The 57,671-nt window shown below is 73.3% G+C and carries 42 protein-coding genes and 2 pseudogenes (1 of these 44 running past the window's edge); 19 read left to right on the top strand and 25 right to left on the bottom strand.

Translation table 11 applies throughout. From position 1 onward, the window contains the following. Positions 1 to 2,203: the 5' portion of an SNF2-related protein gene (locus ACFFIA_RS34290; RefSeq protein ID WP_377259270.1), read on the bottom strand. 2,168 nt of this gene lie to the left of the window's left edge; the window shows 2,203 of its 4,371 coding nt (coding positions 1-2,203); it begins with the start codon at positions 2,201 to 2,203; its stop codon lies beyond the left edge, outside the window. Positions 2,204 to 2,273: 70 nt separating this feature from the next. Between ACFFIA_RS34290 and ACFFIA_RS34285 the strand changes: the two genes are divergently transcribed. Continuing rightward, positions 2,274 to 3,044, top strand: coding sequence for an aldo/keto reductase (locus ACFFIA_RS34285; RefSeq protein ID WP_377259267.1), 771 nt, complete (start codon positions 2,274 to 2,276; stop codon positions 3,042 to 3,044). Here ACFFIA_RS34285 and ACFFIA_RS34280 read toward each other — a convergent pair. The 8 genes from ACFFIA_RS34280 to ACFFIA_RS34245 form a co-directional block, all read right to left on the bottom strand. Further along, the gene (locus ACFFIA_RS34280) at positions 3,037 to 3,834 is read right to left on the bottom strand and encodes a class I SAM-dependent methyltransferase (RefSeq protein ID WP_377259264.1); all 798 of its coding nucleotides are present in this window, start codon (positions 3,832 to 3,834) and stop codon (positions 3,037 to 3,039) included. The genes ACFFIA_RS34285 and ACFFIA_RS34280 overlap by 8 nt on opposite strands. 76 nt (positions 3,835 to 3,910) lie before the next feature. Next, complete coding sequence (locus ACFFIA_RS34275) at positions 3,911 to 4,879, bottom strand: lysylphosphatidylglycerol synthase domain-containing protein (protein WP_377259261.1); 969 nt, start codon at positions 4,877 to 4,879, stop codon at positions 3,911 to 3,913. Further along, positions 4,876 to 5,973 (bottom strand): glycosyltransferase, encoded by a 1,098-nt coding sequence (locus tag ACFFIA_RS34270; protein ID WP_377259258.1) that lies wholly within the window; start codon positions 5,971 to 5,973, stop codon positions 4,876 to 4,878. The genes ACFFIA_RS34275 and ACFFIA_RS34270 overlap by 4 nt, the downstream gene beginning before the upstream one ends. A 13-nt stretch (positions 5,974 to 5,986) precedes the next feature. Beyond that, complete coding sequence (locus ACFFIA_RS34265; RefSeq protein ID WP_377259256.1) at positions 5,987 to 6,898, bottom strand: glycosyltransferase family 2 protein; 912 nt, start codon at positions 6,896 to 6,898, stop codon at positions 5,987 to 5,989. A 41-nt stretch (positions 6,899 to 6,939) separates the two neighbouring features. Then, positions 6,940 to 9,852 carry a putative glycosyltransferase family protein gene (locus ACFFIA_RS34260; protein WP_377259253.1) on the bottom strand — a complete coding sequence of 971 codons (2,913 nt, stop codon included), beginning with the start codon at positions 9,850 to 9,852 and terminating at the stop codon, positions 6,940 to 6,942. A gap of 103 nt (positions 9,853 to 9,955) precedes the next feature. After that, positions 9,956 to 11,677 carry a malto-oligosyltrehalose trehalohydrolase gene (treZ, locus tag ACFFIA_RS34255; RefSeq protein ID WP_377259250.1) on the bottom strand — a complete coding sequence of 574 codons (1,722 nt, stop codon included), beginning with the start codon at positions 11,675 to 11,677 and terminating at the stop codon, positions 9,956 to 9,958. A gap of 102 nt (positions 11,678 to 11,779) precedes the next feature. Next, positions 11,780 to 13,624, bottom strand: coding sequence for a 1,4-alpha-glucan branching protein GlgB (glgB, locus tag ACFFIA_RS34250; RefSeq protein ID WP_377259247.1), 1,845 nt, complete (start codon positions 13,622 to 13,624; stop codon positions 11,780 to 11,782). Further along, on the bottom strand, positions 13,624 to 14,886 hold the full coding sequence (locus tag ACFFIA_RS34245) for a glycosyltransferase family 4 protein (protein ID WP_377259495.1): 1,263 nt from the start codon (positions 14,884 to 14,886) through the stop codon (positions 13,624 to 13,626). The genes glgB and ACFFIA_RS34245 overlap by 1 nt, the downstream gene beginning before the upstream one ends. Positions 14,887 to 15,293: 407 nt before the next feature. Between ACFFIA_RS34245 and ACFFIA_RS34240 the strand changes: the two genes are divergently transcribed. The 8 genes from ACFFIA_RS34240 to ACFFIA_RS34205 all read left to right on the top strand — a co-directional run bounded on the left by ACFFIA_RS34240 (position 15,294) and on the right by ACFFIA_RS34205 (position 27,665). Next, positions 15,294 to 16,190, top strand: coding sequence for a DUF559 domain-containing protein (locus ACFFIA_RS34240; protein ID WP_377259244.1), 897 nt, complete (start codon positions 15,294 to 15,296; stop codon positions 16,188 to 16,190). A 222-nt stretch (positions 16,191 to 16,412) separates the two neighbouring features. After that, positions 16,413 to 17,027: a TetR/AcrR family transcriptional regulator gene (locus ACFFIA_RS34235; protein WP_377259241.1), complete on the top strand. Its 615-nt coding sequence runs from the start codon at positions 16,413 to 16,415 to the stop codon at positions 17,025 to 17,027. A gap of 21 nt (positions 17,028 to 17,048) precedes the next feature. After that, positions 17,049 to 17,855, top strand: coding sequence for a hypothetical protein (locus tag ACFFIA_RS34230; RefSeq protein WP_377259238.1), 807 nt, complete (start codon positions 17,049 to 17,051; stop codon positions 17,853 to 17,855). Then, complete coding sequence (locus ACFFIA_RS34225) at positions 17,852 to 20,191, top strand: HAD-IB family hydrolase (RefSeq protein ID WP_377259235.1); 2,340 nt, start codon at positions 17,852 to 17,854, stop codon at positions 20,189 to 20,191. Before ACFFIA_RS34230 ends, ACFFIA_RS34225 begins: the two co-directional genes overlap by 4 nt. A gap of 70 nt (positions 20,192 to 20,261) precedes the next feature. Then, positions 20,262 to 21,455 (top strand): zinc-dependent alcohol dehydrogenase, encoded by a 1,194-nt coding sequence (locus ACFFIA_RS34220; RefSeq protein WP_377259232.1) that lies wholly within the window; start codon positions 20,262 to 20,264, stop codon positions 21,453 to 21,455. A gap of 108 nt (positions 21,456 to 21,563) precedes the next feature. Then, entirely contained in the window at positions 21,564 to 23,114 is a 1,551-nt protein-coding gene (larAH, locus tag ACFFIA_RS34215) for an NPN-dependent hydroxyacid isomerase, LarAH14/15/16 family (protein WP_377259229.1), read from the top strand. A 22-nt stretch (positions 23,115 to 23,136) separates the two neighbouring features. Then, positions 23,137 to 24,042, top strand: a complete 906-nt coding sequence (locus ACFFIA_RS34210; protein WP_377259226.1) for a lysophospholipid acyltransferase family protein — start codon at positions 23,137 to 23,139, stop codon at positions 24,040 to 24,042. Between the two features lie 131 nt (positions 24,043 to 24,173). Then, entirely contained in the window at positions 24,174 to 27,665 is a 3,492-nt protein-coding gene (locus tag ACFFIA_RS34205) for an SCO7613 C-terminal domain-containing membrane protein (RefSeq protein WP_377259492.1), read from the top strand. A 579-nt stretch (positions 27,666 to 28,244) separates the two neighbouring features. Here the strand turns inward: ACFFIA_RS34205 and ACFFIA_RS34200 are convergent. Next, entirely contained in the window at positions 28,245 to 31,109 is a 2,865-nt protein-coding gene (locus ACFFIA_RS34200; RefSeq protein ID WP_377259223.1) for a hypothetical protein, read from the bottom strand. Between the two features lie 56 nt (positions 31,110 to 31,165). Beyond that, the gene (locus tag ACFFIA_RS34195; RefSeq protein WP_377259220.1) at positions 31,166 to 32,569 is read right to left on the bottom strand and encodes a serine/threonine-protein kinase; all 1,404 of its coding nucleotides are present in this window, start codon (positions 32,567 to 32,569) and stop codon (positions 31,166 to 31,168) included. 144 nt (positions 32,570 to 32,713) lie between these two features. Here ACFFIA_RS34195 and ACFFIA_RS34190 point away from each other — a divergent pair, with 144 nt between their 5' ends. Then, a complete protein-coding gene (locus ACFFIA_RS34190) occupies positions 32,714 to 33,682 on the top strand; it encodes a fibronectin type III domain-containing protein (RefSeq protein WP_377259217.1) in 969 nt (322 codons plus the stop codon). Positions 33,683 to 33,703: 21 nt separating this feature from the next. Here ACFFIA_RS34190 and larE read toward each other — a convergent pair whose 3' ends face one another. Next, entirely contained in the window at positions 33,704 to 34,543 is an 840-nt protein-coding gene (larE, locus tag ACFFIA_RS34185; RefSeq protein ID WP_377259215.1) for an ATP-dependent sacrificial sulfur transferase LarE, read from the bottom strand. Between larE and larB the strand changes: the two genes are divergently transcribed. Next, entirely contained in the window at positions 34,542 to 35,237 is a 696-nt protein-coding gene (larB, locus tag ACFFIA_RS34180) for a nickel pincer cofactor biosynthesis protein LarB (protein ID WP_377259212.1), read from the top strand. The genes larE and larB overlap by 2 nt on opposite strands. Continuing rightward, positions 35,234 to 36,427: a nickel pincer cofactor biosynthesis protein LarC gene (larC, locus tag ACFFIA_RS34175; protein WP_377259209.1), complete on the top strand. Its 1,194-nt coding sequence runs from the start codon at positions 35,234 to 35,236 to the stop codon at positions 36,425 to 36,427. The genes larB and larC overlap by 4 nt, the downstream gene beginning before the upstream one ends. Before the next feature lie 69 nt (positions 36,428 to 36,496). On the opposite strand, the gene ACFFIA_RS34170 is transcribed toward larC, so the two are convergent. Continuing rightward, positions 36,497 to 37,732, bottom strand: coding sequence for a cellulose-binding domain-containing protein (locus ACFFIA_RS34170; RefSeq protein WP_377259206.1), 1,236 nt, complete (start codon positions 37,730 to 37,732; stop codon positions 36,497 to 36,499). Positions 37,733 to 37,883: 151 nt separating this feature from the next. Here ACFFIA_RS34170 and ACFFIA_RS34165 point away from each other — a divergent pair, with 151 nt between their 5' ends. After that, positions 37,884 to 39,335 carry a PQQ-dependent sugar dehydrogenase gene (locus ACFFIA_RS34165; protein ID WP_377259203.1) on the top strand — a complete coding sequence of 484 codons (1,452 nt, stop codon included), beginning with the start codon at positions 37,884 to 37,886 and terminating at the stop codon, positions 39,333 to 39,335. 92 nt (positions 39,336 to 39,427) lie between these two features. Here ACFFIA_RS34165 and ACFFIA_RS34160 read toward each other — a convergent pair whose 3' ends face one another. The 6 genes and pseudogenes from ACFFIA_RS34160 to ACFFIA_RS34135 all read right to left on the bottom strand — a co-directional run bounded on the left by ACFFIA_RS34160 (position 39,428) and on the right by ACFFIA_RS34135 (position 43,571). After that, positions 39,428 to 40,426 carry an aldo/keto reductase gene (locus ACFFIA_RS34160; protein ID WP_377259200.1) on the bottom strand — a complete coding sequence of 333 codons (999 nt, stop codon included), beginning with the start codon at positions 40,424 to 40,426 and terminating at the stop codon, positions 39,428 to 39,430. Between the two features lie 47 nt (positions 40,427 to 40,473). Further along, the gene (locus tag ACFFIA_RS34155; protein ID WP_377259198.1) at positions 40,474 to 41,190 is read right to left on the bottom strand and encodes an FCD domain-containing protein; all 717 of its coding nucleotides are present in this window, start codon (positions 41,188 to 41,190) and stop codon (positions 40,474 to 40,476) included. Continuing rightward, positions 41,187 to 42,164, bottom strand: coding sequence for an aldo/keto reductase (locus ACFFIA_RS34150; protein ID WP_377259195.1), 978 nt, complete (start codon positions 42,162 to 42,164; stop codon positions 41,187 to 41,189). Before ACFFIA_RS34150 ends, ACFFIA_RS34155 begins: the two co-directional genes overlap by 4 nt. Positions 42,165 to 42,206: 42 nt before the next feature. Further along, the gene (locus tag ACFFIA_RS34145; RefSeq protein WP_377259192.1) at positions 42,207 to 42,956 is read right to left on the bottom strand and encodes an SDR family NAD(P)-dependent oxidoreductase; all 750 of its coding nucleotides are present in this window, start codon (positions 42,954 to 42,956) and stop codon (positions 42,207 to 42,209) included. Beyond that, positions 42,953 to 43,297, bottom strand: a pseudogene (locus ACFFIA_RS34140) (enolase C-terminal domain-like protein); the annotation flags it as partial. The gene ACFFIA_RS34145 and the pseudogene ACFFIA_RS34140, both read right to left, overlap by 4 nt. A gap of 25 nt (positions 43,298 to 43,322) precedes the next feature. Further along, positions 43,323 to 43,571 carry a hypothetical protein gene (locus ACFFIA_RS34135; RefSeq protein WP_377259189.1) on the bottom strand — a complete coding sequence of 83 codons (249 nt, stop codon included), beginning with the start codon at positions 43,569 to 43,571 and terminating at the stop codon, positions 43,323 to 43,325. Between the two features lie 166 nt (positions 43,572 to 43,737). Here ACFFIA_RS34135 and ACFFIA_RS34130 point away from each other — a divergent pair, with 166 nt between their 5' ends. Continuing rightward, positions 43,738 to 44,169, top strand: a complete 432-nt coding sequence (locus ACFFIA_RS34130; RefSeq protein ID WP_377259186.1) for an Lrp/AsnC family transcriptional regulator — start codon at positions 43,738 to 43,740, stop codon at positions 44,167 to 44,169. A 3-nt stretch (positions 44,170 to 44,172) separates the two neighbouring features. Here the strand turns inward: ACFFIA_RS34130 and ACFFIA_RS34125 are convergent, their stop codons facing one another. Next, positions 44,173 to 45,192, bottom strand: a complete 1,020-nt coding sequence (locus ACFFIA_RS34125; protein ID WP_377259183.1) for an aspartate-semialdehyde dehydrogenase — start codon at positions 45,190 to 45,192, stop codon at positions 44,173 to 44,175. Positions 45,193 to 45,335: 143 nt separating this feature from the next. Here ACFFIA_RS34125 and ACFFIA_RS34120 point away from each other — a divergent pair, with 143 nt between their 5' ends. Both ACFFIA_RS34120 and ACFFIA_RS34115 read left to right on the top strand, forming a co-directional pair. Further along, complete coding sequence (locus ACFFIA_RS34120) at positions 45,336 to 46,292, top strand: ATP-binding cassette domain-containing protein (RefSeq protein ID WP_377259180.1); 957 nt, start codon at positions 45,336 to 45,338, stop codon at positions 46,290 to 46,292. Further along, on the top strand, positions 46,289 to 47,110 hold the full coding sequence (locus ACFFIA_RS34115; RefSeq protein ID WP_377259177.1) for an ABC transporter permease: 822 nt from the start codon (positions 46,289 to 46,291) through the stop codon (positions 47,108 to 47,110). Before ACFFIA_RS34120 ends, ACFFIA_RS34115 begins: the two co-directional genes overlap by 4 nt. 931 nt (positions 47,111 to 48,041) lie before the next feature. Here ACFFIA_RS34115 and ACFFIA_RS34110 read toward each other — a convergent pair. Both ACFFIA_RS34110 and ACFFIA_RS34105 read right to left on the bottom strand, forming a co-directional pair. After that, positions 48,042 to 49,262, bottom strand: a pseudogene (locus tag ACFFIA_RS34110) (D-alanyl-D-alanine carboxypeptidase family protein); the annotation flags it as partial. Between the two features lie 296 nt (positions 49,263 to 49,558). Then, positions 49,559 to 49,963: an SsgA family sporulation/cell division regulator gene (locus tag ACFFIA_RS34105; protein ID WP_377259174.1), complete on the bottom strand. Its 405-nt coding sequence runs from the start codon at positions 49,961 to 49,963 to the stop codon at positions 49,559 to 49,561. 153 nt (positions 49,964 to 50,116) lie between these two features. Between ACFFIA_RS34105 and ACFFIA_RS34100 the strand changes: the two genes are divergently transcribed. After that, a complete protein-coding gene (locus tag ACFFIA_RS34100) occupies positions 50,117 to 51,436 on the top strand; it encodes a radical SAM protein (protein ID WP_377259172.1) in 1,320 nt (439 codons plus the stop codon). Next, a complete protein-coding gene (locus ACFFIA_RS34095) occupies positions 51,433 to 52,071 on the top strand; it encodes a ThuA domain-containing protein (RefSeq protein WP_377259169.1) in 639 nt (212 codons plus the stop codon). Before ACFFIA_RS34100 ends, ACFFIA_RS34095 begins: the two co-directional genes overlap by 4 nt. Before the next feature lie 149 nt (positions 52,072 to 52,220). On the opposite strand, the gene ACFFIA_RS34090 is transcribed toward ACFFIA_RS34095, so the two are convergent. The 3 genes from ACFFIA_RS34090 to ACFFIA_RS34080 all read right to left on the bottom strand — a co-directional run bounded on the left by ACFFIA_RS34090 (position 52,221) and on the right by ACFFIA_RS34080 (position 56,527). Then, complete coding sequence (locus tag ACFFIA_RS34090) at positions 52,221 to 54,788, bottom strand: ABC transporter permease (RefSeq protein ID WP_377259166.1); 2,568 nt, start codon at positions 54,786 to 54,788, stop codon at positions 52,221 to 52,223. After that, entirely contained in the window at positions 54,788 to 55,543 is a 756-nt protein-coding gene (locus ACFFIA_RS34085; RefSeq protein WP_377259163.1) for an ABC transporter ATP-binding protein, read from the bottom strand. Before ACFFIA_RS34085 ends, ACFFIA_RS34090 begins: the two co-directional genes overlap by 1 nt. Positions 55,544 to 55,672: 129 nt before the next feature. Further along, positions 55,673 to 56,527, bottom strand: a complete 855-nt coding sequence (locus ACFFIA_RS34080; protein WP_377259160.1) for an LLM class F420-dependent oxidoreductase — start codon at positions 56,525 to 56,527, stop codon at positions 55,673 to 55,675. 140 nt (positions 56,528 to 56,667) lie between these two features. Here ACFFIA_RS34080 and ACFFIA_RS34075 point away from each other — a divergent pair, with 140 nt between their 5' ends. Beyond that, complete coding sequence (locus tag ACFFIA_RS34075; protein ID WP_377259157.1) at positions 56,668 to 57,621, top strand: endonuclease domain-containing protein; 954 nt, start codon at positions 56,668 to 56,670, stop codon at positions 57,619 to 57,621. The last annotated feature ends 50 nt before the right edge of the window (positions 57,622 to 57,671 follow it).

Here is a 57,671-nt window from a genome sequence, read left to right as displayed (position 1 = left end):
CGCATCCCTTGTCGTTCACGGTGATCGTCGGCCGGTTGACTCGCACGCCCAGCCGGGCGCCCACATCGAGGGCACTGCGACGCACCCGGTCGAGGACGGTCGTGTCCCTCTGCGAGATTCGCAGCGCGCCGGTCGGCAGCTCATGGCCCTCGCTGATCTGCCACGCCAGCAGCGTCGTCAGGTCGGGGTCGACCGGCTCGCCCCGCCAGGTCAGCCGCGCCGGCACGCACAGCCGGTCGCCCACCTTGATCGCGTTGGTCCAGCCGTGCGTGCCCAGCAGCTTGTGCCGCCGGGTGATCAGGACCTCGCTACCGTCATCGAGCCGGATCCGCCGGAGCCACTCGCTCACGTGCTGCCGGTAGAGGCGGCGCACCGGGGCTTCGACCATCGGACCCGGGAACGGGCCCCCGGACAGCGCGTTCACCATCAGCGGCCGCGTCGGCGCGGCCCACTCCCCCTCTCCGTCCGACATGGACGGTCCGGCGTACTCCGCCCACAGCCGCTCGGCAGTGACGAGCTTCCCGTTGACAAATACCGACATGTCGCCACTTAAGCACTTACCCAATCCCATGTCGTCCGCCAGGATGCCGCCCAGTCCGAGGGACTGGAGGAAGGTCAGCCAGGCCAGGCCGCGCCTCTGGTAGGGCCGCAGCGTGCCCGCGAAGCTCTCCGGCGGGTCGATCGGCTCAAGGTGGCGTTCCGCCTCGCCGGCCAGCAGGTCGCCGAGCGCGCCGTCGGCGGTCACCGCCTGGATCGGGAGGGCGTCCGGGTCGTCCTCCATGGACAGTCCGAGATGGAGCAGCTCGCCCACGCTCATCTCGCCGCCCGACTTGAGCAGCTTGAGCCCGGCCGCGAGGTGCTTGGCGTCCAACTCGACCCAGCGGCCACGGAGGCGTACGAGCGGCGTCTTGAGCTTCGCCAACTCGCGCAGCTCCTTCTCGGACAGTGGCTCGTCGCCGAGCGCCAGCTCCCACTGGTAGTCCACAAGGGAGCGCATGCCCACCGCGCTGGCCGAGGCGACGGTGCCGGGGGCGGTACGGCTCTTGGCGCGGAGCTTGGCGCCGAGCCGCGAGCCGGGGCGCCCCCACCACGTGGGCAGCAGCACGCCGAAGCCGGCCGCGTGCAGCAACGGCGCCCCCTCGCGCAGGAAGCGGTGCGCACCGGTCACATCGAGGTCCAGTGTGGAGGGTTTGGCGGTGCGGAGCGCGTCGTCGAGCTCGGTCCACAGCCGGCTGGCCCGCCCCAGCTCGGTGAGGAGTGTCTCCTGTGGAGCGTCGAGGTGCCGGGCGAGCGCGTCGAGTGCCCCGCGCGAACGCCACACCTCCTCCGCGTCCACCACCAGGCTGGGCTCGTCGGCGGCCTGGAGCGCGAAGTCGACCCGCCAGTCCCGCGTCTCCTCCTCCCCAGGCTCCACCAGCCGGAAGCAGGCCCGCACCGCCCCGCCGGCCGCGTCGCGCTGCCACTGCGCCACCGCCTCGGCGAGCGTGGCCAGCTCGGACGCGTCAGCGTCGACCCGCCGGTCACGCCCGGTCAGCGCACCGAGCCACGAGCCGCTGGTGGTGCCGCGCCCACCCGCGAGTCGTACCCCCTCCAAGGCGGCACGGGCGGCGGCGTCCACCATCGCGTCGAGCATGCCCCCGACGAGCGCCGCGGGGTCTCCTCCCCCGGCCCGCGCGGAGGGCGGGAGCGCGGCGGCGAGCGCGCGGGCCCACGCCGCGTCGCCGCCCGTCAGCAGCGGCCGCCACGCGGCCGCGTCGCCGGCCACCGCCGGCAGCAACCGCCCGCGCCGCACCAGGTCCGCCGCGAAGGCCGCCACCTCCGCCGCGTGCCGCAGCGAAGCACCATGAGCCACGCCGTCGTCAAGCCCGCGAAGCAGCGTCACCGCCGCGTCGGGGTCCAGCTCAAGCGTTGGTACGCGCCAGGGGGCGAGCGCCACCGCGGCCCTGGACCGGGCCGGGGCCTCGGTGCGCACGAGCTCGGGCGAGTCGAGTGGCCGCCCGCCGGCGGTGGGCAGCCGCAGCGTCGCGGACCCGTGACTCCCCTTGGCGGCCAGGTCGCCCAGCGCGGCCGCGACCACCTCGGCCGGAGCGGCGAAGGGATGCGGCCGGGCCGCCCGCCGGGTCGCGCGGGGCGGCGGGGTCGAGTCTTCCGCCCACAGGCCGAGGTGGCCGGCGGGCAGCCACAGACCGTGTACGACCAGCACCGCCCAAGTCTGCCAGCACGATCCCGCGAGGCCACGGAACGGCACGGCGGCACTGGGTAGGTTGGGGTGCATGACACAACCCACCGTGGGCATCGGCGAGGGCCACGACATGCCGCTGCTCGGCTTCGGCACGTGGCAGCTTCCCGGCAAGCAGGCGTACCAGCCGGTGCGGGTCGCGCTGGAGACCGGCTACCGGCATCTGGACACCGCCACCATGTACCGCAACGAGAGCGAGGTGGGGCGGGCGCTCGCCGACAGCGGCGTGCCGCGCGCGGAGGTCTTCGTCACCACCAAGCTCCCCGCCGAACGCGCGGGCCGCGAACGCGAGACGATCGCGGCCAGCCTCGCCGCGCTCGGCATCGACAAGCTCGACCTGTGGCTGGTCCACTGGCCGCCGAACGGCTCGGCCCGCCCGGAGACGTGGGAGGCGTTCATCGCGGCGCGGGAGGAAGGGCTGACTAGCGCGATCGGGGTGAGCAACTACAGCATCGCCCAGATCGACGCGCTGACCGAGGCCACCGGCGTGACGCCCGCGGTCAACCAGATCCCCTACAGCCCCGCGCTCCACGAGCCCAAGCTGCTTGCCCAGCACCGCGAGCGCGGTGTGGTGGTGGAGGGCTACAGCCCTTTCCGCCGCAGCGACCTGCGCGATCCGGTGCTCGCCGAGGTGGCTCGCGTCCACGGCGTGAAGCCGACCCACGTCATCCTGCGGTGGCACATCCAGCACGGGATCGTGGTCATCCCCAAGTCGGCCACGCCCGAGCGGATCCGGGAAAACTTCGACGTCTCCGGCTTCAGCCTCACCGAGGAGGAGATGGCCCGCATCGACGCGATCAGCTAGACGATCTGTCGCGCGCGAACGCCAAGCGGATGAACGTGTAGTCGATGCCGACCCGCTTCCAGTGCACCGGGCGCTCGGCGTGCTCCAGAGCCAGCTCGCCCAGCAGCCGCAGGCCGTGCTTCTCCGCGACCGCCACGAACTCCTTGATCTCCACCGGGGAGAAGATGTGGACCGGCGCGCCGTACGCCTTCTTGTCGCTGGTGTCCGGCGGGTCCTGGTCGTAGTCGGTGGAGACGACGAGCACCCCGCCGGGGCGGATGATCCGCGCCGACTCGGCCAGGAACGGCTCCAGCGGCACCCCGTGCTCGATCACGCTCATGCAGGTCACCGCGTCGAAGCGGCCGTCGGGGAAGTCGGTGCCGGTGATGTCGCCGTACCGGAAGAGGACCCCGTCGCGCCGCACGTCCTCGCCGAACTCGAGGTTGTTGCCGACCAGGTCGGTGAGGCCGAACAGGCGCAGCCACGGCAGCACGGACGAGTAGCGCGCGCTGCCCGCGTCGAGCACCGAGGCGCCGGTGCCGAGGCGGTCGAGGATCGTGGCGACGGCGCCGAGCGCGTCCCAGTTCTTGGGGCGGTCGTGGTGCAGCGGCAGCCGCAGCCGCCGGCACTCGGCGACCGCCTGCTCCCACTCCGCCCGCGTGCGCAGCACGTCGGTCGGGGGCATGGGGGCCGGACGGGAGCCCGGCGCCGCGATCGCGCGCTGGAGCCGCACGCGGGTCCAGAGCGCGCTCTCCGCAACGCGCTTGGCGAGCGCGGTGGCCGCGCCTCCGGGCGGTGCCGCCGTGCTCATGCCCGTCCTCCCTTCGCCGGCGACGGGCATGCGGCAACAGGCGGGCTGAATCTGGCGATTCGCTCGCTCCGCTCGCTCATTTCTGCTCCTCGGGGGGCCTGGTTCGGTGGATGCTGAGCGCTGCCATGCCCATGTCGACGACGGCGAGCGCGAGGCGGGAGACCAGCACGACGGCGGCCGCCGCCTGCGGGGTGATCGCGGTGGCGAGGGCGGCGCCGAGCGCCAGCTCCCGGACACCGACGCCGGCGGGCGCCGGCACGAAGAGCACACCGGCACAGTACGCCAGCGTGAAGCCGCCGACCGCGAGGGGCAGCACGGTCCAGCCCTCGGCCCCCGCGGCGCGCACCAGGATGAAGCAGTGCAGGCCCATCAGGCACCAGTTGAGGGCCTGCCAGCCGCTGGCGGCGAGCATGCCCCGGCCGGTGGGGCGGACGGTGAGCGGCGACCGGCGCAGCGCGCGGAGCATCAGGTTGATGCCCCAGGTGGTGACCGCCGGATGGATCACGGCGACGAGCACCGGCAGCAGCAGCCACAGCCACCAGAACTGGCGCAGCGCGTCACCGCCGCCGAAGGGCAGCAGGATCACCGCCATGCCCAGGCCGACCGCCAGTGACAGCACGATCGCGAGCATGCTCACCGCGAACGACACCGGGCGCGGCACCTTGAGCTGCTTGGCCAGCTCGACCTGGGCGACGAAGGTCCACACCGAACCGGGCAGGTACTTGCCGAGCTGGCTGGTGTAGAAGACCCGCCCGGCCGGGACGACCGGCAGCGGATGGCCGAGGTCGGCGAGCAGGCGCCGCCAGGCGAGCATGCCGGCGATGCCCGCCGCGACCGCCGGGGGCACCGAGGCGAGCGCCGCGCCCCAGCCGATCGAGCGGAGCGCGGGGCCGGTCTCGTCCCAGTTGGCGACGACGTACCAGACGCCGGCCGTGGCGGCGAGGACCAGAAAACCGACCTTGAACCAGATGCCGAAGCCCCGCCGCCGCGGCGGCGGGGGAAGACTGCCGGACACCGCGGTGTCCGAGGACGCGGTGGCGCTCACGAGCGGTCCGCCGCCGTGAGGACCGCACCGAGGTACGCCTGCCAGCCCGGCGCGGTGTCGGTCGCCCGCACGCCGAGCCGCAGCCGCAGCGGCTCGCCCTCGGCGTAGAAGCGGCTCAGCGCGTCGGCGAGCGAGTCGACGTCGCCGGGGGCGCAGAGCACGCCGTCGACACCGTCGCGCACGTCCTGCTCGACCGTGCCGACCCGGGTCGCGATCACCGGCCGCTCGTGGGCGAACGCCAGGAACGCGTTGAGCGAGGCGGTCGCCGCGCGGTACGGCAGCACGAGCGCGTCGACGTCGGCGAAGAGGCCCGGCACGTCGGCGGCGTCGACGTATCCGGGGCGCAGCTCCACCCTGGACGCCAGCCCGAGGTCGGCGATCAGCTTCTGGGTCTCCTCCGGGCCGCCCCAGAACTCGCCGGCGACCCGCAGCGACACCTCGGGAGGCCCGGCCGCCATCGCGCGCAGCAGCACGTCGAGCCCCTTGTACGGCCGCACGATGCCGAAGAAGAGCAGCCGCTGGAAGGGATGCTCGGACGAGATCCCCGCGGCGGCCGGCGCGGCCACCACGATCGGCGCCATGTGCTCGACCACCACCGGCTTGTCGGTCAGCGACTTGGCGAGCTTGGCCTGCTCGGCGGTGTGCACGAGCACGCCGTCCACACGGGACAGCACGCCGGCCATGAGCCGCACGTCGGCCGCGCGCCGCTCGTGCGGGAGCACGTTGTGGCACTGGGCGACCACGCGCGCGGTGCGCCGGCGGCCCAGCCCGGCGAGGATGCCCCGGTAGGCGGGCATCTGGATGGGCGTGGCGGTGACCAGCACGACCACGTCGTATCCGCGCAGCCGCCGACCGCACGCCCACCACGAGTCGGGCCGGCGCCACGACAGCTCGCGGTGGGTCCCCGGGAACGGCGGCAGCTCCGGCTCGCTGACCGTCAACTGCCCCGGGTAGAGCAGCTTCGGGTACTGGTGCGACCACGACTCCAGCCGCACCTCGTGCCCGGCCGCGGTCAGCTCGTGGGCCAGTGCCGTCGTGTACTGGGCGATGCCGCCCTTGTACGGGTGAGCCGGCCCCACGATCGCGATTCGCACGACGTGGCCCCGCTCAGTCGGCGCGGGAGCGGACGATGAGGTCGGCCAGCAACGCCACCGCGGCGATGATGAGCCCGGTGACGATGAGCAGCATCGCGTTGGTGGTGATGCGGAAGTAGTACTGGAAGATGTCGACGATCGCCTTGACCGCGCCCAGTCCGAAGAGGAAGAGCGCGAGCGGCATCAGCACCTTGATCGGGTTGAAGTACACGACCATGCGCAGCACCTGGAGGATGTACCGGTAGGCGTCGCGCACGAAGTGGAACTTGCTCGTGCCGGAGCGCTTGGAGTATTCGATCGGCAGGTAGTCGACCTGGTGCTGGTTGGAGAGGAAGGCCAGCGTGATCGTGGTGACGCAGGAGAAGCCGGGGGGCAGCAGCCGCAGGTAGGGCAGCGACACCGACTTGCGGAAGGCGCGCAGCCCCGAGTTGAGGTCGGGGATCTTCGTGCCGGCGAGCACCTCGGCGACCTTGCGGATGGCCCACTTGGCCGGCACGCGCAGCGCCTTGTGGCTGCCCTGCTCGGTGGTGCGCGCGCCGACGACCTGGTCGACGTGCTCGTTGTCGCGCAGGTAGGCGACGAACTCGGGGATCCGCTCGTTGGGGTAGGACATGTCGGCGTCGGTCCAGACCACGATGCCGCCGCGCGCCTCCTGGGAGCCGATGCGGCGGGCGGTGCCGGAGCCGCCGTTGCGCTGGAACGCCATCAGCCGCATGTGCGGGAAGCGGGGCTCGGCCTCGCGGAGCACGGCGAGCGTGCTGTCGGTGGACTTGTCGTCGATCACGAGCAACTCGTAGCTGAACCCGCTCGAGTCCATCGCCTTCGTGATGCGCTCGATCTCCTCCACGACGTGGGTCTGCTCGTTGTAGCAGGGCAGAACGATCGTCACGTCGAGCGTCGCGGGCTCTGGTGGCTTTGGTGCCATGCTGGGGCGTCCCTCGGCGGTCCGTACCGTCTGCTCGATAATCATCGACTTGTCACAATCTGGCCCCGGCGTGCGGCGCCGATGCCCTCGGATGCGGAACGGCGGCGGTCCCGAACGCGTCCGGCCAGCACCACTGCGATGAGGGCGATGACCATGAGCATAGAGACCCAGCCGCCGAGATTATCGTATGGTGCGGCATATTCGACGCGCACCACGTGCTCCCCGGCGGGTACTGCGACGGCGGCGAGGCCGTGGTCGGCGGGCACAAGATCGGCCGCGTGGCCGTCGACGGTGGCCTTGAACTGGCCCTGGATCGCGTCCGCTATGACCAGGTATCCGGCACCGCGCGCGGAGACCGACACCTCGATCGCGTCGGTGCCGTCTTCGTCGATCCGGAGGTCGGCCGGTGCTCCGTCGGCCGCCGGCCCGGGCGTGTCGAGCACGACCTGCTCAGGACGGAGCGCGCCGCTCGACAACTGCTCCACGCGGGCCACCCCGTCGGGCTCGACGATCGCCTCGCTGGCCCAGCGGATCCGCGGCGCGGCCTCCCGCCGCTCGTAGATGACCGCCGGCACCGACTCGACCAGGCGCAGCCCGTCGGTCTTGGCGGTGACCGAGCCGAGCGCGACCTGCCCGTCGCTCCCGGCGACGGTGAGCTGACCGGCGAACCCGCTCGTCGTGAAGTCGAGCGTCAGCGGGCTGCCCACCGGGACCTGCTCGGACGCCACCGGGAGGTCGAACGGTTTGCCCTCGGCGAGGCCGCTGGCGAGCCGCCTGGAGTGCCCGACCTCGCGCCCCTCGGTGTCCCGCAGCACCACGTCGATCGTCGCCTGCGGCGAACGCCAGGGCAGCGGGCCCACCGGGGTGATCGTCACCGCGCGCAGCGGCCCCTCGGTGGTGAGCCGCGCCGGGGCCGTGAGCGGGACCGGCGTGCCGCCCTCCGCCCCCGGCAGGCGGTCGCCGAAGACCATCGCGGCGGGGCTGGCGACGAAGTAGCGGACGCCGAGCCGGTCGAGCACCGGGCTGGTCGCCACCTCGGGCAGCGCGGGCAGGTCGAGCCAGGTCGGCGAGGCGAACTGCCGGGTCGGCACGCCCTGGACCAGCTCGGCGAAGCGCTGGTTGACGAACTGGTGCCCGCCGAGCGCGCGGAGCTGGAGCTTGGAGTCGGAGCCGATCATCATGGCCCGCGTGGTGCCGGCGAAGCGCTCGTGGCCGATGTTGTCCAGGAGGTACTGGTGGGTCGCGGTGACCGGGAAGAACGTCTCCTTCTCGACCCGGGGCAGGTAGGGCACGGTGAGCGTGAGCGCCTGGACCGCGGCGAGCACGGGCAGTGTGGCGGCGGCGCCGACCCGCAGCCGGCCCCACAGCGGCTCGCTCCGCCCGCCCGACCACCACACGAGCGCGACCGCGGCGGCGGCGAGCGCGAGGAAGCCGAGGCCGATCAGCACCTCTTCGTTGAGCTGCCGTAGCCGCTCGACCCGCTGCGCCGACCCGCCTGGCGCGACGTATGCGGCGTGCCGCGCCTCGCGGAAGATCACCAGACCGGCGAGACCGACCGCGGCCCAGACGCCGACGGCGTACCCGATGCGACGGCGGCGGTTGCCCTCGACGGCGGTGGCCTCCCGCCGGCGGCGCAGGATGATCTCCAGGCCGACGGCCGCGAGGGCGGCGATCAGCAGCCACACGACGCTGCGCGCGCGGCCAACGAAGTTGGAGGAGAAGACCGGCAGGTGGTGGGCGAGGCTGGCGCCCGGACCGGAGTAGAGGACCACGAGCCACACGCCGAGCGCGACGACCAGGAACGTCCAGGTGGCCCGGGGCAGGAACGCCCGCGCGGCCCACGGCGTGGCGACCGCGACCACGATCAGCACGAGCCCGGCGGCGCCGATGTAGGACATCGACTCGACGAGGTTGACCGGGAGGTACCAGGCGGGCGGGCTGGACGGCTTGACCGTGCCGAGCGCCCACGGCGCGAGCGTGGTGATCAGGCTGGCGGCCGAGAGGTGCTCGTTGGACTCCTGCTCCCGGCCGGCGATGAGCACCTGTGACATCACCGAGGTGAACGGCAGCAGCTGGAACGCGACCAGCGCGAGCGCGCCGACAAGTCCCCCGGCCGCGCCGGCGACCACCCCCGTGATGCGGCGAACCTGGCCGGGGTACGTGGCGAAGGCCCGGACCAGCAGGTAGGGCGCGGCGGTGAAGAGCGTGAACGCGGTGACCGCTGGGAAGCCGCCGGCGAGCATGCCGCCGACCGCGAGGCTGATCAGGGCGGCGTCGCGGACCCGCCGCTCCTGCACGAATCGCTCGGCCGCCCAGAACACGGCCGGGATGAACGCGGCGGTGCGCGTGTGCGGCCAGTTGGTCCACATGATCATGAACGCGCTGCTCGCGAAGACCAGCCCGCCGAGCACCGCCGCCGGGCGACCCAGCCGCAGGCGCCGCAGGAACAGGAACATCATGACCCCGCAGAACAGGGTCTCCAGGAGCTTGACGTAGCCGGGCGCGAGCGAGTCGGGCAGCAGGTAGTACGGCAGTGTGAGCGGATTGGCGAGGCCGAGCGTCGGGATCGCGCCGAGCGGCACGCCGCCGACCACGTACGGGTTCCACGCCGCGATCTCCCCGTCCTTCAACCGCCCAGAGAAGAGCAGTGTGTCCGGAATCACGGCGTTTGTCGTGTCGTCCATGAAGCTGTTCTGCACCTGGATGCCGGCGAAGCCGGTGTCCGCGTACGGGCTGCGCAGCCCCAGCTCGTCGGTGCCGGCGAGCACCGAGCCGCCCCACAACGGCGAGCCGACCGTGCCGAGCGCGAAGAGCACGAATGCCAGCACCCCGACCGTCGTGAGCAGGTCGGGCCGCCACCACCGGCGCGCCGGAGCCCGCCCAGGTGTCGGCCCGCCACCCTCCGCGGCGGGCGTGGCCGGCGCGGACGGCAGCGTGGAGTGCTGTGTTGTCATCGCCCTCTTCCGTATGACTCCTCCACGAGGTGCCCGGTGCGCTCGTGAGGACCGTAGGAGGATACCGGTGCGACCCGTCGAGGGGATGCCCCGCTCCCCCCGGTCAGATCCCTACGACCGCGGCCGATTCCGCCGGCAGGTCCACGACCTCGCCCTCCACTCGTACACCGGGGTCGGTGACCAGCAGGATGGAGCGGGCGGAGGCCGGAAGGGCGAGCCGCTGGGGATGCGGCGCGAGGTTGGCGGCGACGGCCGCGGTGCCGCGCCGCACGACCAGCGACCGGTCCCCCGGCCGCGCGTCGACCCGGTCGAGCCGCGGGTCGGCGAGGTCGGGGTGGGCCCGGCGCAGAGCGATCAGCGCGCGGTGGAAGTCGTACAGCTCGCGGTGGGCGGGCTTCTCCAGCTCGGCCCAGTCGAGGTGGGAGCGGGCGAACGTCATCGGGTCCTGCGGGTCGGGCACCTCGCCACCTCCCCACCCGTGGCCGGCGAACTCCCGGCGCCGCCCCTCCGCCACCGCCTCGGCCAGCTCCGGCTCGGGGTGGCTGGTGAAGAACTGCCAGGGGGTACGTGCGCCCCACTCCTCGCCCATGAAGAGCATCGGCGTGAACGGCGAGGTGAAGAGCAGTACCGCGCCGACGCGCAGCAGCCCGGGGCTGAGCGCCTCGCTGATCCGGTCACCGGTCGCCCGGTTTCCGATCTGGTCGTGGTTCTGGAGGTACGCCACGAAGCGGTGCCCCGGCGTGCGCTCCCGGTCGACCGGCCGCCCGTGCGTGCGCTGGCGGAAGCTGGACCAGGTGCCGGCGTGGAAGAAGGCCCCCTCCAGCACCGCGGCCAGGCAGTCGGTCCCGCCGAAGTCGGCGTAGTAGCCCTGCCGCTCCCCGGTCAGCAGCGTGTGCAGCGCGTGGTGCGCGTCGTCGTCCCACTGCGCGTGCAGGCCGTACCCGCCGGCCTCGCGGGGCGTGACAAGGCGCGGGTCGTTCAGGTCCGACTCGGCGATCAGCGTGAGCGGGCGGCCGAGGTGCGTGGCGAGGGCGTCCACCTCCGCGGCCAGCTCCTCCAGCAGGTGTACGGCCCGGTGGTCGACCAGCGCGTGCACCGCGTCCAGCCGCAGCCCGTCGGCGTGGTAGTCGCGCAGCCACATGAGCGCGCTGTCGATCACGTACCGCCGCACGCCGCCGGAGAGCGGGCCGTCCAGGTTGAGCGAGCGCCCCCAGGTGTTGGTGCCCTCGGCGAGGTAGGGGGCGAAGCGCGGGGCGTACGCGCCGGAGGGGCCGAAGTGGTTGTAGACCGCGTCGACCAGCACGCCGAGCCCCCGCGCGTGGCAGGCGTCGACCAGGCGCTTGAGCCCGTCCGGCCCGCCGTACGCCTCGTGCGGCGCGTACCAGCAGACCCCGTCGTACCCCCAGTTGTACTCGCCGTTGAACGCGTTCACCGGGAGCAGCTCGACCGTCGTCACGCCGAGGTCGACCAGGTGGTCCAGGCGGGTCACCGCCGCGTCGAACGTCCCCTCCGGGGTGAACGTGCCGACGTGCAACTCGTACAGCACGCTGCCGGGCAGGGCGCGGCCGGTCCAGCCGCCGTCGGTCCAAGGGAAGGCGGAGTGGTCGTACACGCGGCTGGGCCCGTGCACGCCGTGCGGCTGCCAGCGCGAGCGCGGGTCGGGCAGGGGCTCGTCCTCGTCGTCGAGGAGGAACGCGTAGTCGGTGGTGGGCGCCGTCGCCCGCCACCAACCGTCCTCGCCCCGGGTGAGGTCGACCTCCCGCCCGCCGTCCAGGCGGGCGCGCACGCGGGACCGTTCCGGCGCCCACACGGCAAGCTCGGCCATGGTCCTTATCCTGCCCGGTGCGCGCGTTTTTATCCCGATTTAGCCCGAGGGTTGATCCACGGCGTGGCGCGTGTTCGCCACGCCCCGCTACGCCGCGGGCAGTTACGCCGCGCGGCGGCGGAGCCACACCGCGGCGTACGGGCCCACGTGCACCTCCGCCGAGTGCCGCTGGCCGTCCGCGGGCGCACCGCCCGCCTCGACCACGCCGAAGTTGCCCACGCCGGAGCCGCCGTACACGCGCGCGTCGGTGTTGACGACCTCTTCCCACGCGCCGCTCTCGGGCAGCCCGACCCGGTGGCCGATCCGCGGTACGCCGGAGAAGTTGACCACGCAGGCCAGCGTCTCCCCGTCGGCGTGCCGCAGGAACGACACCACGTTGGCGGCCCGGTCGTCGTACCGCATCCAGCCGAACCCGGCCGGGTCGGTGTCCCGCGCCCACAGCGCCGGCGACTCCCGGTAGACCCGGTTGAGGTCGCGCAGCAGCGCGGGCGTGCCCTCGCCGGTCAGCGACCAGTCCAGCCCGCGAGCCTCGCTCCACTCCCGGTCGTCGGCCAGCTCGCAGCCCATGAAGAGCAACTGCTTGCCGGGAAACGCCCACATGTACGCCAGGAAGCCGCGCAGCCCGGCCAGCTTCTGCCACCGGTCGCCCGGCATCTTTCCGACCAGCGAGCCCTTGCCGTGCACGACCTCGTCGTGGCTGATCGGCAGCAGGAACTGCTCGTCGAAGGCGTACGCGCCGGGCCAGGTCAGCTCGTCGTGGTGGTACGAGCGGTGCACCGGGTCGCGGCTCACGTAGCCGAGCGTGTCGTGCATCCAGCCCATGTTCCACTTCAGGCCGAAGCCGAGCCCGCCCCAGTCGACCGGGCGGGAGACGCCGGGCCACGCGGTCGACTCCTCGGCGATCATCACCACGCCGGGGTGATTGCGGTACACCGTCGCGTTCAGCTCGCGGAGAAAGTCGATCGCCTCCAGGTGCTCGCGACCGCCGTACGCGTTGGGCTCCCACTGCCCGTAGCCGCGCGAGTAGTCGAGGTAGAGCATCGAGGCGACCGCGTCGACCCGCAGCCCGTCGATGTGAAACTCCTCCAGCCAGTACAGCGCGTTGGCGACGAGGAAGTTGCGCACCTCCCACCGGCCGTAGTCGAACACCAGCGAGCCCCAGTCGGGATGCTCGCCCCGCCGCGGGTCGGGATGCTCGTACAGGCAGGTGCCGTCGAAGCGGGCCAGCGCCCACTCGTCCTTCGGGAAGTGCGCCGGTACCCAGTCGAGCAGTACGCCGACACCGGCCTGGTGCAGGCGGTCGACCAGGTGGCGAAACTCGTCCGGCGTCCCGAACCGGGCCGTCGGCGCGTAGTAGCCGGTCACCTGGTAGCCCCACGAGCCGCCGTACGGATGCTCGGCGACCGGCAGCAGCTCGACGTGCGTGAAGCCGAGGTCGGTCACGTACTCCACGAGCTGGTCGGCCAGCTCCACATAGGAGAGTCCGGGGCGCCAGGAGCCGAGGTGCACCTCGTACACCGACATGGGCCGGGCGTGGTGGTCCGAGCGCCGGGCGGCGACCCAGGAGGCGTCGCCCCACTCGTAGGCGGATTGCTCGATCACCGACGCGGTGCGCGGCGGCGCCTCGGTGGCCCGGGCGAGCGGGTCGGCCTTGTCGACCCACCGCCCGTCGGCGCCGTGGATCCGGTACTTGTACCGGTGGCCGGCCGCGGCGCCGTCGACGAAGCCGGACCACACGCCGCCCAGGCCGAGCCGCTCCAGCGGCACGCCCTCCCAGCCGGTGAAGTCGCCGACCACCTGGACCTCGCGGGCGTTCGGCGCCCAGACCGCGAACCGCGTGCCGGCGCCCTCCACGTGCGCGCCGAGCACCTCCCAGAGCCGCTCGTGCCGGCCCTGGCCGATGAGGAAGAGATCGAAGTCGCTGATCCGGGAGAGGGTACTCAGCATCAGGCGACCGCCAAGAGGTTGCCCTCGCGGATGTTGATCGCCGGGCGCCCCTGCGCCATGCGGGCCTCGGCCTGCGCCGCGTTGAACGCCGGCGCCTGCGCGATGGCCGCGGAGTAGACGGCCGCGGTGCGTGCCGCGATCGAGGCCCAGCCGTAGCGCTCGTGAACCATCGCGCGGGCGCGGTCGGCCATCGTACGGGCCTGGTCGGCGTCGGCCAGGAGCGTGCCCACCGCGTCGGCGAGCGCGTCCGGGTCCTTGGCCGGAAACGTCATGCCGTTGATGCCGGGCGTGACGAACTCGGCGAGCCCGCCGGTCGAGGCGACCGCGAGCGGCGCGCCCGCGGCGGCGCCCTCCAGCGCCACCATGCCGAACGGCTCGTAGATGCTCGGCACCGTGAAGCAGTCCGACGCGGCGATCACGGCGGGCAGGTCGGTGCCGCCGAGGAAGCCGGGGAACGTGACCGTCTGGCTCAGGCCGAGGCGGTGGATGTCCGCCTCCAGCTCCGGCTTGTAGGGGCCGTCGCCGGCGATCACCAGGCGCAGGCCGGGGTGGCGGTCGCGCAGCTTGGGCAGGCTGGCGATGAGGTCCTGCACGCCCTTCTCGTACACCAGGCGACCGGCGAAGGTGAGCAGCGGGCCCTCACCGGCGAACCGCCGGCGCGCGTTGGCGACCGCGTCCGCAGGCACCTGCCAGCGGTCGGTCTCCACGCCGTTGGCCACCACGTCGAGCCGCTCGGTGGGGAGGTCGAAGAGGCGGTTGACCTCCCACTTCATGTACTCCGAGCAGACCACGACGCGGGCCGCCTCCCGGCCCAGCCACCACTCCACGGAGTGGATGGCCTTGTTCATCTCGTCGGGGAGCCAGCCCTGGTGCCGGCCCGCCTCGGTGGCGTGGATGGTCGCCACGAGCGGCAGGTCCAGGTGCTCCTTGAGCGTGATCGCGGTGTGCGTGACCAGCCAGTCGTGGGCGTGGATCACGTCGTACTCGCCGGACTCGGTGGCGCGCAGGGCGGCCCGGGTCAGCGTGTGGTTGAACGCCATCGTCCACGCCAGCAGCGAGGGCGTGGCCAGCGGGAACACGGGCGGGTCCTCGGGAGCGCGGACGATCCGCACGCCCTCGGCGTACTCCTCCAGCGGCGCGCCGGGCGCGTGCCGGGTGACGACGGTGACCTCGTGACCGGCGGCGGCCAGCGAGGTGGAGAGGTGGTGCACGTGCCGACCCAGGCCACCAACGAGGACGGGCGGGTACTCCCAGGAGAGCATCAGGATCCGGCGGCGCCCGTCGGGTGCGCTGCCGCGGTGGGTCGGGGTCTGCGGGAAGGTATCGTTCCGGGCCTGCTGAAGGGTGGGAACTGTCGGGGAGGGACGGTAGGCGCCGTCGGTGGGGTCGACCCGCAGGGTCACACTCTTCTCCTTAAACGCGAATTGGGCACGTGGCTACGCCAGCCGGCGCCTGTGACGGCAGTGCGTGAAAGTCGTGGCCGATTGACCACGTCTAGGAAAAGCCATCCGTGTTTCGCCCGCATTCCGAGGACGTGTAAAGGTGAGCGACGACACGCCGTGCCGCGTCCGCGCAGGCCACGGCGTGTCGCACGCCACTGCCCCGCGTCACGGAGACGTCACCGGGCACGGGGCGGCGCGCCCGCCGGACCGCGGGCGATCCTGAGTGGATGCCCAGACCTCCCCGGCGCCCGGCCGAGTTGGCCGGCAAGATCTTCCTGGCCCGCACCGCCCTTCGCGGGAAGCTGTTGACCCCCGCCGAACTGCGCAGCGCCGCCTGGCGGCCGCTGTTCCGAGGCGTCTACGCGGACGCCTCACTCACGATCGACCATCGGCACCGGTGCCTCGCGGTCTGCTGGTACCTGCTCCCGGCCACCGGCGCGGTCGCGGGGAGGTCGGCGGCCGCCATCTACGGCGCGAGCACCGCCACGACCGACGAACCGGTACAGGTCGTGGTCCCGCGTGGGGTCCGCTTCGGCCCGTTCGGCGGCCTCGACGTACACGCTGCCGACCTTCTCGACGGCGACGTGCGTGATCTCGCGGGCGTACGGGCGACCACGCCGGCCCGTACCTGCTGGGATCTCGCCCAGTGGCTGGATCTGGTCGAGGCCGTGGTCATCGTCGACCTGCTGATCCGGCGTGGGTTGGTGACGGTGACCGACCTGGAGGCGTACGCCAGGCACCGCCGAGGGCATCGCGGCTGGCGGCGGCTGCTGCGGGCAGCCACTCTCGCCGATCCGGGCGCCGAGTCGCCGCAGGAGAGCCGACTGCGGGTACGACTCGTGCTGGCGGGCGTGCCGGCGCCGGTCACGCAGTACGTCATCGAGCGCGACGGACGGTTCCTGGCCCGCGTCGACCTCGCCTGGCCCGAGCAGAAGGTGGCGGTCGAGTACGACGGCCTGTGGCACGCCGCCGAGGACCAGATCCACCGCGACCGCCAACGCCTCAACCGCCTGCTGGGCGCCGACTGGCTGGTCCTGCACGTCACCGCGAAACGCCTGCGTGACGACTTCGACGGCGTGGTCGCCGAATTGCGGGCAGCGCTCCGCCGCCGCGCGCGCTCATGATCCACACAAAATCCCTGACTTTGCTGTCTCCGAGTGCGCTCGAAGCAGCAAAGTCAGGGATTTTGCTGTCTCGCCCTCGGCGAGCGCGCGGGACCGGAGCGACTGTTGTGACAGGGGTCGCTCTTGATGTCTGTGGGAGGGCGTGGCAGCATCACACTCCGAATCAAACTGAACAGTTTGGTTTGACCGGCCGGTCGACCGCCGCGGGGGCGAGGGGGTGTCGTGGAGCTCGACTCGCGACGTGCCCAGGCCAAGCGTGAGCAGATCCGCCAGGGCGCGCTCGCCGCGTTCCTCGAGTCCGGCTTCTCCGGCACGAGCATGGACCACATCGCGGCCCGCGCCGGGGTGTCGAAGCAGACGCTCTACGTCTACTTCCGCAGCAAGGAAGACCTGCTCGTCGACGTGCTCGGCGGCATCGTCGCCTCCCTCGACGAGCGGGCGCCCCTGCTGGCCGACCGCACGGTGACCGACCGCGAGCACCTGCGCGAGGTGCTCTCCGAGGTCGCCTGGGTGATGACCAGCCACCTCATGAGCGACGACTACCTCGCCCTCTTCCGCATCTTCATCGCGGAGATGGCCACCACCCCGGGGCTGCTCGCGATCTGGCGGGAGACCGTGCCGGCCCGCTTCCTCGCCCGCGTCGAGGCCGTGCTCGACCGGGCCCGCGCCGCGGGCGTGATCCGTGATGTCGACCTCGACCTCGCGACCCGCCTCTTCATCGGCCCGATGATGACCTTCGTCTTTCTCGACGGGCTGGCCCGTCCGGGCAACGTCCTCGTTCCGAATCGCAAGCGGCTCGACCAGGTCGTCGAGCTTTACCTGCGCGCCGTAACTTGAGTCCCTCGGAGGCCGGCCCACATGTCCTTCAACCTCGACCACTACAAACAGACCGCCCAGGCAGTGAAGGTCGACGACATCGACTTCGACGACTTCCGCGACCAGCCGCTCTCCGCCGAGGCGCTGCGCTGCCTGCACTACATGACCGACGTGGAGACGCACACGGTCTGCTACCTGCGCGACCTGCTGGTCACCCCGTCGCACCAGAACCCGCGGATCACCGCGTTCCTGACGATGTGGAACTTCGAGGAGTTCTGGCACGGTGACGTCATCGACCGGGTCCTCGCGGTGCACGCCGAGGTCAACGGGCTGCCCCGGCACCGCTCGGTGCGGCTCGCGCAGGGCTTTCGCGGCAACGTGATCGCGCCGATCAGCCAGTGCCTCACCGCGGCCGTGCTCGGCGAGGACTTCATCGCCACGCACATGACGTGGGGCGCGGTCAACGAGTGGTCGGCGCACGCGGCGTACGGCAGGTTGATCGAGCTTGAACAGCATGCGACGCTGACCACGATTTTGCAGCGCATCCAGCAACAGGAGAGCCGACACTTGGCGTTCTACATGTCCGAGGCCCGGGAGCGGCTGGCGCGGAGCCGGAAGGCACAGCGGATCACCCGGTTCGCGCTGCGCAGGTTCTGGGCCCCGGTCGGCTCGACGATCACGCCGAAGGCCGAGACGCGGTTCGTCCTCAACCACCTGCTCGGCGGCGAAGGGGGCAACAAGATGGTGCAGATGCTCGACCAGAAGGTCGACAAGCTGCCCGGCCAGCAGGGGCTGAGCTTGGTCTCCAAGGCGGTGCGGGCGTTCGGCGTCCAGGTCGCCACAGCATGAGCGGGAGTCGCGAGGCTACGGGCCCGGACCACGACGGCGGACAAGCGCCGAGCGACGAAGCGTGGCAGGCCCAGAGCGGGCATCTGCGTGGGAAACACGTTCTGCTCACCGGGGGCACGGGGTTCCTGGGGCAGGCGCTGCTGGAGAAGGTGCTGTCGAGCTATCCGGAGACGCGGGTGACGCTGCTGATCCGGCGACGGGGCAGCTCGTCCGGGACCGACCGGCTCAACACGCTGCTCAAGCGCCCGATCTTCGCCAAGTGGCGGGAGTCGGTCGGCGCGGAGGCCGTGGCGGCGATCGTCGCCGAGCGGGTCAGCGTGGTCGACGCCGAGCTGGGCAACACCGACGTGAGCCTGCCCGCCGACATCGACGCGGTGATCCACGCCGCCTCCACGGTCTCGTTCGACCCGCCGATCGACGACGCCTTCCGCACCAACGTGCAGGGCGTGATCGACCTCTACGAGGCGGTCAAGGCGTCCGGCGCCACGCCGCACATCGTGCACGTCTCCACCGCCTACGTGGCGGGCGCGCGCAAGGGCGTCGTACCCGAGCGGTCGCTGGACCACGACGCGGACTGGCGGATCGAGCTGTCCTCGGCCCGCGCGGCGCGGGAGAGCGTGGAGTGGGACTCGCGCCGTCCCGCGGTGCTCAAGCGGGCGATCGCCGACGCCCGAAAGGACCACGGCAAGTCCGGGCCGCAGAGCACCGCGAACGCCGCCGAGGAGCGGCGGGTCGAGTGGGTCGAGAAACAGCTCGTCGAGTACGGGCGGCTGCGCGCGCAGAGCGTCGGCTGGCCGGACGTCTACACCTTCACCAAGGCGCTGGGCGAGCGCGTGGCCGAGCAGATGCTGACCGGCGTGATGCCGCTGTCGGTGGTGCGCCCGGCGATCGTGGAGAGCTCGCTGCGCCATCCGTTCCCCGGCTGGATCGACGGCTTCAAGATGGCCGACCCGCTTATCCTCGCGTTCGGGCGGGGCATCCTGCCGGAGTTCCCCGGCCTGCCCGACGGCGTGCTCGACGTGATCCCGGTCGACATCGTGGTCAACGCGACGCTCGCGGTCGCCGCCGCTCCCCCGCCGGTCGACGAGCCGGCCTACTACCACGTCGGCTCCGGCGCCCGTAACCCACTCACGTTCCGGGCGATGTACGACAGCGTGAAGGAGTACTTCACCGACCACCCCATGCCCGACGGTGGGCGCGGGCAGATCAAGGTGCCGGAGTGGACGTTCCCCGGCGCGCGGCGGGTCGAGCGGCAACTGCGCACCGGCGAGCGCGTGCTGTCGGTGGCGCAGAAGGCACTGCTCGCGGCGCCGGCCAACAAGCGCACGCGGCGGTGGCAGGACGACCTGACCCGGCAGCAGGACCAGCTCGACTTCCTGCGCAAGTACGCCGACCTGTACGGCGTCTACACCGAGGCCGAGGTCATCTACACCGACTCGAAGCTGCTCGCGCTGCACCGGTCGCTGCCCGCCGAGCGGGTCGACGACCACGGCTTCGACGCGGCCAGCATCGACTGGTACCACTACCTCCAGGAGGTGCACTACCCCGCGATCACCGCCACCATGCGCAAGGCGACCAGCGGACGGCGCACCAGCAGCAACGCGCTGCCGGCGCTCCGGCAGTCACCCAACGGTGGTGACGTGGTGGCGATCTTCGACCTGGAGGGGACGCTGGTCGCGTCCAACGTGATCGAGACGTACCTGCTGGCCCGCCTCTGCGACCTGCCCCGCTCCAGTTGGGCCGGCGAGATCGCCGACCTGGTCCGCAAGCTCCCCCGCTACATGGCGGCCGAGCGGCGCGACCGGGGCGAGTTCCTGCGCACGTTCATGCGGCGGTACGCGGGCGCCGACGAGGCCGGGCTCGCCCGCATCGTCCACGACCGGCTCGGCGACGCGCTGCTGCGCCGCTCGCATCCGGAGGCGATCCGCCAGGTACGCAAGCACCGCGCGGCCGGGCACCGCACGATCCTCATCACCGGTACGGTCGACGTGCTCGTCCAGCCGATCGCCGGCCTCTTCGACGAGGTGGTGGCGAGCCGGCTGCACATGCGCGACGGGCGCTACTCCGGCTTCCTCGAGGCGCCCCCGCTGGTCGGCGAGGCGCGGGCGGCGTGGCTGCGGCGCTACGCGGAGACCTCCGGCGCCGACCTGCCGGCCAGCTACGCGTACGGCGACAGCTACTCGGACCGGCCGCTGCTGGAGGCGGTCGGGCATCCGGTGGCGGTCAACCCCGACCCACACCTGTACCGCCACGCCAAGTCGCGCCGCTGGGCCGTGGCGCAGTGGAAGGCGTACACCCTGCCGGCCGGCGACGTCTTCCTGGAGACGGTCCCGTGACCGAGCGAGGCGAGGGCACCATCAGGCTCGGCAACAGGGGCGCGGACGGCGACCGGACGGCGGAGAACGCATGAACCTGAATCTGGAGTACCACCGATCGCCGATCCGGTACATCACGGCGCGCACCGCGACCGGCACCATCGCGACCGGCCGGGCGGCGGGCTGGTGGGCGGCGAACATGTCGCCGGTGCGGCTGGTCAACCGCCCCGAGCCGCGCCTGCCGGGGCCGGGCTGGACCAGGGTCAAGCCGCTGCTCTCCGGCATCTGCGGCTCCGACCTGGGGCTGCTGACCGGGCGCAACTCGCCGTACCTCAGCGCTCTGATCTCGTTGCCCTTCACCCCCGGACACGAGGTGGTGGGCGAGACGCTGGACCCGCTCCCCGACCTGCCCAAGGGCAGTCGCGTGGTGCTCGACCCGGTGCTCGGCTGCCTCCCCCGGGACGTGAAGCTCTGCCCCGGCTGCGCGGCCGACGAACACAGCCGCTGCGACCACATCACCTCGGGGCGGGTCTCGTCGGCCCTCCAGACCGGCTTCTGCGCCGACACCGGCGGCGGCTGGAGCCGGATGTTCGTGGCCCACGGCAGCCAGTTGCACAAGGTGCCGGACGGGCTGGACAACGAGCGTGCCGTACTCGTGGAGCCGCTGGCCTGCGCGGTCCACTCGGTGCGCCGCGTCCCGATCCCGGACGGCGCGAGCGTGCTGGTCGTCGGGGCGGGCACGGTGGGGCTCTTCACCACGCTCGCGCTGCGGGAGTACACAAAGGCCGGTCCGATCTACGTGATCGCCCGGTACGGCCACCAGCGCGAGCGGGCCCGTGAGATGGGCGCGACCGAGGTGCTCTCCTCCGACCGGGCGGCGCGCGCGCTGCGGCGGGCGACCGGCGGCTTCCTCGCCCGGCCCGAGCAGGGGGCGGAGTTTCTGCTCGGCGGCACCGACATCGCCTTCGACTGCACGTCCGGGTCCGGTTTGGACACCGCGCTGCGGGTCGTCCGCGCCGGCGGTACCGTGCTGTTGTCGGGTATGCCCAACGCCAGCGTCGACCTCACGCCGGCCTGGTTCCGAGAGCTCAACATCGTCGGGGCGTACGCCTCGGGCGGCCACGACTTCGCGGACGCGATGGCGCTCGCGAAGTCCGCGCCGCTGACCGGCTACGTCGACGCCGTCTACCCGCTGTCCCGGTGGCGGGACGCGATCGGCCACGCCAGCTCCTCGGGGCGGCTGGGCTCGATCAAGGTGGCGTTCGACCCGACCAAGGACCAATAAGGGGACCCCATCCGTGAGCGAGCGAACCATCAAAACCAGTAGGCCAGGAGCCCCGCGGCCGCAAGCTAGTGAGGAGTCAGCGTGAGCCGGCCAGGGTTTGTTCTAGAGGTGGACGAACGGACGCCCGCCCTGCTGATGCACGAGGGCGAGGGGTTCCGCCTGGAGAAGCTGCCGCTGGGCAGCCGGGTGATCTACCCGCCGGAGTCGCTGCCCGGTCTGCGCGACGTCGACGGCGAGATCCGCCGCGCGCTCGACAACCCGCTGGGCCGCGAGCCGCTGCGCGAGCTGCTCTTCGCCGGCATGAAGCTGACGATCGTCTTCGACGACCTGTCGATCCCGCTGCCGCCGATGCGCACGCCCGACATCCGCCAGCGGGTGATCGAGCAGGTGCTGGAGCTGGCCGCGGCCAAGGGCGTCGACGACGTCGAGCTGATCGCCGGCAACGCGTTGCACCGCCGCATGACGCCCGCCGAGCTCAAGCGCACGGTCGGCGAGCGGGTCTACCGCTCCTTCTTCCCCCGCCACCTGCGCAACCACGACGCCGAGGACAAGGCCAACCTCACCGAGATCGGCCACACCAAGCACGGCGAGGTCGTCGAGATCAACCGCCGCGCGGCCGAGAGCGACCTCATCGTGTACGTCAACATCTCGCTCACCGCCATGAGCGGCGGCCCGAAGTCGGTGTCGGTCGGGCTCGCGTCGTACCGCAGCCTCAAGCACCACCACAACGTGCACACGCTGCGGCACTCGCGCTCGTTCAACGACCCGCCCAACTCCGCCATGCACCACTCGTACGACCGCATGGCCGGGCTGCTCGGCGACAACCTCAAGATCTTCCAGATCGAGACGACGGTCAACAACGACACGTTCCCCACGCAGCTCGGCTTCCTCAACAAGCGCGAATGGGAGTGGACGCTCAAGGACCAGGCGGCCTACCTGGCGGTCAAGCGGGCCAACGACCTCGCCCCGCCCAAGCGCCGCCGGCAGATCTGGCACAAGACCGCCTCGCCGTACGGCATCACCTCGGTCACCGCGGGCGACCCGATCCAGGTGCACGAGGTCACGATGCGCAACGTGCTCCGCCAGCAACTGACCGAAGTGGACGGTCCGGCGGACATCGGCATCTGGGGCCTGCCGTACATCTGCCCCTACAACGTCAACTCCATCATGAACCCGATCCTGGTGATGTCGCTCGGGCTCGGCTACTTCTTCAACCTGTACCGCAACCAGCCGATCGTCCGCCCCGGCGGCGTGGCGATCTACTACCACCCGGTGCGCAACGAGTTCCATCCGGTGCACCACCCCAGCTACATCGACTTCTTCGAAGAGGTGCTCGCCGAGACCACCGACCCGGTGGCGATCGAGACCAAGTTCGAGGAGCAGTTCGCCACCGACCCGTGGTACATCCACCTGTACCGCAACAGCTACGCCTACCACGGCGTGCACCCGCTCTACATGTGGTACTGGGGCGCGCACGCGCTGGAGCACCTCGGCGACGTCATCTTCGTCGGCGGCGACCGCAAGACCACCGCGCGCATGGGCTTCCGCTCGGCGTCCACACTGGACGACGCGCTGGAGATGGCCCGCGAGCGCGTGGGCGGCTCGCCGACGATCAACTACCTGCACGCCCCGCCGCTGACGATGGCGGACGTACGGTGAGGGGGTCCTCCTCGTGGGTCTGATGAAGGACATCCGGAGCCTCACCGGCGGGCGCGACTGGCGCGGGCGTTCCCGGACGCCCCGCTCGGCGGTCGCGCACGAGCCGCCGGAGCCGCCCCGCGAGTTCCCCACCGGCTGGGCGCGCACGCAGGCGGCGCAGGCCGCACGGCGGGCCATCCAGCGGGGCGTGCTCACCCCGCTGACCTGGAGCCAGACCCGCCCGGAGGTCCAGGGCGCCGACCGCCTGGCCGGCCTCAAGGGCCCGGTGGTCTTCGTGGCCAACCACAGCAGCCACCTGGACACGCCGCTGATCCTCGGCTCGCTCCCGCGTCACCTGGGCGAGCGGGTCGCGGTGGGCGCCGCCGCCGACTACTTCTTCGACGCTCGCATCCGCGCGGTGGTGACGGCGCTGGTGTTCAACGCGTTCCCGGTCGAACGCCACCGCTCGCGGCGCCTGCGCAGCCTCGCGCCGCTGCTCCTGGCGCGCGGCTGGAGCCTGCTGCTCTTCCCCGAGGGCACGCGCAGCGAAGACGGCTGGATGTCCCCGCTCCGGCTCGGCGCCGCCCACCTCTGCGTCACCCAGGGCGTACCGATGGTGCCGATCGGCCTGCGCGGCACCTACGCCGCCATGCCCCGCGGCCGCAACTGGCCCGTGCCCGGCCGCGCCCGCGTGGTCGTCCGCTACGGCATGCCGCTGCACCCCCAGGCGGGCGAGGGCGCGCGCGCCTTCAACGGCCGCATGGCCAGCTCGATCTCCCAGCTCTGGGCCGAGGAGGAGCTGGGCTGGTACGGCTCGCTGCGCGCCCAGGCCAAGGGCGAGCTGGCGCTCCCGACCGGCAAGCAGTTCCCGGCCGGCTCGTGGCGCCGCACCTGGGAGTCGACCCGGCCGCTGGGCAGCCGCGCCCCGAGACCCACCTGGGACGAATAGCTCCCACCGCCCGCCCAGCTCGAAAGCGCTGGGCGGGCGCCGTCGTCGCGCGGCTTCGTGTGTGATGTGACCGCCGTGCGGGAGCGTGGCGGTCTGGAGTGGCGCTGCGCTGGCACGATGCTCCTGTGATCATGTACCCCTGCCCGGCGTGTGGCGCGCCGGCCGACCTCGACACCGGCTGCCGCGCCTGCGGCCGGGCGCCCGACCCCCAGGCCGCCGAGGTGGTGCGTCTCAACGCGGAGCTGGCGGCCCTGGCGCCGAAGGTCGAGGAGGCGCGGCGGGCGTTCGCGGCGCTGGCGGCCCGCTTCGGCGAGACCCAGCGACGCCGCGACGACCTGGCGGTCCGCGTCCGGCAGGCGGTCTTCGCGACCCGCGGCCCGATCGTGGGGCAGCCGCCCTTCGCGCCCGGCCAGCCCGGACCGGCCGCCCCGCCGTCACCGCCGGCCACGCCGGGACAGCCGGTCGTGCCGGGGCCGCGCGGGCCGGGCGGGCCGGGCGCGCCGGCCGGGCCGGGACCCGAGGCACGCTCCGCCACCGTGCAGAACCTCCTCTTCGTACTCGGTGGTCTGCTCGTCGGGGCGGCGGCGATCGTCTTCGCCGGCGTCGCCTGGGCCACCTACGGCGCGGTCGGCCGCTCGCTGGGTCTGGGGGCGGTGACGCTGCTCGCGCTCGCCGTACCCCCGCTGGCCGTGTGGCGCGGGCTGCGCGGCACGGCCGAGACGTTCGCGGCGCTCGCGATGCTGCTGGTGGTGCTCGACGGATACGCCGCCTGGTACGTCAACCTCTTCGGCCTCGGCGACGTCCCCGGCCCCGCCTACGCGGCCGGCGTGTGCGCGGTGACCGGGGCGATCGGCGTCGCGTACGGCCTCGCCACCGGCCTCGCCGCTCCCCGCTTCGCCGCGCTCGTGGCGGTGCAGCCGGTGGTGCCGCTGCTCGCCGGCGAGCTGGGGGCGGGCGTGCGGGGCTGGTCGGTGGCGTTCACCGTGTCGGCGGTGGCGAGCCTGGCCGCGGTACGCCTCACCACCGGCGGGCTGCGCGTGACCGCGTGGGCACTGTACGGCTGCGCGCAGGGGCTCGCCGCCGTCGTCGCGCTCGCCGCGCTCCTCACGCCGGGACGCGTGGACTGGCCGGCACTGGCCGGCGGGCCGGCGCTGCTCGCCGCCGGGACGCTGGTCGCCGCCGGGCTGGTCGCCGGGTCGCGTCCACTTCGGACGGTGGCGGCGGCGGTGGCCACGGTGGCGGTGGGGAGCGCCGTCGTACGTCCCCTCGCGCAGACCACCCCCTCGCTGCTCCTCGTCCTCGCCGCGGTCACCGTGCTCGCGCTCGTGGTCGGCGCCCACCTCGTGCGCTCCCGCCCGCAGCCGGAGGCGCTCGGCGTGTGGATCGGCGGGATCGCGGCGGTCGCGCTGCTGACTCCGTTCACCCTCGTGATGGCCGCCGCGAACGCGGTCGGCAGCTTCGCCGCCTCGCTGCCGGTGTGGCGGGGCGGCTCGGGCACCGGAGCGCCGTTCGACTGGCAGGTACCGGTGGCGGTGGCCCTCGCCACCGCGGCGCTCGCGCTCGCCCTCCCGGCCCGCGCCCGGTGGGCGGTGGGCGTGGCCGGCGGGGCGGTGGCCCTGCTCGGGCTGCCGGCCCCGTGGTGGACGCAGGTGCCGCTGGAGCTGGCGGTCGTGGCCGCGCTCGCGCTGGTGGTGTCCCGCTTCGTACCGGTGGCCGCCGGCATCGCCGCCGCCGTGCTCGCGACCCACGCGGTGGCCGTGAGCCTCGTCGACCCGTGGGCGGCCACGGCCGCGCTCGGCGCGCTCGTCCTCACCGGCGCGGCGGCCCACGCGGGCGGCGCGGAGGGGGTCGTGCGGCGGGTCACGTTCGCGGTGGGGCTCACCGCCTGGCCGGCCGCCGCCGCGTGCGCGGTATTCGCGGCCGGCGCGCCGCAACCGTGGCCGGCCCGGACCGGCCTCGCCGCCGCCGCGCCGCTGCTGGTTCCGGTCGCCCTCCTCGCCGGGCGGGCCACGCGGGGGTACGCGCTCGCCGCCCTCGCCGCGGCCACCACCGTCGCCACCCTCTGGCCGGACCTGGCCGATTCTGGCGATCCGACTGGGCTCTACCCGGCGCTGGGGCTGGTGGTGCTGGCGGTCGCGTACCGGCTGGCGCGCCCCGCCGGCCGCCTCCCGCTGGGCATCGCCACGCTGCCGCACGGGCTGGCCCTGCTCGTGGTGGTGGTGCCGCTGGCGTACGTGCTCTTCCTCGCGCCGTACGCGTGGCTCGGCGACACCTGGTCCGGCACGCCGGACGGCGTGGGGCACGACCCGGGGGCCGACCTCGGCGTACCGGGGGGCAGCGCGGCCGCCGTCCTCCTCGTCGCGGTGGCGTTCGCCGTGGTCGGGCAGCGCGTCGCCACCACGCTCGCCGGGCTGGTCGGCGTGGTCGCGCTCCTCGCCGCCGCCGAGGCGCCCTGGCCCACCGTCCCGGCCGCCTCGCTCGCGCTGGGCACGGCACTGACCCTGGTGTACGCCCTGCGCGGCGCCCGCCCCCTCGCCGTGGTCGCCGGCATCCTCGCCGCCGCCGCGGGCCTCGCCGGCCTGCTGCCGACGGAGGCGTCCACGCTCGCCGGCCTGGGCCTGGTCGTCGTCGCCGGTGCGACCGTGGGCGCCGCGGCCCGGCACGCCGGCGCCCGCACCGCCGGCTGGCTGGTCGCGGCGGGCGCGGGCGGCTGGCTCGGCGTGGCGTCGACCCTCGCGGCCGGGCTGCCGCTGGGACGCGCCGCGTATCCGGTGCTCGGCGTAGCCGCGCTGGCACTCGCGCTCTCCGCGCTCCTCCGCCTTCGTCCGGGGACCGCTGCCGCTGAGGGCGTTGTTTTGGGAGCCGGCGCCGCCGAGGGCGGCGCACCGGCGGCCGGCGTGGCGCGGGGCGCGCCCTTCCCCGGTGCCGCTGCCGCGCCGGTGGCCGAGGGGGCGCGGGGGTCGGGCCGGCGCGGCGAACGGGTCGCGCTCGACGCCGCCGCCCACGCCACCGCGGTCGTCGCGCTGCTGCTGACCATCACCGACGCCCGGCACGCCGCCGCGGTCTGCACGCTGTGGGCCGCCGCCCTCGCCGTGCGGGCCGTCGCGCCCCGCGAGACCGCCCGGCGCACGCTCGCCCTGGTCGCCGGGGCGAGCGTCGTGCTCGCGTGGTGGCTGCTGCTCGCCGAGGAGCGGGTCGCGGTCCCCGAGGCGTACACGCTGCCGGCCGCCCTCCTGGCCCTCGTCGCCGGCCACCTCGCGCTGCGGGCACGGCCGGGGATCGGCAGCTGGGTCGGCTACGGGTCGGGCCTCGCGGTCGCGCTGCTGCCCAGCCTCGCCTCGATCCTCGCCGCCGACGGGCAGGGAACGCGCCGGCTGCTGCTCGGCGCCGGCGCGCTCGCCGTCGTGCTGGTCGGCGCCCGCCAGCGGCGCCAGGCCCCGCTCATCGTCGGCGGCGTGACGCTCGTCGTGGTCGCGATCCACGAGATCCTCGTGTGGGACGTGCTGCCCCGCTGGGCGTACCTCGCGGTGGGCGGCCTGCTGCTGATCGGGGTCGCGATGACGTACGAGCGGCGGCTCCGCGACCTGCGGCGGCTCCGCGGGGCGCTCGCCCGCATGACCTGAGCCACGCCCCCACCAGCGGCACGTAACAGCAATTTCCCTGATGTTGCTGCCTCGTCCCCGGCCGGAGGCAGCAACATCAGGGAAATTGTCGAGATCTTGGCAGGGCCCCAAGACTCCGGCGCCTCTCGAAGCGGATCGGGCTCCGGCGGTCGCCTCCTTCGCGGGCCGCGGCCTCGACCGCCGCCGTCGCCGGCAGCGGGCACCGCCGCGCGGAGACGGACGGGCGCTGCGCGTCCGCGGCGACTTCTTGACCCCAGAGAGCCTGTTGCAAAAATGGCCTGATCGCGGAACGTGTTGAGAAAAACACGGCTGTGTCGGCCGCTGGCCGCCGAACGGCGGCCAGCGAGGGTCAAGGCGACCCTCGCCTCGCTCGAATTTGGCGATTCTGCAACAGGCTCCAGAGGGTCAACTTCTCGCCATGCACGGGTTCCCCCCTCCAGGGAACACCTGGGCGTCCGCCAACCGGACGCGGAGCCGTTCCCTCTGGGAAAGCAAAGCAAGCCCAGCCCGACACCGACGCGCTCCCGTCCCGGGCGTGCGGCGGCTCGCCGTGGAGTCCGGCTACGGCCGGAACGCCGGTCAGGGAGCGGACCGGGGCGCCGGGACCAGTGCCCGCCGCCGCCGGCGCCGCCACCACGCCTCGCCCACCACCGCCGCCAGCAGCAGCGCGGCGGTCGCGAGCGTGACCCAGCGGCCGAGGGCCTGGCCGCGCGGCGCGTACGTGAACCGGACCGTGTGCGTCCCCGCCGGCACCGCCACCGCGGCCAGCCCGTGGTCGGCGCGGACCAGCTCGGCCGCCGCGCCGTCGACGGTGACCCGCCACGTGGGCTGGATCGCGTCGGCCAGCACCAGGTAGCCGGCGCCCCGCGCCTCGACCGCGACCTCCATGTCGTCGAAGCCGTCCGCGACCCACCGCACCCGCGCCGGCGCGCCGTCCGCCGCCGGACCGGCCCGGTCGAGCAGCACCTCGTCCGGGGCGACGGTGCCGGCGGCGAGGCGGGCCAGGCGGCGTTCACCGGAGGGCTCGACGGTGGCGTGCGCGGCCCACCGCACGCGCGGCAGCGCCCGGGTCCGTTCGTAGATCACGGACGAGTCGTCGAAGACGAGGCGGAGGCCGTCGTCCGCCGTGCCCACGACGGAGAGTGCCGGCGCTCCCCCGCGCGCGGCGACCTCCAGCGCCGGGCCGTCGCGCACCGTGATCTCCGCGGTGAGCGGGCCACGCGCGGCTTCGGCCGCGAGCGGCACGAAGAAGGGCCTTCCCGCGGTGATGCCGCGGTCATAGCGGCCGGCCTCCGCGACAACGGCCTCGTCCGCACCACGGACCACCACGTCGATTCTGGTACGGCGGGTCGGTGTGATCCCCTCGGCGACCGGTGTGACGCCGAGGGCGCGCAGCGGGCCGCCGCCCGGCACCGGCACGGTCACCGTCTGCCCGGGGCGCAGCGACACGGTGCCCCCGTCGCCCTCGTCGACCCGCCGCGGCCCGTACGGCACGCGCTCGGGCGGGGTCACGTAGTGGCTGACGCTCACCCGGTCGAGGATGGGGCTGGTGGGCGGCTCTCCGTCGAGCGGCTCGGTGCGCAGGTAGGTGGCCGGCTTGGGCGGCGGGCTGAACTGCTGGCCGGGCATCGCCTCCAGCAGCTCGGCGAAGCGTCTGTCCACAAAGGAGTGCCCGTGCAGCGCGCGCAGCTTGTACTGCATGTGGATGCCACCGAAGAGCGCGTTGTTGCTGCCGAACCACCGCTCGTGTCCCAGGTGCCCGGCCAGGTACGTGTGCACGTCGGTCACCGGGTAGAAGTTCTCCCGCTCGGTGCGCGGGTAGTACGGCCGTACCCAAACGAGCGCCTGGACCGCGACGAGCATCGGGATCGCCGCGGCGATCACCACGCGGAGCGCCGGCCGGCGCGGCCCCCACCACAGCGCGGCGGCGCAGCCGAGCGTGACCACGGCGAACGCCAGCCCCAGCAGCACCTCGGCGTCGAGCTGGGCCAGGCGGTCGGCGGCGCGACCCGCGTCGGCGGTGGCGACGCCCCGGCCGAGCAGGTAGACCGCCACGCCACCAGCCGCGACCGCCGCCCACACCGCGGCCGCGTAGATCCGGCCGGCGCGGGCGGGGGCGGAACGGCGGTGGCGCACCAGCAGTTCGAAGCCGGCCGCCGCGAGCACCGCGACGAGGAAGCCGAGCACGCTGCGGACCCGTTCGACCGAGTTGTCGGAGAAGAGGTACGGCAGCCTCTGGAGCAGCCACAGGGGCGGGCCGCCGGCGAAGGCCACCACGCCCCAGAAGAGCGTCGCGGCGACGAAGAAGGCCCACGTGGCCCGGGGCAGCAGCGCGCGGGCCGGGCGGGCGAGCGCGATCGCGGCGATGGCGAGCACCAGCACGGCCGCGCCGACGTACGAGACCTCCTCCAGGAAGATCCGCACGTGGTAGTAAGTCGGCGGGCTGGCCGGGTCGACGGTGCCGAAGGCGTACGGCGCGATCGTGGTGAGCAGCAGCTCCGGCGGGATGTGCAGGTCGGGCGTCTGCTCCCGGCCGCGCACCAGCACCGTCGACATCACGCTGGTCCACGGCAGCAGCTGCGCGGCCACGAGCGCGACCCCGGCGAGCACGCCTCCGGCGCCGGCGACCATCGTGGCGCTGATCCGGCGCATCGCCGGCCCGTGCTCGGCGAAGGCGCGCACGGTCAGGTAGGCCGCGCCGGTGAGCACCGCGTAACCGGTGACCGCCGGGAAGCCGCCGAGCAGCAGCGCCGCCACCACCAGCGCGAGCAGCGCCAGCTCGCGGGCGCGGGGATGCCGCACCAGGCGTTCGAACGCCCAGAAGAGCGCCGGGATGAACGCGGCGACCCGGGACTGCGGCCAGTTGGTCCAGACCACCATGAAGGCGCTGGTGGCGTACGCGAGGCCGCCCAGCAGCGCCGCCGCCCGGCCGAGCCGCAGCAGCCGGAGGAAGAGGTACGCCCCGCCGACCGCGACGAGGATCTCCAGCAGCTTGACGAACGCGGGCGCCAGCCACGCCGGCAGGAACCAGAACGGCAGCGCCACCGGCGAGTTGAGCCCCTGGTTGGGCGTACCGCCGAGCGGGGTGCCGCCGAGCACGTACGGGTTCCACGACGGGTACTCGCCGTCGCGTACCGCCTCGCCGAAGAGCCACGCGTTGGGGATCGCGCCGTCGACGGTGTCACCGAGATCGAGCGTCTGCTGGCCGATGTCCCGCAGCTGCCCGTCGTTGTAGGGGCTGACGTGGTTGAGCAGGCCGGTCTCGACCAGCGCGGTGCGGCCCCAGAGCGGCGAGCCGATGCCGAGCACCGCGAACGCGGCGATTGCCACCACCACCGCGCAGACGAGCGGGTCGGGCAGCCGGCGCGGCCAGCGCGGCCCCTTGGCCGGCGGGCGCGTCGTGCGGTCGGTGGCCGCATCGGCGGAGGTGATCGCGGTGCTCATCTGGCCGGGGACCGTACCACGGCCGGCTCATGGATCACACACGCGCGGCCCGCGGGCTATCGCGGGGTCGCCAGGGGCGCGCCGGTGGCGGGCGGGCCGCCGCCGTCGGGAGTGGGGCTGGCCTGCGGCGCCTCGCTCTGGCTCGGCTCCGGCTCGTCCGGCGAGGTGGTCGGTTCGCTGGGCTGGCTCGGTTCGCCGGTCGGCTCCGGCTCGCCGGTCGGCTGCTCGGGCGTGGTCGGGGCGGCGCTCGGCGTGCCCGCGTCGGTGCCCCGAGGCCGGTCCGGCTGCTCCTGCTGGACAGGGCGGGAGGTGCCGGCCGAGGCGGTCGGGACGGGCGAGGTGGAGGTGATCCCGTCCGCCGGCGGCGTACCCCCGTCCGGCAGCAGGAAGAAGAGCGCCACCAGCACCAGCAGCCCGGCGGCGGCGAGCACGCCGGCGATGGCCGCGCCCCGGCGTCCCCGGCCGCCCACGGCCGGGAGGTCAGCGGTGTCCCCGGGCAAGGCACCGGGTCGCGGGGGCGCCGGCACCACCGCGACGCTGGCGCCGTTGACCCGCCGCGTGGCGGGGCTGACCGGCACCGTCGCGTCGAGGTCGCCGGCCGCCATCTCCGCCGTCGAGTCCGGCCCGCCGGCGCCGACCGCGGAGAGGGCCGCCGCGGCCAGGGAGGCTCCGCCGCGGTACCGGTCGGCCGGGTTCTTCTCCAGCGCCCGCAGCACCACCGCGCGCACCGCCTGCGGTACGTCCTCGGGCAGGTCGGGCGGGGGCTCGTCCAGGTGCGCCATCGCGACCGCGACCGGGTTGTCCCCCGGAAACGGCGGTTGCCCGGCCAGCGCGTGGTACGCGACCGCGCCGAGGGCGTACACATCGGTGGCGGGCGACAGCGGCTGCCGCCGCGCCTGCTCGGGCGCCATGTAGAGGGCGGTGCCGAGGACGCCCGCGTTGGTACCGGTGACGGTGGTGGCCGCGGTCGAACGGGCCACGCCGAAGTCGAGCAGCATCACGCTGCCGTCCGGGCGGATCAGCAGGTTGCTCGGCTTGACGTCGCGGTGGATGATGCCGCCTTCGTGCACCGCGTCGAGCGCGCGGGCCGCCTCGGCCACGATCCGCATCGCCTCCGCCGCCGGCAACCGCTCCTCCCGGGCCAGGCGGGCGGAGAGGGGCTCACCGTCGACGTACTCCATGACCAGGTAGGTGGCGCGGTCCCCCTCGGGCAGCTCGCAGTCGCCCCGGTCGTACACCTGGACCACGCCGGGATGCCGTACGGCCGCGAGCATCCGCGACTCGGCGAGGAAGCGCGCGCCGAAGCCGGGGTCGGCCGAGAGGCTGGGCAGCAGCACCTTGACCGCGACGGTGCGGCCGAGCGCGAGGTCGGTGGCCCGCCACACGTCGCCCATCCCACCGGTGGCGACGCGTTCCTCGAGGCGGTATCGGTCGTCAAGGGACACTCCGGAACGCAGCACGGTCCTACCCGTACCCCAATCAGCCCTCGTCCATCCACAAGAAGTGACGCTCCCCTCCACATGCGGCTCGACTCCTCCTTGACAAGGCCTTGACGCGCGGGCGGCACGTTTGAGGCAGGAGGCACCAACCCCCGAGGAGGACGCATGAGGATGAGGACCTGGGCGCGGGCCGCGGTGTGCGTGGCTTCGGCCGCGCTGCTGGTGGCCGCGACCGCGGTGCCGGCCGGTGCCACCGGCCGCGACCGCACCCCGCCGACGACGCCGGGCAACCTGCGGGTCACCGCCGTCACGCCGACCAGCATCTCGCTGGCCTGGGACGCGTCGACCGACAGCGGCGGGCTCAACGCGTACATCGTGTACCAGTCGTCCGCCATCGGCACCTACGGCATCTACCAATCCCCCTCGTCCACGACCGCGACGGACAACATCGGCGTGCGGGGATACACGAAGACGTACTGGATCGTCGCGGAGGACCGGGCCGGCAACGTCTCGGCGCAGAGCAACCGGGTCACCGCGACGACCACACCGGACACGTCGCCGCCGACCGCCCCCACGGTCACCGTCACCGGCGTCACCGAATCGACCGTCGGACTCTCCTGGACGGCGTCCACCGACGACGCCACCACGCCCACCTACCGGATCTTCGTGAACGGCGCGCCGGCCCAGTTCATCACCCCGATGGCCGCGCCCGGCACGCGGACGACCTCGGTCCGCCACCTCACGCCGGGCACCGCGTACACGTTCACCGTGCGGGCGGCCGACGCGGCGGGCAACCTGTCGCCGCCGAGCAACGCGGTGGCCGCCACCACGCTCCCGAGTGCCGACACGTCCCCGCCGAGCACGCCCGGCGCGGCGCGCGTCACCGGTGACATGGGATGCGGGCTCTTCCTGCACTGGGACGCCTCGTCGGACAACGTCGAGCCGGCCTCGTCGATCGAGTACGAGGTCTTCGTCAACGGCGGGGTGCAGCAGATCTTCGTCGGCGTGACGAGCGGCTTCGTCTACCACTCGAACGTCAATGGGCTGAACACGTTCGCCGTGCGGGCGGTCGACCGGGCCGGCAACAGCTCGCCGCTCAGCAACACCGTCACCAGCCCGTTCCAGGAGTGCTGAGGCCGGTGTAGGCGCGGCGGCTCAGGCCCCGCGCCACCGCTCCGGGTCGGCGAGCAGCTCGTTCATCGACCCGGAGCGGAACGGCTCGACCGCCACCTCCGCCCCATCGAAGCCGGCCGCCCGGATCGCCGCGTGCAGGGCCGCGTCGCCGCGCGCGGTGTCGACGAGGTGCGGGTCCACCTCCAGGCGGGCGGTCGCGCCGAGGTCCCGTACCCGGACATTATGGACGTGATGGGCGGCGAGCAACCGGCGCGCGGCGGCCTCGGCGCGCTCGACCCGGGCCAGCCGGGCGGGCGTGATGGCGACCCCGTACGCCACGCGGCTGGACAGGCACGCCGCCGCCGGCTTGTCCGCGGTCCGCAGGTCCCACGCCCGGGCCAGCGCCCGGACGGCGGCCTTGTCCAGGCCGAGATCGGCCAGCGGGGTACGCGCGCCGCGCTCGGCCGCCGCGCGGATGCCGGGGCGGAAGCCGGCGGCGACGTCGGAGGCGTTGGTGCCGGTGGCCACCGCGTCGAACCCGTGCTCGGCCGCCACCTGCCGGGCCGTGTCGAGCAGCGTGCTCTTGCAGAAGTAGCAGCGGCGCGGCCCGTTTTCCCGGTAGCCGGCGACCTCCATCTCGCGCGTCTCGACCGCGTGGTGCGGCACGCCCAGGCGCGCGCAGAACTCGGCCGCCTCGGCCACCTCCGCGCCTGGCACCGCGGGCGACACCGCCGTGACGGCCGCCACCCCGCCCGGACCCAGCGCCCGCGCCGCGGCGGCCAGGACCACGCTGGAGTCGACGCCGCCGGAGAACGCCACCAGCGTCCGGCCGTATCCTGCGATTTCGGTGACCAGACGGTCGGCCGTGTAGGGGGGCAGCATGACTGAACGGTACCCAAGCGGGAGCGGCGCGGAGATCGCGGATCTCGGTTTCGCCCGCCTCGACCTGCAGCGCGTCGAGCGCACTGGCGACCCGGAGGTGGTGTTCGGGCGAGGCAAGACGCCGTCGCAGGTGGTGGCGGCGCTGCGCGCGCTGCACGAGGCGCATCCGGAGGGGGCCGTGCTCGCCACCCGCCTCGACGACGACGCGGTCGCCCTCGTCCGCGCCGAGCTGCCCGACGCCGACCTGGACGAGGTGGGGCGCACGGCGGTGCTCGGCAAGCCACGCCCGCCCCACGGCCGCGTCGCGGTGGTCGGCGCCGGCACGGCCGACCTGCCGGTGGTCCGCGAGTGCGTGACGACCGTGAGCGTCTTCGGGGCCGAGCCCGACATGGTCCTCGACGTGGGCGTCGCCGGCCTGCACCGACTGCTGGCGCAGCGCGACCGCATCGACTCGGCCGACGCCGTCGTCGCGGTGGCCGGCATGGAGGCCGCCCTCCCCTCGGTCATCGGCGGCCTCACCGGCGCGCCGCTGATCGCGGTGCCGACAAGCATCGGATACGGCTGGCACCTCGACGGCCTCACCGCCTGGCTCGCCACGCTCAACAGCTGCGCGCCCGGCGTCCTCACGGTCAACGTGGACAACGGTTTCGGCGCGGGGGTCGCGGCGGCCCGCATCGCCCGGCGGTCGCGGTGACGCGCGCGCTCTGGGTCGACGCGGGCAACGGCGCGGCGGGCGACATGCTCCTCGCCGCCCTGCTCGACGCCGGCGCCTCGCTCGACACCGTACGCGCGGGGCTGGACCGCCTCGGCCTCCCGCTCACCGTCGACGTCACACAGGTGCGGCGCCACGGCTTCCGCGCCGCCCACGTGCTGGTGCGCGCTCCCGAGTCGCACGTCCACCGTGGACTGTCCGATGTGCTCGCCATTCTGGCCCGCCTCGCCGGCCCGGCGCGCGACTTCGCGGTGGCCACCTTCACGCGACTCGCCGAGTCGGAGGCGCGCGTACACGGGTCCACCGTGGACGAGGTGCACTTCCACGAGGTCGGCGCCCTCGACGCGATCGCCGACGTGGCCGGCTGCGCGCTCGCCCTGCACGACCTCGCCCTCCTCGGCGACGCCATGCGGGTCGTCTCCCCGGTGGCGGTCGGCTCCGGCACCGTACGCTCGGCGCACGGCCCCCTCCCCGTGCCCGCCCCCGCCGTCGCCGACCTCCTGACCACCGCGGGCGCCCCGCTCGCCGCCCACCGCGCGACGATGGAGCTCTGCACGCCCACCGGCGCCGCCCTGCTGGTCACGCTCGCCACCGCGTGGGGCCCACCGCCGGCCATGACCCCCACCTCGGTCGGTGTCGGCGCCGGTACGGCCGACCCGCCGGGCCACGCCAACGTGCTCCGCGTGCTGGTCGGCACCGGGGCATCCACATTGGACGGAGCGGAGGAGGCCGACCTCGTGCAGGTCGAGGCCACCGTCGACGACCTCGACCCCCGCGTCTGGCCCGACCTGCTGGAGGAGCTGCGCGCGGTCGGCGCCGCGGACGCCTGGTGCGTGCCGGCCCTGATGCGCAAAGGGCGCCCCGGCCAGGTGCTCACCGTGCTGGTCGACGCGGCCCGCGTCGACCTGGTCTGCCGCACCGTCTTCGCCCAGACCACGACGCTCGGCCTGCGCCTCCATCCGGTGCGCCGCCGTGCCCTCCGCCGCGACACGCTGGCGGTCACCGTCGCCGGCCACGAGATCCGCGTCAAACGCGGCTTCCTCGGCGACGCCCCCGTCACCGTCCAGCCCGAGTACGACGACGCGGCGGCCGCCGCCCGCGCCTCGGGTATCCCGGTGGCCCACATCCTCGACGCGGCCCGCGCCCAGGCCCTTCCCCCGCCCGAGCTGTAGGGAAGCGGAGCTGAGCCGCGGGACGCGGATGGGGCCGCGCGGTCGCGCGCGGCCCCACCACGTGGAGAGCTAGTAGCCGTACCGTGACTTCAGGTGCCGCCACCAGTCCCGGAACATCCACCGGTCGAAGTCGGTGATGGTGCTGGAGCTGCCCGCCTTCATGATGAAGCCGCCCACGCCGGACGGCGTCCAGTCGTAGAAGTCGTCCAGGCCGTAGGTGTGCCCGATCTCGTGCAGCAGGATCGTCATGCTCGCCGCGTTGCGGTTGTTGACGAAGTACTCCCGGCCCATCCGCTGGCCCCAGTCACCGCCGGCGCCGCCACCGAAGCCGTCGGTCAGCCACAGCGAGTGGTCGTAGTGGCGCGACGCGCCGCCCGGGCAGTTGGGGTAGTTGCCGCTCTGGTTGAAGAAGCGGCCACACGGCTCCGAGCACTGTGGAGCGTTTTCCCGGATGTTGTTGACGTAGATGTCCACCGAGTTGTCCGTCCACTGTAGCTGCGCCCGGTCACGAACGGCCCAGCCGACGACGCGCACCGGCACGTCGTTGTACGGCCAGCCGTTGTGGCCCACCATCACGTCCATCCACTGCTTGTACTGCCGGGCCAGCGCCGCGTGGATCTCGTCCCGCAGTTGTGCCGTCACCGTGGCGGACGAGTCCCACCGCACGCAGTAGTTGATGTACCCACGGTTGGCCATGATCTGGTCCCAGCCGTAGTTGCGGAACGCGTACAGGTTGCCGTTGTTGTACGTCTGCTCCTGGTGCGTCCACACCTGGTTCAGCGGATTGACCAGGTTGGACGGTGGGTTCCATCCGCTGCTGGGCGGCGGAGTGGTCGGCGGCGGTGCCGTGGTGGGCGGGGGCGTCGTCGGCGGCCGCGTGGTGGGCGGCGCGGTCGTCGGCGCCACCGAACCGGTGCACACGACACCGTTCAGCGAGAACGAGCCGGGGTTGGTGTTCGTGGTGCTGAACTGGCCGTTGAAGCCGAACGACGCGGTGCCGTTGGTGGCCAGCGAACCGTTCCAGCTCACGTTGGTGGCGGTGACCGCGGCGCCGGACTGGGTCACCGAGGCGTTCCACGCCTGCGCCACCGACTGGCCCGACGGGAACGACCAGGTGAGCCGCCATCCGTTCACGGGATCGCCGAGGTTGGTGATGCCGATGTTGGCGGTGAAGCCGCCGTTCCACTGGGACGTGACGGAGTAGTTCACCCGGCAGGCCACCGCCGCTTCGGCGGCCGTCGCCACCAGGAAGCCCCCCGCTAGCGACGCCACGACGGCGCCGGACGTCAGGACTGCACGTCTCATCATGCTCCTTCGCATGGTTGTGCGACCTCGCCCGGCGACCGCGACATAGTTTGGTGTCCATACATAATTACCGGGTGATATCGTGCCGTCAACGATCGGAGTAAATATGTTTAGATCTCGATGGTTGGCGGTCGCCGCGACAGTGGCTGTCGTGGCGCCGTTGGCCGCGGCGGCACCTGCTCAGGCCGCCGTACCCCTCGACCAGATAACCGTCACCACCACGCAGGTGGCCTTCGGCCTGCAACGTCCCACCGCCATCGCGGGCATCGACGCCGGCCGGCTGCTCATCACCGAGAAGCTCGGCACCGTACGCCTCTACGACCCCACCACCGGGCTCGCCACCGCCCCCGTCCTCGACATCGGCCCGAAGGTCGACATCTCCGGCAACGAGCGCGGCCTCCTCGGCATCGCGCCGGCGCCCGACTTCGCCACCAGCCAGACGGTGTACGTGGCGTACACCGCGCTCCCCGAGGGTGCGCTGACCCTCTCCCGGGTCCGCCTCGGCGACGCCGCGAGCGAGCAGGTGATCCTGACCCAGCCGCACGCCGAGTTCTCCAACCACAACGGCGGCCAGGTCGCGTTCGGCGGCGACGGCTACCTGTACTGGAGCCTCGGCGACGGCGGCGCGGCCGACGACGTGCTCGCCAGCGGGCAAAACCTCGGCACGCTGCTCGGCAAGATCCTGCGCCTCGACGTGAGCCGCACCTGCGGCGCGCAGGCGTACTGCGTACCCTCGGACAACCCCTTCGTGGGACGCGCCGGCGCCCGTCCGGAGATCTGGAGCTGGGGCCTGCGCAACCCGTGGCGCTTCTCCTTCGACACCGGGCCGGGCGGCGACGACTCGCTCTGGATCGCGGACGTCGGGCAGGGCACCTGGGAGGAGGTCAACCACCTCGGCGCGACCCAGGGCGGCGCCAACCTCGGCTGGTCCTGCCGCGAGGGCCGCGTGGTCTTCAACGCGGAGCGGTGCCTCGCCGGCGAGACGTACGTCGACCCGGCACACGTCCACCAGACCTCGCTCGAGGGCTGCGCGGTGATCGGCGGCTTCGTCTACCGGGGCAGCCAGTACGCGGACATCGCCGGCGGCACCTACTTCGCCACCGACTACTGCTCGGCGTCGGTGTGGGCGATCCGTGGGGCGCCCGGCGGCGCGCACCAGAGCGTCAAGGTCTCGACGCTCGACATCGTGCAGCCGACCAGCCTCGGCGTCGACTCCCACGGCGAGTTCTACCTCGTCAACGACCTGCCGGGCCAGCTGCACAAGCTGTCGTTCGGCCGGGTCGCGCCGCCGGTCGCGTGCCGGGTCGCGTACACCACGCAGGTCTGGGGCACCGGCTTCCAGGCCACGGTCCGGGTCACCAACACCGGCACCGAGCCGGTCAACGGCTGGACGGTCGGCTGGACGTTCCCCGGTACGCAGCGGGTCGGCAGCGCCTGGAACTCCAGCATCACCCAGAGTGGCACCACGGTCTCGGCCCGCAACGCGAACTGGAACGGCGCGATCGCCCCGGGCGCGACCGTGGAGTTCGGCTTCCTGGGTACGCCGGGCGGCGCGCAGCCGGCACCGACCTCGTTCACCCTCAACGGCAGTCCCTGCGGGTAGGGGGCAGCCGGTGGCCGGACCTAGGTCCCGGGTCCGGCCACCACGCTCCCCCGTACGTGGCGGGCGCCCCGCGCGGGGTGCCCGCCACGGTCTCAGGCCCCGGCCGCGTCCAGCCGGGCGAGCTGCGCCGCGTCGAGCTTGACGTCGAGGGCTGGCAGCGCCGCCTCGAACTGCTCGACCGTGCGCGACCCGAGCAGCGTCACCATCGCCGGGTCGGTCTGGTGCAGGAGCCAGGCGATCACGAGCTGGTTGGGCGTGACGCCCAGCTCGCCGGCCAGCTCGGTGAGCACCGCCAGGCGGGCCTCGGCGTCCGGCCCCTCGTACGCGGTCATGATGCCGTGCCCGCGCCGCTTCTCCGGGTCGTCGTAGACGCCCTTGAGGATCGGCGTGTACGCGACGAGCGTGACCTCGGGATTGGCCCGCAGGAAGTCCATCTGCTCGTCGTCCACGATGGACGAGTGCGACAGCCCGGCCCGGCGGCGCAGGTAGCTGTGCTGCTGCTGGAGCGCGACCGGCGCCGGCCAGCCGTTGCGCTCGGCCACCTGCCGCACGCGCTCGAGCCGCCAGGTGCGCACGTTGGACCAGCCGATGTGGCGCGCCTTGCCGGACTTGACGATCTCGGCGAGGACGTCGAGCGTCTCCTCGATCGGCGTGCTCCGGTCGTCGACGTGCACGTAGTACAGGTCGACGTGGTCGGTGCCGAGCCGCTTGAGGCTGCCGTCGATCGCCTTGCGCAGCGTGTCGCCGCCGGCCCCCGCGTACTCCTTGCTGAACACCTCCCACGGCGCGCCGCGCACCTGCTCCGCCCGCTCCACCCAGGCGCTCCCCTTCGTGGCCAGGAAGACGTCGTCGCGGCGCCCGCGCTTGGCGAGCCACCGGCCCAGCAGCGCCTCGCTCTCGCCGCCCCGGTTGCCGGGGCCGGGCCACCACGCGTAGCAGTCGGCCGTGTCGACGAAGCTGCCGCCGGCGCCGAGGTAGCGGTCGAGGATCTCGAACGAGTCGGCCTCGTTCGTGAGCGTCCCCATGAGCATGGCGCCGAGGGCGAGCCGGCTGACCCGCTCGCCCGTGTTTCCGAGTGCAACGGTATCCATGGCGACGACCGTAGGAGTTCGAGCGCGCGCGAAGTCAAAGGCGAAACTCAGAGCGCGCGGCGCAGCCAGTCCTCCACGCCCGCGACGTGCACGGTCGCCCAGGATCGGGCCAGCTCGGGCTGGCGGGAGGCGATCGCGTCGAGGATGGCGGCGTGCTGCTCGCGGGTCTTCGCGACCGCGCCTTCCTGGGTCAGGCCGCGCCAGATCCGGGCCCGCGTGGTGGGGCCGGAGAGGCTGTCGATCAGCGAGCAGAGCACGCCGTTGCCGGAGCCGGCCGCGATCCGGCGGTGAAACTCCAGGTCGTTGGCGACCAGCGCGTCGAGGCTGGGATCGTCGCCGAGCCCGGCGAGCACGGCGCGCAGCCCGTCGACCTCGTCGTCGCCGCGGCGCACCGCCGACCGGTCGAGGTAACCGGGGTCGCTCTCCCCCTGCACCTGCGACCGGATGCCGGCCAGCCGGTCGCCGCCGGGCAGGGCGCGGTAGCCGGCGATGGTGTCGGCGAGCGCGGGATCCTCCGGGTCGGCCCAGGCGACCACGCCGGCGACGAGCGGGGACTCCGTCGCGTACCCGAGCAGCAGCTCCGCCTCGCCAGTGTCACAGCGGCCGCCCTCCACGAGCACGGTGCGGAGCACGCCGCTCCCCTCGACCGCCGCGGCCAGGTCGGCGGGGCCGAACGTGCGCCGGATCGGGGCCAGCTCGGGCGCGTCCAGCCAGGCGTACCCCTGTCCGGCGCCCCACAGGTGGTGGTGCGCGTCGACGATCACGGCGTGCCTCCCGGTACGGGCGCGTCCGGCCGGAGCAGCCCTTCGGCGACCAGGTCGGCCCACAGCTCCTTGGGCGGCGGCTCGGCCGCGGCGAGCGCGGCGTTGCGGCGTACCTGGTCGGGGTCCTGGGCGCCGACCACGACGGAGGTGACGGCCGGATGCGCGGCGGCGAACGCGAGCGCGGCGGCCGGCAGCGACGTGCCGTGCCGGGCGCAGGTGGCGGCGAGCGCGCGGGCCCGGTCGAGCACGGCGGGCGGGGCGGCGCCGTACTCGTAGGGCAGCCCCGCGTGCGGCCGCTCCTCGGCGAGCAGCCCGCTGTTGAAGACGCCGGCCACGACCGCCCGCACGCCCCGGCGCTCGCACTCCGGCAGCAGCTCGTCGAGGGCGGGCTGTTCGAGCAGCGTGTACCGGCCGGCGATCATCACGAGGTCGACGTCGGTGTCGCGGGCGAAGCGGTGCAGCACGTCCCAGCGCTTGCTGCCGACGCCGATCGCCCGCACCACGCCCTGCGCGCGCAGCTCGTGCAGCGCCGGGTACGCCTCGGCCACCGCCGCCGCCATGTGCTCCTCGGGGTCGTGCAGGAGCACCACGTCGACCCGCTCCAGGCCCAGGCGGGCGAGGCTCTCGTCCAGCGAGCGGCGTACCCCGTCGGCACTGAGGTCCCAGACCCGGCGGTGGTCGGCGGGCACCGCGAAGCCCTCGGTGTCGCGGCGGCCGGCCCCCGCCGGGTCCGGCTCCAGCCGGCGCCCCACCTTGGTGCTGAGCACGTACCCGGCCCGGGGGTACGCGCGCAGCGCGGCGCCGAGCCGGCGCTCGGAGAGGCCGAGCCCGTAGTGCGGCGCGGTGTCGAAGTAGCGGACCCCGGCGTCCCAGGCGGCGGCGACGGTGGCCGCGGCCGTGCCGTCGTCGACCTCCCGGTAGAGGTTGCCGAGCTGGGCGCAGCCCAGGCCCAGCGCGCCGAGCGTCAGCTCCATGCGGTCCTCCGATGTCTGTGGTCACCGCACGGTCGCGGCGGCTCAGGGCTGGCGCAGCCGCAGGCCGTGCATGCCGCCGTCGACGGCGAGGACCGAGCCGGTGGTCGAGCCGGCGAGCGGGCTGGCGAGGTACGCGATCGCGGCGGCCACCTCGTCGGCGCTGACGAGCCGGCCGGTGGGCTGCCGGGCCTGGAGCGCGGCGAGCTCCGCACCGGGGTCGGCGGCGGTGTCGAGCAGGCGGCGTATCCACGGCGTGTCGACCGTGCCGGGGTTGACGCAGTTGACCCGGATGCCCTCGCGCACGTGGTCGGCGGCCATCGCCAGGGTCAGCGACCGCACGGCGCCCTTGCTCGCGCTGTAGAGCGCCCGCGCCGGCAGGCCCGCGGTGGCGGCGATCGAGCAGGTGTTGACGATCGCGGCGTGGCGGGACGCGCGCAGATGCGGCAGCGCGGCCCGGGTCACCCGCACGATGCCCACCACGTTGACGTCGAGCACGCGCAGCCACTCGTCGTCGGGGTTGGTCTCCACCGTGCCCTGCGCGCCGATCCCGGCGTTGTTGACGAGCACGTCGAGGCCGCCCAGCGCGTCCACCGCCGCGGCGACCCCGGCGCGCACCGACGGGTCGTCGCGCACGTCGCAGCCGAATCCCAGCAGCGGCTCGGGAAGCCCGCCGGGCTCGAGGTCGAGGCAGGCCACGCGGGCGCCCCGCGCGGCGAGCAGCCGGGCCGTGGCCAGCCCGATGCCGGACGCGCCGCCGGTGACGAGCGCGCGCAGCCCGTCGAAGTCGCTCACTTCCACATTGGACCGTCCGGAAAGGAGTAGTCGGCCAGTGTCCCCGGCCGCATCGTAGCGCTGAATCCCGGCGCGGTCGGCGCGGCGTACCGGCCGCCGCGCACGACCACCGGGTCGACGAAGTGCTCGTGCAGGTGGTCCACGTACTCGATGACGCGGTCGTCCATGCTCCCGGACACGGCCACGAAGTCGAACATGGACAGATGCTGCACCAGCTCGCACAGGCCGACCCCGCCGGCGTGCGGGCAGACCGGCACGCCGTACTTGGCCGCCAGCAACAGGATCGCCACGTTCTCGTTGACGCCGGCGACCCGGGCCGCGTCGATCTGCACGTACGACACAAGAGCGCGCTTCCTCGCGGCTCGCCTACGGCGCGGCGCCAGCGCGCCCCGGGGCGTCCCACAGGCGGGCGGCGGCCACGGGATCGACGGCCACCTGGCGGGCGCGGCGGAGCACGAGGTGGTCGGCGATCCGCCAGAGCGTGTCCTCCACCGCGGCGAGGTCGGCGTCGTCCAGGTCGGGGCGGCGACGCGCCAGCCGGTCCCGCTCGGTACGCACGATCCGCCCGACCCGGTCGGCGAGGTCGGCGTGCAGGCATCCATCGTCGATCGACACGCTCGCAGCGTAATACTACCTCGCGTAGTAGTCACTGCCCCCAAGGGAAGCTGGCCTCGGGGGCGCCCCCGGCCGTTCCGGCTTGCCGGATCAACGGTCGTTTACGCTGGGTACCGGCCGGTCGTGTGGGTGAAGTGGCGACCGACTTGACGAACGGAAGGTCGTCGTGGACGAGATGGACTGGGCGCTCGTGCGCGAGTTGCAGCGCGATGCCCGGCTGTCGTACAGCGAGCTCTCCCGCCGCGTGCACCTCTCCCCGCCGGCGGTCGCCGAGCGGGTGCGGCGGCTGGAGCGGACGGGCGTGGTGACCGGCTACCACGCGCACCTCGACCTGGCCAAGGCGGGCCGCCACGTGGTCGCGGTGATCCGGATGTCCTGTTACGGGGCGCGGTGTGTGCTGCGCGACCCCGGCGTGGCCGGCTGGCCCGAGGTGCTGGAGATCCACCGGGTCACCGGCGACGCGTGCTGCATCCTGAAGGTGGCGACGGGCGCCATGGAGGAGTTCGAGGCGGTCATCGACCGGCTGGCGCCGTACGGGCAGCCCTCCAGCACGATGGTCCTCTCGACGCCCCTCTCCTGGCGCCCGGTCGACCCGTGAGGCTCAGCCCTTCGCGACCAGCTCCGCGATCTGCACGGCGTTGAGCGCGGCCCCCTTGCGAAGGTTGTCGCTGGAGCAGAAGAACGAGATGCCGTGGTCGACGGTCTCGTCGGCGCGGATCCGCCCCACGTACGTCGGGTCGGCGCCCGCCGCCTGGATCGGCGTGGGCACGTCGGAAAGCTCGACGCCGGGCGCGGTGGCGAGCAGCTCGCGCGCGCGGGCGGAGCTCAGCGGCCGCGCGAAGCGGGCGTTGACCTGGAGCGAGTGGCCGGTGAAGACCGGCACGCGCACGCAGGTGCCGGAGACCTTGAGGTCGGGGATGCCGAGGATCTTGCGGCTCTCGTTGCGGAGCTTCTGCTCCTCGTCGGTCTCGTCGGATCCGTCGTCGACGATCGAGCCGGCCAGCGGCAGCACGTTGAAGGCGATCGAGCGCGCGTAGACGCGGGGCGCCGGCACCTGCACCGCCGCGCCGTCGAAGGCCAGCTCGCTGGCCCGGTCGGCGACCTTGCGCACCTGCTCGTCGAGCTCGGCGACGCCGGCCAGGCCGCTGCCGGAGACCGCCTGGTAGGTGGCGACGACCATGCTGACCAGCCCGGCCTCCGCGTGCAGCGGGCGCAGGACCGGCATCGCGGCCATCGTCGTGCAGTTGGGATTGGCGATGATGCCCTTGGGACGCTGCGCGGCAGCCTCGGGGTTGACCTCCGAGACCACCAGGGGTACCTCCGGATCCATCCGCCACGCCGAGGAGTTGTCGATCACGACCGCGCCGGCCTCGGCCACGCGGGGAGCCAGCTCCTTGGCGGTGCCCTTCCCGGCCGAGAAGAGCACGATGTCGAGCCCCCGGTAGTCGGCCGTGGCCGCGTCCTCCACCGTGACCTCGCCGTCGCCCCACGGCAGCGTGCGACCGGCCGAGCGGGCCGAGGCGAAGAGGCGGAGCCGGTCCGCGGGGAAGGCACGCTCGGCCAGCACCCGCCGCATGACGCCACCGACCTGGCCGGTGGCGCCGACAATCCCGATCTGCATGGGCGACACGCTACCCGTACCCGATATGGCCAGGAGCGACGAATTCCCAGGGTGTGGGCGGTCTTACCACGTGAGGCTCGCGTTAATGAGCCGCGAATTGTCGGACGGGTGCGGCACGATGGGGCCGTTCTGAAGGGAGCGTGATGGAAATCGCGATCGAGGCCGAGGGCCTCGTCAAGAAATACGGCTCGGTGGTGGCCCTCGACGGCTTCGACCTCGCGGTGCCGCAGGGCACGGTGATGGGGCTGCTCGGGCCCAACGGGGCCGGCAAGACCACCGCGGTGCGGGTCTTCACGACACTGCTGACGCCAGACGCGGGCTGGGCGCGGGTCGCCGGCCTCGACGTCGTCGCCGACGCCCGCGAGCTGCGCGGCAGGATCGGCGTCTCCGGGCAGTACGCGGCGGTCGACGAGCACCTCACCGGCTTCGAAAACCTCGACATGGTGGGCCGGCTCTACGGCTTCACGGCGAAGGCGAGCCGGGTGCGGGCGCGCGAGCTGCTCGAGCGGTTCGACCTGGTGGAGGCGGCCGACCGCCCGGTCAAGGGCTACTCCGGCGGCATGCGGCGCCGGCTCGACCTGGCCGGCGCGCTGGTCGCCCAGCCGCCGGTGCTCTTCCTCGACGAGCCGACCACCGGCCTCGACCCGCGCAGCCGCATCGGCATGTGGGATGTCATCTCCGAGCTCGTGGCGTCCGGCAGCACGCTGCTGCTCACCACGCAATACCTCGAGGAGGCCGACCAACTGGCCAGCAAGATCGCGGTGATCGACCACGGGCGGGTGATCGCGCTCGGCACCGCCGACGACCTGAAGAACCAGGTGGGCGGCGAGCGCCTGGAGCTGACCCTGAGCGCGCCGGCCGACCTGCGCACCGCCCGCGAGGCGCTCGCCCCGCTGGCCTCCGGCGAGATCACGAGCGACGAGCAGACCCGCCGCCTGACCGTCCCGGTGACCGGTGGCGCCTCCGCGCTGATGGAGAGCCTGCGACGGCTCGACGCCGAGGCGGTCAAGGTGCTCGACGTGGGGCTGCGGCGGCCGAGCCTCGACGACGTGTTCCTGACGCTGACCGGTCACGCCGCCGAGGAGGAGAAGGCATCATGACCACCGAGACGATGGCCAACCCGTCGCTCAAGCCCTTCCGCGACGGCATCACCGTCGCGCGGCGCAATCTCATCAAGATCAAGCGGGTACCCGACCTGCTGGTCTTCTCCACGCTGTCACCGATCATGTTCGTGCTGCTGTTCGCATACGTGTTCGGCAGCGCGATCAACGTGCCCGGCGTCTCCTACCGCGAATACCTCATGGCCGGCATCTTCACCCAGACGGTGCTCTTCGGCTCGACGCTGACCGGCTACGGTCTGGCCGAAGACATCCAGAAGGGCATCGTCGACCGCTTCCGCTCGCTCCCGATGGCCCGCTCGGCCCTCCTGGTCGGGCGCACCACCAGCGACCTGGTCAACAACGTGCTGGTCATCATCGTGATGTCGGTGACCGGCCTGATCGTGGGGTGGCGCATCCACACGTCGGTGCTGGAGGCACTCGGCGGTTTCGCGCTGCTGCTGCTGTTCGCGTACGCGTTCTCGTGGGTCTTCGCCGTCGTGGGGCTCTCGGTGCGCAGCCCCGAGGTGGTCAACAACGCCAGCTTCATCTTCATCTTCCCGCTGACGTTCATCGCCAACACGTTCGTCGGCGTGACCGACCTGCCCGGCCCGCTCAAGACCTTCGCCGAGTGGAATCCCGTGTCCGCCGTGACCCAGGCGGCCCGCGACCTGTTCGGCAACACCAACCCGCTCGTGCCTCCGCCCGACGCCTGGTCGCTGCGCCACCCCGTGATCACGAGCCTGGCGTGGGTCGTGGTGCTGCTGGCCGTCTTCGTGCCACTGGCGGTCGCCCAGTACAAGAAGGCCGCCTCCCGCTGACCCACACGTCCGCCGGCGCGACGCCTCGTGCCTCGCGCCGGCGGGCGCCTCGCGGCGGCGGCCTCCGGGACCGTCCCCGCATCGCGCGGCGACGGCCTCCGGCACCGTCCCCGGGTCGCGCGGCGACGCCTGGGCACGACAAACGCGGTCTCCCGCCGGTGACCTACCAGCGGTCGTCGGGGTGCGGTGGCCGGTGGCCCGGCCCGCGGCCCCGCCAGTCGCCGGGCGCGTAGCCGCTGTCCCCCGCCGCGTACCGGGCATCGTCCACGCCCTGACCGCCCGCGCCCCAGCCGCGTGGTGCCGAGGCGCCCCGCCCGTCACGCTGGGCCGGTGCGCGGCGTCCGCCCTGTGCGCGCCGCTCCGGCGTCGTGCGGCGCTCCGGTGTCGGCGGCGCGTAGTAGTCGTCCGGTGCGTCCGGCCCGGTCGTGGGGCGGGGTCCGGATGGCGGCCGGGGCGCGCGCGGCGCGTAGGGCTGCGGGTCCGCCGCCCGGTAGAGCCCATCGGTGACCTCGCCACGGCCCGCCGCCCGGGACGCGCCGTAGGGACGCCCGTCCGCCCGCCAGCCCTCGCCCGAAGCCCGACCACCGCCCGAAGCCCGGTCACGGCCCGCAGCCCGGTCACCGCCCGCAGTGCGGTCACCGCCGCCTACAACGCGACCGGCACCGCCCGAGGCGCGGCCGCCGGCCGCGGCGCCAGCACCACCGGCGGGCACGCTGCCGGCCGAGGCTCGGGCGTCTTCCGGCGGTCCCCAGGCGGCGGTGTCGTCAGGTGACCAGAGGCGTTCGCCGGCGGGTCGGCGTTGCGCGGGCGTCCGGCCGGCCCGCGGCGGGCGACCGGGCGCGGGCCCGCGTCTGCCCGGCGGCGGCTCGCCGCCCTCCAGCCAGTCGTCGTCACGGCCGCGGGCGCGGCGTTCGGCGAGGGCGGAGCGCCGGGCGCGCACCACCGCGCGGCGCCTGCCCGCCGAGAGCAGCATCACCAGTATCACCGCCACCACCGCGATCACCAGGCCGATCACCGCGGCCGACGACGAGCCGGGCAGGCGGTCCGAGGTGGGGTTGTCCCCCTCGCCCGCGGCGGCGGCCTCGCCTTCGGCCGGTGGGGTGGGCTTGGGGTCCAGCTCGCCGGGCTCGACCAGGCGCCCCACCGATGCCTCGGCCGGGAGCGCGAAGCCCCAGTCGAGCAGCTCGGCGGTCTGCTCGGAGGCGCGGATCGGGCGGGCCTCGGCGCCGAGCACGGCGGCGACGAGCGTACGGCCGTCGCGCTGGGCCGCGCCGACGAACGAGTGGCGGGCCAGCGTCGTGAAGCCGCTCTTGCCGCCCAGCGCGCCCGGATAGCTGTTGAGCAGGCCATTGTCGTTTTGGATCTGGAAGCCGCGCGAGTCCTTGGGGGGCTGGGGCGGGATCTTCGCGGTCTTGGTCGCCACGTACCGGCGGAAGTCGGGCAGTGCGAAGGCGGCGCGGGCGATCAGCGCCAGGTCGTACGCGCTGGTGAACTGCCCCGGCCCGTCGAGCCCCGACGGCGTGACCGCGTGGGTCTGGAGGGCGCCCAGGCGGCGGGCCTCGGCGTTCATCGCGGCGACGCCGCCGGCCTGGCCCTCGTCGCCGCCGCCGACGCGGGCGAGCACGTTGGCGGCGTCGTTGCCGGAGTCGAAGAGGAGGCCCATCCAGAGGATCTCGATCGGGTACTTGCCGCCCTCCAGCAGACCCACCGCCGAGCTGCCCGCCTCGATGTCGAGGTCTTCGCGGGTCACCTGGACGACCTGCTTGGGGTCGAGCTTGGGGATCATCGTGGCGGCGAGCAGCACCTTCTGCACGCTGGCCGGCGTCTCGTACGAGTGTGCGCCGCACGCGCCCAGCACCTGCCCGCTCTCCAGGTCGGCGACGAGCCAGGTGCTGGCGGTGAGCTTCGGCGGGGTGGCGGCGCCCTCGGGGATGGCGAGGCCGGGCGTGGCCAGCGCGTCACCGCCGACGCGGGCGTGCTCGGGGTCGAGCGCGGGCGGCTTGGGCTTCGGCGGGCGTTGCGGGGGCGGCGAGAGCTTCTGGGTCGGGCAGGGCACCACCGGCGCGGCCGCCGCACCTCGTGCCCGCACAGCCGTCCCCGGACCAGCGACCACCGCCGCCGCACCGGGCGCCGCCGCGCCTCGGGCCCGCACGACCGTCCCCGGACCAGCGACCACCGCCGCCGCACCGGGCGCCGCCGCGCGCCGGGCGCGCGCGACCGCCGAGCCCGAACCGGAGACCCCGGCCGGGGCCGCGCCGGAGACAGCCGCCACCGGACCAGGGACCGCCGCGCCGGAAACAGCCGCCGCGGCTGGGGCCGGCGCGGCCGCCGCCAGCATCGAGCCCACCAATGCCGCGACCAGACCCCGTCCATTCATCGCGATCAGGCTAGCCAAACAGCCGATCCCTCGCACCCCCGGATGTCCGGGGCACCGCGCTGAGCCACGACTCAGGCGAGCAGCGAACGCAGCTCCGCGTCCAGGTCGACGTGCCCGGCCTCGCTCCCCCTGGGCACGATCGCGAGCATGTCGGCGGCGAACCGGCACAGTGGCAGCCGCGGCAGGTCGATGCCGAGCACGTCGCGCCCGTTGCGCAGCACCACGCTCACCACCGTGCCGCCGGGCTGGACACCAACCAGCACGTCGCCCTGCCCGGCCGTGCCGGTGAGGCCGGCGATCAGGAGGTCGCGGGCGAAGACCCAGCACGACGCCGCCGTGCCGTCGGCACTCACGATCAGATGGACCGCGTACGGATCATCGGCGGCATAGCCGAGCCCGACGCTGACCCTGCCGTCCACCGTCGCCGAGTAGGCATGGCCCTCCAGGAGCTGCCATGCCGAACGCTTCGTCGCCAACCGATCCTCCTCGTCGAAGACCTTATATGTACGTTGGCAACCGCGCTTCGGTTGAAACCGAAACTCCACCTGGGCAAAGCACAGCGTGATCGGCGGCACACGCACACGGGATGGTGCCCCGGAAAGGCGGCCGAAGGTGGCAGTCTGGAGGCCATGCGGACGCGCACGGATCTTGTCGAAGACCTCATGGGCCGCTTCCCACACATCCCGCGGGAGGCCGTACTCAAGGAAGACCTGCTCCGCGGCGGGATGGCATTCGACGAGTCGGTGCTCACGGACGGCGACGACGGCGCGGTCAAGCCGAAGTCGTACTTCATCTTCTCCTTCGACCACCGCACGCTCCCCGAGCTCGGCGCCGCCGCGTTGCGCCGTCCCCCGGAGGAGGTGGTGCTCACCGGCGGGCCGTACGAGCTGCGTCGCACGGTGGTGTCGGTGCGGGTCAACCCCGACTCCCCGTACCGCGTGATGGCGGGCGAGGACGGCGTGGCGCGCCTCCACCTGGACGGGCGGCCGATCGCCGACGTGGGGCTGCCGCCGATGCCCGACTACTACCGCCACACGCTGGCAAACGGCAAGTCGGTGATGGAGGTCGCGCCGACCATCCAGTGGGGCTACCTGATCTACCTGACGGTCTTCCGGGTCTGCCAGTACTTCGGCGCCAAGGAGGAGTGCCAGTACTGCGACATCAACCACAACTGGCGGCAGCACAAAGCGGCGGGGCGGCCGTACACGGGAGTGAAGCCGGTCGACGAGGTGCTCGAAGCGCTCGAGATCATCGACCGGTACGACACGGCGGGCACCTCACACGCGTACACCCTCACCGGCGGCAGCGTGACGTCCAAGGTGGACGGACTCGCGGAGGCCGACTTCTACGGGCGCTACGCCAAGGCGATCGAGGAGCGCTTCCCGGGCCGGTGGATCGGCAAGGTGGTGGCCCAGGCCCTCCCCCGTGCCGACGTGCGACGCTTCCGCGACTACGGCATCCAGATCTACCACCCCAACTACGAGGTGTGGGACAAGCGCCTCTTCGAGCTGTACTGCCCCGGCAAGGAGCGCTACGTCGGCCGCGAGGAGTGGCACCGCCGCATCCTCGACTCGGCGGAGATCTTCGGGCCGCGCAACGTGATCCCCAACTTCGTGGCCGGCATCGAGATGGCCGAGCCGTTCGGCTTCACCACGGTCGACGAGGCGATCGCGTCGACGGGCGAGGGCCTCCAGTACTTCATGTCCCGTGGCATCCTCCCCCGCTTCACCACGTGGTGTCCGGAACCGACCACGCCGCTCGGCCGCACCAACCCGCAGGGCGCGCCGCTGGAGTACCACATCCGGCTGCTCGAGACCTACCGCGCGACGATGGAGGCCAACGGCCTCTCGACCCCGCCCGGATACGGCCCGCCCGGCGCCGGCAACGCGGTCTTCTCGGTGAGCTCGTTCATGGACACGCTGCCGGCGGACGCACCGGTGACCGCGTGAAAGCAGCCCGCGGCGTCCTGGTCTTCTCCCGCACCAACGGCTACCGGCACGACTCCATCCCGGCTGGCATCGAGGCGTTCAGGCAGCTCACGCCCGGCGTCGAGGCCACCGAGGACCCGGCCGCGCTGGAAGACCTGACCGGCGTCGACACCGTGGTCTTCCTCAACACCAACGGCGAGGTGCTCACGGACGCCGGGCGGGCGGCGCTGGAGGCGTACGTGCGGGGCGGCGGCGGCTTCCTCGGCGTGCACTCCGCGGCCGCCTCCGAGTACGGCTGGCCGTTCTACCGCGAGCTTGTCGGCGCGTGGTTCGACCGGCATCCGGCGGTGCAGCCTGCCACGGTCACGGTGTCCGATCCCGGTCATCCGGCGACCGCCCACCTGCCGCCCGCCTTCGCGTGGGTCGACGAGTGGTACGACTTCCGCTCCCGCCCCGACGCGCACGTGCTGCTGCGCGTCGACGAGTCGACGTACGAGGGCGGCGGCATGGGCGCGGAGCATCCGCTCGCCTGGTGCCACGAGCGGTTCGGCGGGCGGGCCTTCTACACGGCACTGGGGCACACGGTCGAGTCGTACGCCGAGCCCGCGTTCCGGAAACATCTCGCGAACGCCCTGAAATGGGTGAGCCGCGCCTGACCTATCCAGGCCGCGACGGCCACCGCGGGCCGGTCGCCTTCCCCGGGCCCGCCTTCAGCTGACCGGTCCGCCGGACGTGAGCGCCCGGCGAAAGGCGAGCCCCGGGCGGTTGGCCAGCAACCGCCCGGGGCGTCGGAAACAACCAGGTGCTACTCGTACGCGATCGCCTGGAGGACGTTGAGCCGCGCGGCTCGCCAGGCGGGCCAGAGGGCGGCCAGCACGCCCGCGACGACCGCGACCACCACGAAGACGATCAGGCTCGCCCACGGGATCGCGACCACCGTGAGGAAGTCGCGGTCGATGAGGGCGTACGAGAGCGCCGCGCCGAGCCCCACGCCGACGATGATGCCGAGCAGGCAGCCGAAGACGGCCATGACCACCGACTCGGTACCGACCATGCGCATCACGCCGCGCCGGTTGAGCCCCACCGCGCGCAGCAGGCCCAGCTCACGCGTACGCTCGAAGATGCTCAGCAGCAGCGTGTTGAGGATGCCGAGCAGCGCGATCAGGATCGCCACGCCGAGCAGGACGTAGATGATGCCGAGCGCGATGTCGACGAAGCCGTTGAACTGCTCCAGCAGCGCCGACCGGTCCCCCACCGTCACCAGTGGATAGTCGACCATCGCGTCCTCGATGCCGGCGACCACGGTGTCGGTGTTCGCGCCGTCGTCGAGGCTGACGTAGCCCTGGAACGCCAGCGGCCCGGCGAAGTTGGCCACCGCCGCCTTGGGCAGGATCATCGTGTCCGTCCAGATGGGAGTCGCCTCGTAGACGCCGACGAGCCGGTACTGCTCCTCGCCGCCCTTGTCGAGCTGGATCGGGAAGGTCTGGCCGACCTCCCAGCCCCGCGACTCGAACGTGTTCTCGTCGGCCACGAACTCGCCCGGCTGGAGCGTCCGCACCTCGCCCTCGACGGCCTTCATCCCGAACATGTCCCGGGCCACCGCCAGGTCGTCGACCGCGAACGTGCCGCCGAACGGCGGGGCACCGCCGTCGACCTGGGCGGCGAACGAGAAGTACATCGGCACGACCTGGTCGACCCCGGGCACCGCCGCGATCAGCGGGACCGCCTCGTCCGGGAAGCCGACCTCGCCGGGCGGACCGGCGGTCGTACTCGCCTGGATGAAGACCTCGGCGCCGACCGTGGCGTTGATGGTCTGGTCGATCGTGCGGGTGAACGACGCGCCCAGCACGCTCGCCGCGCTCACCAGCGTCACCCCGATCATCAGGGCGGCGGAGGTGACCGCCGTGCGGCGCGGGTTGCGCAGCGCGTTGCGTACGCCCAGGCGCCCGCTCATTCCCCAGCCGACCACGCGGCCGATCAGTCCGGCGAGCGGCCTGGTGAGCAGCGGCGAAATGATCATCACGCCGAGGAACGTCAGCACCGAGCCGAAGAGCAGCGGCACCAGCGAGGAGCCGACCAGGCCGAGCACGAGCAGCGCGAGACCGGGTACGACGAACACGAGCCCGGCGATCGTCAGCCCCTTGAGCGGCTTGTCCGGCCGGCTCACCTCGCGCATCGCGGCCAGCGGTGGCACCGCCGAGGCGCGGATCGCCGGTACGAACGCGGAGACGAGCGTGACCAGGATGCCCACCGTGTACGCGAGGATGATCGGCGTCGCGCTCACCGTGATGCCCGCGCCAGGTAGCTGGGCGCCGATCAGCCCGGTCAGCGCGGCGCTGCCGGCGAGCCCCAGCCCGATGCCGGCGAGCAGGCCGAGCGTGGAGCCGACGATGCCGACCAGGATCGCCTCGATCAGCACCGAGCCGGTGACCTGCCCCCAGCTCGCCCCCATCGCCCGGAAGACGGCCAGCTCCGAGGCCCGCTGGGCGACCAGGATGTTGAACGTGTTGAAGATCAGGAAGATGCCGACCAGCAGCGCCACGACCGCGAAGGGCCCGAAGAAGTACGTGGTCAGCGCGGAGAGCCCGGCCTGCACGTCGTTCGCCTGGTCCTCGTTCGCCTGGTCGCCGGTCTTCGCCTCGAAGCCGCTCGGCGCGAGCGGTGCCACCTGGTCGCGAAGCTGCTCCTGGGTGACGCCCTCGTTGGCGGCGAGGTACGCGCCGGAGAAGAGTCCTTCCTGCCCGTAGAACGTGCGCTGGGCGAAGCTCTCCTCGAAGAGCACCATCGTCTCGCCGGCCATCGAGTCGCGGTCGCCGTCGTACACCACCGTGCCGGTGATGGTGAACTCGCGGGTCTCGTTCACCTCGGGCAGGTAGACCTTGAGACGGTCGCCGGTGGCGGAGTTGGTCTGGTCGGCGGTGTACCGCGTGATCGCGACCTCGGTGTCCGCCGACGGCCAGCGGCCGTCGGCGAGCTGGACGAGCGAGAACGGGTCGTCGCCCCGGACCCCGCCACCGAGCTGGGGCGCGCCGGTCGTGGTGACCGGCTTGCCGTCCTCGCGGTCGAACGGGATCACGCCGATCGCGCTCACGTCGCCGGAGACCGCCCGCGCGCCGGGTACAGCGGCCATCGCGTCGAGCTGCGCCTGCGTGATCTTGGGGAGCGGGTCCTCGTCGGCGCCGTCGTCGGTGAGCAGCACCTGGACGTCGACGTTCTGGTTGATGCTCTGGAAGAGCCGCTCGAAGCGCGCGCCCAGCGAGTCGGTCAGCACGAACGCGCCGGAGAGGAACGACACGCCCAGCACGATCGCCACGATGGCGAGCGTGAGCCGCAGCTTGCGGGAGAAGAGGCTCTTGAGGCTGGCCCGCAGCATCAGGCGCCACCAACCGCGACGTCGAGGTTCTTCAGCTTGTCGAGCACGCCCTCGGCCGTGGGCTCCCGCATCTCGTCGACGATCTGGCCGTCGGCGAGGAAGATGACCCGGTCCGCGTACGAGGCGGCGTTGGGGTCGTGGGTCACCATCACGATCGTCTGGCCGAAGTCGCGCACCGAGTTGCGCAGGAAGCCGAGCACCTCGGCGCCGGAACGGGAGTCGAGGTTGCCGGTCGGCTCGTCCGCGAAGATCACCTCGGGGCGGGAGACGAGCGCGCGGGCGCACGCCACGCGCTGCTGCTGGCCGCCGGAGAGCTGGGTTGGCCGGTGCCCGAGCCGGTCACCGAGGCCGACCGTGGTGATCACCGTCTTGTACCAGTCGGGGTCGGGCTTGCGGCCGGCGATGGAGAGCGGCAGCAGGATGTTCTCCTCGGCGGTCAGCGTGGGCAGCAGGTTGAACTGCTGGAAGATGAAGCCCACGCGGTCGCGCCGCAGCTTGGTCAGCCCGCTGTCGCTGAGCCCGGTGATCTGCGTGTCGCCGATGAAGGTCTGTCCCCGGGTGAGCGCGTCGAGCCCGGCGAGGCAGTGCATCAGCGTGGACTTGCCCGAGCCGGAGGGGCCCATGATCGCGGTGAAGTGCCCCTTCTCCAGCTCGACGTTCACCCCGCGAAGCGCGATCACCTGGGCCTCGCCCGTGCCGTATACCTTCCACGCGTCGACCGCCCGTGCGGCGATTTCCGTGGTCGCTGTCGTCATGCAACAAACCGTAAAGCCAGGTTGGAGGCGATCCGTCCTACCTCAGGAGGGTCGCGGCATCGGTCTGAGGAAGGTGGGAGTCTCCCCCGGCGGGCGCCGCCGGGGGAGATCAAAGGAGGAGATCGCCGGCTACGCCGCCTTCGCGACGAGACCGGCCAGGAGGGGTACGGTGCTGGGCTCGTAGGGCTGCCGGCAGGAGAAGATCACGTGGTCGACGCCGGCCTCGCCGAGGCGCCCCACGGTGTCTTCGAGCTGGTCCGCGGTCGACTCCGGCGTCAGGATCGTGAGCGCGGTCTTCTCGATGTCGCCGTACGCCCGCCCCTCCCGCGCGCAGTGCTCCCGCAGCACCTCCAGCTTGTGCGGCAGCTCGGGCGTGTCGAAGAGGTTGCAGCCGTCGGCGTACCGCGCGACGAGGCGCAGCGTCTTCTTCTCCCCACCGCCCCCGACGAGGATGCGCGGATGCGGGCGGCTCACCGGCGGCGGCGAGTTGAGCGGCCGCTCAAGCTGGTAGTGCCGCCCCACGATCGGGCTCTCGTCGCCGGCGAACATCTGGTGGGCGATCCGCAGCGTCTCCTCCAGCCGCTCGAAGCGCTCGGCCACCGGCGGGAACGGGATGCCGAGGCCGGCCGACTCGTCCGCGTTCCAGGCGGCGCCGACGCCGAACCAGGCCCGCCCGCCGGAGAGCACGTCGAGCGTGGTGACCGTCTTGACGAGCACGCCGGGATGCCGGTAGACCGCACCGGTGACCATGGTGCCCAGCGTGATCCGCTCGGTGAGCGCGGCCGCGTACGCCAGGGCCGTGTAGCCCTCCAGCATCGGCTCCTCGGGCGCGCCGACACCGCGGATCTGGAAGAAGTGGTCCATCACCCAGAGGCTGGCGATGCCCGCCTGGTCGGCGTCGCGGGCGACCTGGGCGAAAGTCGGGGCGATCTGGCTCTGATCGCCGGGGTAGGTGAAGCTGGGAATTTGGATTCCAATACGCACTCGCCCCAACCTACCCCTCGTCGCCCGCCTCGAAGGCGCCACCGCGACCGCGTTCCTTCCGCCGCCGGCGTGCCTCGCCTCCGTCGCCATAACGTGGCATCCCCTTGCCCCGCGGCGGCGGGCGCCCGCAGACTCGCGCCGTGCCGATCCCCGGACACGCGGCGAGCGCACTCGACTGGTTGCTCTTCGAACAGGCGGGCGTCGTCACCGCCGCCCACGCAGCCGCGCTGCTGGGACGCGCCCGGGTCCGTGGCCTCCTCGCTTCCGGCCGCTGGCGGCGCGTGTGCCGCGGCGTGCTGGTCTCCCACAACGGTCCGCTGACGGCCGGGCAGGCGCTTTGGGTCGCGGTGCTCGCCACCCATCCCTCCGGCGCACCGGGTCACGGCGCGCTGCTCGCCGGGCTCACCGCGGCGTGCGAAGGTGGCCTGCGCTGGAGCCGACCCGGCCCGCTGTACGTCCTGGTGCCGGCCGGTCATCCCTACCCCGACCTGCGCCGGCGCCTGCCGCTCGACATGCCCGCCGTGGTGGTGCACCGCACGTCGGTCCTGCCCGGCGACCATGTGCGGGCCGGCCGTCCCCCGCGTACGGCGATGCCGCGCTCGATCGTGGACGCGGCGCAGTGGGCCCGCACGGACGACGCGGCCCGTACCGTCGTGGCGGCTGCCTGCCAGCAGCGCCGGGTCGCCCCGGAGGAGCTGCGTGCGGTGCTGTCCGTGATGCCCCGGGCCCGGCGCCGCGCACTCGTGCTGGAGACGGCTGACCTCGCCGCGGGCGGCGCGACCGCGCTGTCCGAAATCGACTTCCTACGGCTCTGCCGGCGGCACCGGTTGCCCGCGCCCGACCTGCAGGAGCGGCGCCTCGACGGCGACGGGCGCAGCCGCTATCTGGACGCGTACTGGCGGGAGCAGCGCGTACACGTCGAGGTGGACGGCGCCCATCACATGGACGCCGGGCAGTGGGAGGCGGACATGCGCCGGCAGAACGAGATCTGGATTCGGGGCGACCGCGTGCTCCGCTACTCGGCATGGCAGGTCCGCCACCAACCCGACTACGTGGTCGCGCAGCTTCGTGCCGCGCTGGGCCTCAGGATCTAGTCCCTGTCGCCTCTGGCGGGCGGCCCGTTCCGGGCTGAAAATCGGTGTTG

It is taken from the genome of Phytohabitans kaempferiae (assembly GCF_042433955.1).
GTDB classification, from domain to species: Bacteria; Actinomycetota; Actinomycetes; order Mycobacteriales; family Micromonosporaceae; genus Phytohabitans; species Phytohabitans kaempferiae.
This window is presented reverse-complemented; position numbering and strand designations above follow the sequence as displayed.

What these genes read in the sequence shown, in the direction of transcription:
- ACFFIA_RS34285 (WP_377259267.1), top strand. Translation starts at nt 2,274, where the DNA reads ATGACACAACCCACCGTGGGCATCGGCGAGGGCCACGACATGCCGCTG.
- ACFFIA_RS34280 (WP_377259264.1), bottom strand. Translation starts at nt 3,834, where the DNA reads ATGAGCACGGCGGCACCGCCCGGAGGCGCGGCCACCGCGCTCGCCAAG.
- ACFFIA_RS34265 (WP_377259256.1), bottom strand. Translation starts at nt 6,898, where the DNA reads ATGGCACCAAAGCCACCAGAGCCCGCGACGCTCGACGTGACGATCGTT.
- ACFFIA_RS34260 (WP_377259253.1), bottom strand. Translation starts at nt 9,852, where the DNA reads ATGACAACACAGCACTCCACGCTGCCGTCCGCGCCGGCCACGCCCGCC.
- treZ (WP_377259250.1), bottom strand. Translation starts at nt 11,677, where the DNA reads ATGGCCGAGCTTGCCGTGTGGGCGCCGGAACGGTCCCGCGTGCGCGCC.
- glgB (WP_377259247.1), bottom strand. Translation starts at nt 13,624, where the DNA reads ATGCTGAGTACCCTCTCCCGGATCAGCGACTTCGATCTCTTCCTCATC.
- ACFFIA_RS34245 (WP_377259495.1), bottom strand. Translation starts at nt 14,886, where the DNA reads ATGCTCTCCTGGGAGTACCCGCCCGTCCTCGTTGGTGGCCTGGGTCGG.
- ACFFIA_RS34240 (WP_377259244.1), top strand. Translation starts at nt 15,294, where the DNA reads ATGCCCAGACCTCCCCGGCGCCCGGCCGAGTTGGCCGGCAAGATCTTC.
- ACFFIA_RS34230 (WP_377259238.1), top strand. Translation starts at nt 17,049, where the DNA reads ATGTCCTTCAACCTCGACCACTACAAACAGACCGCCCAGGCAGTGAAG.
- ACFFIA_RS34225 (WP_377259235.1), top strand. Translation starts at nt 17,852, where the DNA reads ATGAGCGGGAGTCGCGAGGCTACGGGCCCGGACCACGACGGCGGACAA.
- ACFFIA_RS34220 (WP_377259232.1), top strand. Translation starts at nt 20,262, where the DNA reads ATGAACCTGAATCTGGAGTACCACCGATCGCCGATCCGGTACATCACG.
- ACFFIA_RS34210 (WP_377259226.1), top strand. Translation starts at nt 23,137, where the DNA reads ATGAAGGACATCCGGAGCCTCACCGGCGGGCGCGACTGGCGCGGGCGT.
- ACFFIA_RS34205 (WP_377259492.1), top strand. Translation starts at nt 24,174, where the DNA reads ATGTACCCCTGCCCGGCGTGTGGCGCGCCGGCCGACCTCGACACCGGC.
- ACFFIA_RS34200 (WP_377259223.1), bottom strand. Translation starts at nt 31,109, where the DNA reads ATGAGCACCGCGATCACCTCCGCCGATGCGGCCACCGACCGCACGACG.
- ACFFIA_RS34190 (WP_377259217.1), top strand. Translation starts at nt 32,714, where the DNA reads ATGAGGATGAGGACCTGGGCGCGGGCCGCGGTGTGCGTGGCTTCGGCC.
- larB (WP_377259212.1), top strand. Translation starts at nt 34,542, where the DNA reads ATGACTGAACGGTACCCAAGCGGGAGCGGCGCGGAGATCGCGGATCTC.
- larE (WP_377259215.1), bottom strand. Translation starts at nt 34,543, where the DNA reads ATGCTGCCCCCCTACACGGCCGACCGTCTGGTCACCGAAATCGCAGGA.
- ACFFIA_RS34170 (WP_377259206.1), bottom strand. Translation starts at nt 37,732, where the DNA reads ATGAGACGTGCAGTCCTGACGTCCGGCGCCGTCGTGGCGTCGCTAGCG.
- ACFFIA_RS34160 (WP_377259200.1), bottom strand. Translation starts at nt 40,426, where the DNA reads ATGGATACCGTTGCACTCGGAAACACGGGCGAGCGGGTCAGCCGGCTC.
- ACFFIA_RS34150 (WP_377259195.1), bottom strand. Translation starts at nt 42,164, where the DNA reads ATGGAGCTGACGCTCGGCGCGCTGGGCCTGGGCTGCGCCCAGCTCGGC.
- ACFFIA_RS34125 (WP_377259183.1), bottom strand. Translation starts at nt 45,192, where the DNA reads ATGCAGATCGGGATTGTCGGCGCCACCGGCCAGGTCGGTGGCGTCATG.
- ACFFIA_RS34120 (WP_377259180.1), top strand. Translation starts at nt 45,336, where the DNA reads ATGGAAATCGCGATCGAGGCCGAGGGCCTCGTCAAGAAATACGGCTCG.
- ACFFIA_RS34115 (WP_377259177.1), top strand. Translation starts at nt 46,289, where the DNA reads ATGACCACCGAGACGATGGCCAACCCGTCGCTCAAGCCCTTCCGCGAC.
- ACFFIA_RS34100 (WP_377259172.1), top strand. Translation starts at nt 50,117, where the DNA reads ATGCGGACGCGCACGGATCTTGTCGAAGACCTCATGGGCCGCTTCCCA.
- ACFFIA_RS34090 (WP_377259166.1), bottom strand. Translation starts at nt 54,788, where the DNA reads ATGCTGCGGGCCAGCCTCAAGAGCCTCTTCTCCCGCAAGCTGCGGCTC.
- ACFFIA_RS34085 (WP_377259163.1), bottom strand. Translation starts at nt 55,543, where the DNA reads ATGACGACAGCGACCACGGAAATCGCCGCACGGGCGGTCGACGCGTGG.